The sequence below is a fragment of the Streptomyces sp. Isolate_45 genome (genome assembly GCF_024721315.2).
In the GTDB taxonomy this organism is placed as follows: domain Bacteria; phylum Actinomycetota; class Actinomycetes; order Streptomycetales; family Streptomycetaceae; genus Streptomyces.
Genome location: NZ_JANFAK020000003.1, coordinates 1 through 55,950 on the forward strand (window position 1 = coordinate 1; position 55,950 = coordinate 55,950).

At 73.1% G+C, this 55,950-nt stretch carries 54 protein-coding genes (1 of these 54 only partly in view); 21 read left to right on the forward strand and 33 right to left on the reverse strand.

All coding sequences use genetic code 11. From position 1 onward, the window contains the following. Both NOD94_RS01670 and NOD94_RS01675 read left to right on the forward strand, forming a co-directional pair. Positions 1-897 (forward strand): CoA transferase (locus NOD94_RS01670; RefSeq protein WP_281203862.1); only part of this gene is annotated, 897 nt, incomplete at its 5' end. Beyond that, a complete protein-coding gene (locus tag NOD94_RS01675; protein WP_281203863.1) occupies positions 894-2,588 on the forward strand; it encodes a class I adenylate-forming enzyme family protein in 1,695 nt (564 codons plus the stop codon). The genes NOD94_RS01670 and NOD94_RS01675, both read left to right, overlap by 4 nt. A 66-nt stretch (positions 2,589-2,654) precedes the next feature. Here NOD94_RS01675 and NOD94_RS01680 read toward each other — a convergent pair whose 3' ends face one another. From NOD94_RS01680 to NOD94_RS01690, 3 genes are read right to left on the reverse strand one after another with little or no spacing between them, the layout of a single operon-like run. Continuing rightward, a complete protein-coding gene (locus NOD94_RS01680; protein ID WP_281203864.1) occupies positions 2,655-3,455 on the reverse strand; it encodes a zinc ABC transporter substrate-binding protein in 801 nt (266 codons plus the stop codon). Next, positions 3,410-4,279, reverse strand: a complete 870-nt coding sequence (locus NOD94_RS01685) for a metal ABC transporter permease (protein ID WP_281203865.1) — start codon at positions 4,277-4,279, stop codon at positions 3,410-3,412. Before NOD94_RS01685 ends, NOD94_RS01680 begins: the two co-directional genes overlap by 46 nt. Beyond that, positions 4,276-4,911: an ABC transporter ATP-binding protein gene (locus NOD94_RS01690; RefSeq protein WP_281203866.1), complete on the reverse strand. Its 636-nt coding sequence runs from the start codon at positions 4,909-4,911 to the stop codon at positions 4,276-4,278. Before NOD94_RS01690 ends, NOD94_RS01685 begins: the two co-directional genes overlap by 4 nt. 224 nt (positions 4,912-5,135) lie before the next feature. Between NOD94_RS01690 and NOD94_RS01695 the strand changes: the two genes are divergently transcribed. Further along, entirely contained in the window at positions 5,136-5,717 is a 582-nt protein-coding gene (locus NOD94_RS01695; RefSeq protein WP_281203867.1) for a hypothetical protein, read from the forward strand. A 109-nt stretch (positions 5,718-5,826) separates the two neighbouring features. Here the strand turns inward: NOD94_RS01695 and NOD94_RS01700 are convergent, their stop codons facing one another. Further along, positions 5,827-6,360, reverse strand: coding sequence for an NUDIX domain-containing protein (locus NOD94_RS01700; RefSeq protein WP_281203868.1), 534 nt, complete (start codon positions 6,358-6,360; stop codon positions 5,827-5,829). A 185-nt stretch (positions 6,361-6,545) separates the two neighbouring features. Between NOD94_RS01700 and NOD94_RS01705 the strand changes: the two genes are divergently transcribed. Further along, positions 6,546-7,199 (forward strand): hypothetical protein, encoded by a 654-nt coding sequence (locus tag NOD94_RS01705; RefSeq protein WP_281203869.1) that lies wholly within the window; start codon positions 6,546-6,548, stop codon positions 7,197-7,199. A gap of 140 nt (positions 7,200-7,339) precedes the next feature. Here NOD94_RS01705 and NOD94_RS01710 read toward each other — a convergent pair whose 3' ends face one another. The 4 genes from NOD94_RS01710 to NOD94_RS01725 all read right to left on the reverse strand — a co-directional run bounded on the left by NOD94_RS01710 (position 7,340) and on the right by NOD94_RS01725 (position 13,229). Next, positions 7,340-8,059 (reverse strand): hypothetical protein, encoded by a 720-nt coding sequence (locus NOD94_RS01710; protein WP_281203870.1) that lies wholly within the window; start codon positions 8,057-8,059, stop codon positions 7,340-7,342. A 273-nt stretch (positions 8,060-8,332) separates the two neighbouring features. Then, on the reverse strand, positions 8,333-10,207 hold the full coding sequence (locus tag NOD94_RS01715; protein ID WP_281203871.1) for a serine/threonine protein kinase: 1,875 nt from the start codon (positions 10,205-10,207) through the stop codon (positions 8,333-8,335). Between the two features lie 95 nt (positions 10,208-10,302). Next, positions 10,303-10,722: a GNAT family N-acetyltransferase gene (locus NOD94_RS01720; protein ID WP_281203872.1), complete on the reverse strand. Its 420-nt coding sequence runs from the start codon at positions 10,720-10,722 to the stop codon at positions 10,303-10,305. Positions 10,723-10,820: 98 nt separating this feature from the next. Continuing rightward, the gene (locus tag NOD94_RS01725; RefSeq protein WP_281203873.1) at positions 10,821-13,229 is read right to left on the reverse strand and encodes an excinuclease ABC subunit UvrA; all 2,409 of its coding nucleotides are present in this window, start codon (positions 13,227-13,229) and stop codon (positions 10,821-10,823) included. 186 nt (positions 13,230-13,415) lie between these two features. Here NOD94_RS01725 and NOD94_RS01730 point away from each other — a divergent pair, with 186 nt between their 5' ends. Continuing rightward, positions 13,416-13,988 (forward strand): GNAT family N-acetyltransferase, encoded by a 573-nt coding sequence (locus NOD94_RS01730; protein ID WP_281203874.1) that lies wholly within the window; start codon positions 13,416-13,418, stop codon positions 13,986-13,988. 305 nt (positions 13,989-14,293) lie between these two features. On the opposite strand, the gene NOD94_RS01735 is transcribed toward NOD94_RS01730, so the two are convergent. The 3 genes from NOD94_RS01735 to NOD94_RS01745 form a co-directional block, all read right to left on the reverse strand. Further along, the gene (locus tag NOD94_RS01735; RefSeq protein ID WP_281203875.1) at positions 14,294-14,659 is read right to left on the reverse strand and encodes a PRC-barrel domain-containing protein; all 366 of its coding nucleotides are present in this window, start codon (positions 14,657-14,659) and stop codon (positions 14,294-14,296) included. Positions 14,660-14,846: 187 nt separating this feature from the next. Then, entirely contained in the window at positions 14,847-15,170 is a 324-nt protein-coding gene (locus NOD94_RS01740; RefSeq protein ID WP_281203876.1) for a putative quinol monooxygenase, read from the reverse strand. Next, the gene (locus NOD94_RS01745) at positions 15,167-15,853 is read right to left on the reverse strand and encodes a TetR/AcrR family transcriptional regulator (protein ID WP_281203877.1); all 687 of its coding nucleotides are present in this window, start codon (positions 15,851-15,853) and stop codon (positions 15,167-15,169) included. Before NOD94_RS01745 ends, NOD94_RS01740 begins: the two co-directional genes overlap by 4 nt. Before the next feature lie 159 nt (positions 15,854-16,012). Between NOD94_RS01745 and NOD94_RS01750 the strand changes: the two genes are divergently transcribed. From NOD94_RS01750 to NOD94_RS01760, 3 genes are all read left to right on the forward strand, one after another. Then, positions 16,013-17,044 (forward strand): medium chain dehydrogenase/reductase family protein, encoded by a 1,032-nt coding sequence (locus NOD94_RS01750; RefSeq protein WP_281203878.1) that lies wholly within the window; start codon positions 16,013-16,015, stop codon positions 17,042-17,044. A gap of 134 nt (positions 17,045-17,178) precedes the next feature. After that, the gene (locus NOD94_RS01755; protein ID WP_281203879.1) at positions 17,179-18,408 is read left to right on the forward strand and encodes a hypothetical protein; all 1,230 of its coding nucleotides are present in this window, start codon (positions 17,179-17,181) and stop codon (positions 18,406-18,408) included. Further along, complete coding sequence (locus tag NOD94_RS01760) at positions 18,398-20,224, forward strand: dynamin family protein (RefSeq protein WP_281203880.1); 1,827 nt, start codon at positions 18,398-18,400, stop codon at positions 20,222-20,224. The genes NOD94_RS01755 and NOD94_RS01760 overlap by 11 nt, the downstream gene beginning before the upstream one ends. Positions 20,225-20,291: 67 nt before the next feature. Here the strand turns inward: NOD94_RS01760 and NOD94_RS01765 are convergent, their stop codons facing one another. Then, the gene (locus tag NOD94_RS01765; protein ID WP_281203881.1) at positions 20,292-20,483 is read right to left on the reverse strand and encodes a hypothetical protein; all 192 of its coding nucleotides are present in this window, start codon (positions 20,481-20,483) and stop codon (positions 20,292-20,294) included. Between the two features lie 478 nt (positions 20,484-20,961). Between NOD94_RS01765 and NOD94_RS01770 the strand changes: the two genes are divergently transcribed. From NOD94_RS01770 to NOD94_RS01795, 6 genes are all read left to right on the forward strand, one after another. Further along, positions 20,962-21,867 (forward strand): CAP domain-containing protein, encoded by a 906-nt coding sequence (locus tag NOD94_RS01770; RefSeq protein WP_281203882.1) that lies wholly within the window; start codon positions 20,962-20,964, stop codon positions 21,865-21,867. Between the two features lie 226 nt (positions 21,868-22,093). Further along, positions 22,094-22,669, forward strand: a complete 576-nt coding sequence (locus tag NOD94_RS01775) for a hypothetical protein (protein WP_281203883.1) — start codon at positions 22,094-22,096, stop codon at positions 22,667-22,669. Positions 22,670-23,148: 479 nt separating this feature from the next. Beyond that, on the forward strand, positions 23,149-23,853 hold the full coding sequence (locus NOD94_RS01780; protein ID WP_281203884.1) for a thioredoxin family protein: 705 nt from the start codon (positions 23,149-23,151) through the stop codon (positions 23,851-23,853). Further along, entirely contained in the window at positions 23,850-24,425 is a 576-nt protein-coding gene (locus tag NOD94_RS01785) for a protein-disulfide reductase DsbD family protein (RefSeq protein WP_281203885.1), read from the forward strand. The genes NOD94_RS01780 and NOD94_RS01785 overlap by 4 nt, the downstream gene beginning before the upstream one ends. A 98-nt stretch (positions 24,426-24,523) precedes the next feature. Further along, positions 24,524-25,246 carry a response regulator transcription factor gene (locus NOD94_RS01790; protein ID WP_281203886.1) on the forward strand — a complete coding sequence of 241 codons (723 nt, stop codon included), beginning with the start codon at positions 24,524-24,526 and terminating at the stop codon, positions 25,244-25,246. After that, positions 25,243-26,628, forward strand: coding sequence for a HAMP domain-containing sensor histidine kinase (locus NOD94_RS01795; RefSeq protein ID WP_281203887.1), 1,386 nt, complete (start codon positions 25,243-25,245; stop codon positions 26,626-26,628). The genes NOD94_RS01790 and NOD94_RS01795 overlap by 4 nt, the downstream gene beginning before the upstream one ends. A 51-nt stretch (positions 26,629-26,679) precedes the next feature. On the opposite strand, the gene NOD94_RS01800 is transcribed toward NOD94_RS01795, so the two are convergent. The 4 genes from NOD94_RS01800 to NOD94_RS01815 all read right to left on the reverse strand — a co-directional run bounded on the left by NOD94_RS01800 (position 26,680) and on the right by NOD94_RS01815 (position 29,483). Further along, on the reverse strand, positions 26,680-27,111 hold the full coding sequence (locus NOD94_RS01800; RefSeq protein WP_281203888.1) for a pyridoxamine 5'-phosphate oxidase family protein: 432 nt from the start codon (positions 27,109-27,111) through the stop codon (positions 26,680-26,682). Positions 27,112-27,340: 229 nt separating this feature from the next. After that, positions 27,341-27,964, reverse strand: a complete 624-nt coding sequence (locus tag NOD94_RS01805) for a cysteine hydrolase family protein (protein WP_281203889.1) — start codon at positions 27,962-27,964, stop codon at positions 27,341-27,343. A 127-nt stretch (positions 27,965-28,091) separates the two neighbouring features. Beyond that, the gene (locus NOD94_RS01810; RefSeq protein WP_281203890.1) at positions 28,092-29,087 is read right to left on the reverse strand and encodes a helix-turn-helix domain-containing protein; all 996 of its coding nucleotides are present in this window, start codon (positions 29,085-29,087) and stop codon (positions 28,092-28,094) included. A 147-nt stretch (positions 29,088-29,234) separates the two neighbouring features. Next, the gene (locus NOD94_RS01815) at positions 29,235-29,483 is read right to left on the reverse strand and encodes a hypothetical protein (RefSeq protein ID WP_281203891.1); all 249 of its coding nucleotides are present in this window, start codon (positions 29,481-29,483) and stop codon (positions 29,235-29,237) included. Between the two features lie 322 nt (positions 29,484-29,805). Here NOD94_RS01815 and NOD94_RS01820 point away from each other — a divergent pair, with 322 nt between their 5' ends. Then, positions 29,806-30,810 (forward strand): BtrH N-terminal domain-containing protein, encoded by a 1,005-nt coding sequence (locus NOD94_RS01820; RefSeq protein WP_281203892.1) that lies wholly within the window; start codon positions 29,806-29,808, stop codon positions 30,808-30,810. A gap of 55 nt (positions 30,811-30,865) precedes the next feature. Here the strand turns inward: NOD94_RS01820 and NOD94_RS01825 are convergent, their stop codons facing one another. From NOD94_RS01825 to NOD94_RS01855, 7 genes are all read right to left on the reverse strand, one after another. Further along, positions 30,866-31,984, reverse strand: coding sequence for an LLM class flavin-dependent oxidoreductase (locus NOD94_RS01825; protein ID WP_281203893.1), 1,119 nt, complete (start codon positions 31,982-31,984; stop codon positions 30,866-30,868). A gap of 11 nt (positions 31,985-31,995) precedes the next feature. After that, complete coding sequence (locus NOD94_RS01830; protein WP_281203894.1) at positions 31,996-33,126, reverse strand: LLM class flavin-dependent oxidoreductase; 1,131 nt, start codon at positions 33,124-33,126, stop codon at positions 31,996-31,998. Continuing rightward, entirely contained in the window at positions 33,123-34,508 is a 1,386-nt protein-coding gene (locus NOD94_RS01835) for an NtaA/DmoA family FMN-dependent monooxygenase (protein ID WP_281203895.1), read from the reverse strand. The genes NOD94_RS01830 and NOD94_RS01835 overlap by 4 nt, the downstream gene beginning before the upstream one ends. 25 nt (positions 34,509-34,533) lie before the next feature. Continuing rightward, entirely contained in the window at positions 34,534-35,748 is a 1,215-nt protein-coding gene (locus NOD94_RS01840; protein WP_281203896.1) for an LLM class flavin-dependent oxidoreductase, read from the reverse strand. A gap of 194 nt (positions 35,749-35,942) precedes the next feature. Next, positions 35,943-36,941, reverse strand: a complete 999-nt coding sequence (locus NOD94_RS01845) for a transporter substrate-binding domain-containing protein (RefSeq protein ID WP_281203983.1) — start codon at positions 36,939-36,941, stop codon at positions 35,943-35,945. Between the two features lie 110 nt (positions 36,942-37,051). After that, entirely contained in the window at positions 37,052-37,843 is a 792-nt protein-coding gene (locus tag NOD94_RS01850; protein WP_281203897.1) for an amino acid ABC transporter ATP-binding protein, read from the reverse strand. Beyond that, entirely contained in the window at positions 37,840-38,793 is a 954-nt protein-coding gene (locus tag NOD94_RS01855; protein ID WP_281203984.1) for an amino acid ABC transporter permease, read from the reverse strand. Before NOD94_RS01855 ends, NOD94_RS01850 begins: the two co-directional genes overlap by 4 nt. Positions 38,794-39,108: 315 nt before the next feature. On the opposite strand from NOD94_RS01855, the gene NOD94_RS01860 reads away from it, so the two are divergent. Then, a complete protein-coding gene (locus NOD94_RS01860) occupies positions 39,109-39,258 on the forward strand; it encodes a hypothetical protein (RefSeq protein ID WP_281203898.1) in 150 nt (49 codons plus the stop codon). Positions 39,259-39,445: 187 nt separating this feature from the next. On the opposite strand, the gene thpR is transcribed toward NOD94_RS01860, so the two are convergent. Both thpR and NOD94_RS01870 read right to left on the reverse strand, forming a co-directional pair. Then, positions 39,446-40,030, reverse strand: a complete 585-nt coding sequence (gene thpR, locus NOD94_RS01865; RefSeq protein WP_281203899.1) for an RNA 2',3'-cyclic phosphodiesterase — start codon at positions 40,028-40,030, stop codon at positions 39,446-39,448. A 91-nt stretch (positions 40,031-40,121) separates the two neighbouring features. Continuing rightward, entirely contained in the window at positions 40,122-40,697 is a 576-nt protein-coding gene (locus NOD94_RS01870) for a CGNR zinc finger domain-containing protein (RefSeq protein WP_281203985.1), read from the reverse strand. A gap of 81 nt (positions 40,698-40,778) precedes the next feature. On the opposite strand from NOD94_RS01870, the gene NOD94_RS01875 reads away from it, so the two are divergent. Then, on the forward strand, positions 40,779-42,014 hold the full coding sequence (locus tag NOD94_RS01875; protein ID WP_281203900.1) for an MFS transporter: 1,236 nt from the start codon (positions 40,779-40,781) through the stop codon (positions 42,012-42,014). Here NOD94_RS01875 and NOD94_RS01880 read toward each other — a convergent pair. Next, the gene (locus NOD94_RS01880) at positions 42,001-42,393 is read right to left on the reverse strand and encodes a hypothetical protein (RefSeq protein ID WP_281203901.1); all 393 of its coding nucleotides are present in this window, start codon (positions 42,391-42,393) and stop codon (positions 42,001-42,003) included. The genes NOD94_RS01875 and NOD94_RS01880 overlap by 14 nt on opposite strands. A gap of 51 nt (positions 42,394-42,444) precedes the next feature. Next, complete coding sequence (locus NOD94_RS01885) at positions 42,445-43,365, reverse strand: DMT family transporter (RefSeq protein WP_281203902.1); 921 nt, start codon at positions 43,363-43,365, stop codon at positions 42,445-42,447. A 101-nt stretch (positions 43,366-43,466) separates the two neighbouring features. Between NOD94_RS01885 and NOD94_RS01890 the strand changes: the two genes are divergently transcribed. From NOD94_RS01890 to NOD94_RS01905, 4 genes are all read left to right on the forward strand, one after another. After that, the gene (locus NOD94_RS01890; RefSeq protein WP_281203903.1) at positions 43,467-44,354 is read left to right on the forward strand and encodes a LysR family transcriptional regulator; all 888 of its coding nucleotides are present in this window, start codon (positions 43,467-43,469) and stop codon (positions 44,352-44,354) included. Positions 44,355-44,466: 112 nt separating this feature from the next. Further along, on the forward strand, positions 44,467-45,333 hold the full coding sequence (locus NOD94_RS01895) for a DMT family transporter (protein WP_281203904.1): 867 nt from the start codon (positions 44,467-44,469) through the stop codon (positions 45,331-45,333). Between the two features lie 116 nt (positions 45,334-45,449). Then, positions 45,450-45,884, forward strand: coding sequence for a hypothetical protein (locus NOD94_RS01900; protein WP_281203905.1), 435 nt, complete (start codon positions 45,450-45,452; stop codon positions 45,882-45,884). Continuing rightward, positions 45,878-46,654 carry a DUF2071 domain-containing protein gene (locus NOD94_RS01905; protein ID WP_281203906.1) on the forward strand — a complete coding sequence of 259 codons (777 nt, stop codon included), beginning with the start codon at positions 45,878-45,880 and terminating at the stop codon, positions 46,652-46,654. The genes NOD94_RS01900 and NOD94_RS01905 overlap by 7 nt, the downstream gene beginning before the upstream one ends. A gap of 2 nt (positions 46,655-46,656) precedes the next feature. Here the strand turns inward: NOD94_RS01905 and NOD94_RS01910 are convergent, their stop codons facing one another. The 6 genes from NOD94_RS01910 to katG all read right to left on the reverse strand — a co-directional run. Further along, the gene (locus tag NOD94_RS01910) at positions 46,657-47,802 is read right to left on the reverse strand and encodes a substrate-binding domain-containing protein (protein WP_281203907.1); all 1,146 of its coding nucleotides are present in this window, start codon (positions 47,800-47,802) and stop codon (positions 46,657-46,659) included. Positions 47,803-47,842: 40 nt separating this feature from the next. Next, entirely contained in the window at positions 47,843-48,907 is a 1,065-nt protein-coding gene (locus NOD94_RS01915) for an ABC transporter permease (RefSeq protein WP_281203908.1), read from the reverse strand. Then, positions 48,904-50,454: a sugar ABC transporter ATP-binding protein gene (locus NOD94_RS01920; protein ID WP_281203909.1), complete on the reverse strand. Its 1,551-nt coding sequence runs from the start codon at positions 50,452-50,454 to the stop codon at positions 48,904-48,906. The genes NOD94_RS01915 and NOD94_RS01920 overlap by 4 nt, the downstream gene beginning before the upstream one ends. Before the next feature lie 182 nt (positions 50,455-50,636). After that, positions 50,637-53,420, reverse strand: coding sequence for a SpoIIE family protein phosphatase (locus NOD94_RS01925; RefSeq protein WP_281203910.1), 2,784 nt, complete (start codon positions 53,418-53,420; stop codon positions 50,637-50,639). A gap of 137 nt (positions 53,421-53,557) precedes the next feature. After that, positions 53,558-54,529, reverse strand: coding sequence for a cyclase family protein (locus NOD94_RS01930; protein ID WP_281203911.1), 972 nt, complete (start codon positions 54,527-54,529; stop codon positions 53,558-53,560). A 139-nt stretch (positions 54,530-54,668) separates the two neighbouring features. Next, positions 54,669-55,950 carry the 3' portion of a catalase/peroxidase HPI gene (katG, locus tag NOD94_RS01935; protein ID WP_281203912.1) on the reverse strand. 905 nt of this gene lie beyond the right edge of the window, so 1,282 of the gene's 2,187 nt are visible here — the last part of the coding sequence; the start codon falls outside the window, past its right edge; its stop codon occupies positions 54,669-54,671.

Below are 55,950 nucleotides of genomic sequence, written 5' to 3' on the forward strand. Positions count from 1 at the left end.
CTGGAAGCGGGCCGCCGCATCCAGGCGCCTCTCGCCGCCCACCTGTTGGGGCTCCTCGGCGCCGACGTCATCCGCATCGAACCGCCCGGCGGGGACCCGCTGCGCGGCATGCCGCCCACCTGTTCGGGAGTCTCCGCACGCTGGCTCGCCCTGAACCGGGGCAAGAGCGCCGTGGAGATCGACATCAAGGCCGCCGCCGGCCGCCGCCGACTGCGGGAACTGGCCTCCGGGGCCGACGTCTTCCTCCACAACTGGGCACCCGGCAGGGCCTCCGCGCTCGGCCTGGACGCCGACGACCTCGCCCCGGTCAATCCCGCGCTCGTGTTCGCCTACACCGGAGGCTGGGCAGGGCGGCTCGACGACGCCCCCATGGGCACCGACTTCATGGTCCAGGCCCGCACCGGGGTCGGCGAGGCCGTCCGCCCCGAGGACGAACCGGCGGCCCCCTCGCTGATGACCCTGCTCGACGTACTCGGCGGGCTCCTCGGCACCGAAGCCGTCCTCGCCGGCCTCCTGCTGAGGGAACGCACCGGCCACGGCGTCCGGGTGGACTCCTCCCTCCTCGGGGCCGCCGACCTCCTGACCGCCCCGGCCCTGCGGCGTGCCGCCCACGGCGGGAACGCCCGCATGCCCGCCGGATTCCGCCGCCCGCTGCGCACGGCCGACGGCTGGATCGCGCCCGCCGACGACAGCGCCGCGGCCGCGGCCCGGATCGCCGACGACCTGCGCGGCCGCTCCACGGCCGACGCCATCACCCGCCTCCACGAGGACGCACTGTCCGCGACGGCCGTCACCACCGACCTGTCCGCCCTCCACCACGACCCCCGCCTCACCGGCCCCATCGGCCGCGACACGCACGGCGCCCCCACAGTCCCCGACCCCTGGAGCTTCGCGTGACCGCCACCGGACCCGCCCTGCACGATCTGCTGCCCGCCGAACTGCGCCGCTCCTGGGTCGTCGACGGCACCTGCCCCGACCTCGACCTCTACAGCCTCTTCCGGGCCCGTCAGATCGCCGACCTGCACCACACCGCCGTCCTCGACGCCAAGGGCGCCCTCTGCTACACCGCGCTCGATCGGAAGGTGCGATGTCTCGCCGCCGGCCTGAGAGCCCTCGGCATCCGCCCCGGCGAGGTGGTCGGCGTGCAACTCCCCAACGACCGCGGCGCGGTCATCGCCGACCTGGCACTGGCCGCCCTCGGCGCGATCGCCCTGCCCTTCCCCGTGGGCCGGGGCACGCTGGAGGCCGAGTGCCTGCTGCGCCGGGCCGGGGCCGTGGCCGTCATCGCCGTGACCGACCACCGCGGCACACGGCACGCCGCCGACCTGCTCACCCTGTCGGGCGCCCTGCCGGCCCTGCGCCACGTCATCGCCGCGGGCCCCGGCACCGCGCCGGAGGGGGCGGTCCCGCTCCGGGGGCTCATGCGGTCCGACCCCGGCGGGTTCGTTCCCGCCCGGCCCGACCCCGACAGCGCCGCCCGGATCCTCGTCTCGTCCGGTTCGGAGGCCGAACCGAAGATGGTCGCCTACTCGCACAACGCCCTGGCCGGCGGCCGAGGAAACTTCCTGGCCTCCCTCATCCCGGACCGCGCCGTGCCGCCGCGATGCCTGTTCCTCGTACCGCTCGCGTCGGCGTTCGGCTCCAACGGCACCTCCGTGACCCTGGCCAGGCACGGCGGCACCCTCGTCCTGCTCGACCACTTCACCCCGGAAGCCGCGATCGAGGCGGTGCGCGCCCACGAACCGACGCACGTCCTCGGTGTCCCCACCATGGTCCGCATGATGCTCGAACGCCTCGACGCGACGGGCGGGCAACTGCCCGCGCCGACCGCCCTGGTCCTCGGCGGGGCACCCCTCGACGAGACCACGGCCGCCGCCGCCGCCAAGGCCTTCGGCTGCCCGGTCGTGAACCTCTACGGGTCGGCGGACGGGGTCAACTGCCATACGGGGCTGGCGCACACGGTGCCACCCACCGACGGCGGGGGAGTCATCGTCGGCCACCCCGACCCCCGCGTCGCCGAGATCCGCATCGCCGATCCCGACACCCACGCCCCGCTGCCCGAAGGCGAGTTGGGGGAGATCATCTCGCGCGGCCCGATGACCCCGCTGTGCTACGTCGCGGCCCCCGAACTCGACGCCCGCTACCGCACCCCCGACGGCTGGGTCCGCACCGGCGACCTCGGCTTCCTCGACCCCGAAGGGGCCCTGCACGTCGTCGGCCGGCTCAAGGACATCGTCATCCGCGGTGGCGCCAACATCAGCCCCGCCGAGGTGGAACGCGAACTCACCGCCCACCCCGACGTCAGCGACGTGGTCTGCGTCGGCGTTCCCGACCCGCTGATGGGGGAGCGGCTCGCGGCCTGCGTGGTGGCCCGCGGAGCCCGCCGTCCCACGCTCGCCTCGCTCGCCGAGCACCTGACCGCACGCGGCCTGGGACGGTCCAAGCACCCCGAGCGGCTCCTGGTCGTCGAGGCACTGCCGCTGACGGCGGCCGGCAAACCCGACCGGACCGCGCTGTGCCAACTCCTCGCCGCGCAAACAGGAATGGACGACGACAGCGACACGGTCCCGCTCGCGCACGCGGGATGACACGACGGGGCCCGGCGACCAACCGGCCGCCGGGCCCCCTCGAACTCCCGCTCTCCCGAACCGGTTTCAGGAGCCCGACATGGCCTTCTTCAACTCGGCCGCGGCGTTCCGGTACACCGGCAGGAGGTCGAGGTCCTCCCCCGGATAGTTCACGATCCTCACCTGCTTCGCTCCCGAGTCGGGAAGGACGGTGCCGGTGGACATGTGCGCGTTGTCCAGGACGAGCGCGGGCTTCTTCGCGGACAGCTCGGAGAGCTGGGCCGGGGTCACCGCCTCCGGCCCGTAGGTGCCCACCGTCGTGGCCCCCGCCAGCTTCGCCGACCAGCCGGTGAAGACCTGCGTCACGACCGAGGGGCTCCGGCCGCCGGGCCAGGCCGCCCGGACCTCCTCGTTCAACCGCGCGTACGAGGTGTCGAACCCGGACTTCCAGCGCGAGGCCGCTTCCTCCGTACCGAAGAGCCGGCTCAGCTCCGCCACCTCGGCACGCACCGCGTCCGGGTCGTTGTCGAGGTTGACCTCGACCAGCTTGGCCTTCGAACCGGCCGCCTCCTTGATCTTCGCCGCGTACGGCTCGAAGGGCGCGTACAGCACGAAGTCGGCCCGGGCCACGGCGGCGAGGTCGGAGGGCTTGGGATCGTAGTCCGGGGCGTGGTGCACGGACTGAGGCACGATCACCTTGATGTCCTCGGCGCCGGCCGCCTTGGCGAACGCGCCCTCCCACGTGGTCGTGACGACCACGACCGGCTTCCCGCCGCGGGACGGCGCGGCCTCCCCCGAGGAGGCGCCGCTCCCGCAGCCGGCGCTCAACAGGAGGGCCCCGCTCAGTGCGAGGAGGGAAGGGACTCGGGCGAGGGGGTGGGGCGCCATGAGCTGATTCTCCGTTCGGGGATGAGGTGCACGGCGAGGACGACAGCCCCCGCCGTCAGGACGAGGACCGGGCCCGGGGGCCAGTCCAGCCACAGGGCCAGGACGAACCCGGTCAGGTTCACCACGACGCCGATGCCGACCGCCCACAGGGTGATCGACTTCAGCGAGCCGCCCAGCCGCCGGGCGGCCAGGGCCGGGAGCAGCGTCAGGGCGTCGACGAGCAGGGCGCCGGTGAGTTTGATCGCCCCCGCCACGGCCACGGCCACCAGGACCAGGAGCGCCGCGGTCAGGGCCCGTACGGGGACCCCCGAGCATTCGGCGAGCTCGCGGTCGTACAGCAGCAGCCCGATCTCGCGCCGCCGCCACCAGAACAGGCCGGGCACCAGCACCGCCAGTACGCCCAGGACGACGAGGTCGGTGGGCCCCACCGACAGGATCGACCCCCACAACAGGGCGAACGCACCGGACGCGTTGACCCCCGACACCGCCAGCAGGAGCAGCGCCGCGGCGATGGCCAGGCTCATCAGCAGCCCCATGGCCCCCGACAGGCCGTCCGCCGTCCGGGCCAGCGGGGCGACCCCCGCACCGGCGAGCGCGCAGGCGGCGAGCGCGCACAGCATCGGATCCAGGCCGGTCAACAGGCCGACCGCGATGCCGAGCAGCGCCACGTGCATCATCGCGAACCGCACGGGCATGATGTCGAGGCCCACGATGACCACACCGATCACAGGCAGCCCGACCGCGGCCAGCAGCAGCGCCAGGCCCGCCCGCTGAACGGCCAGCAGCCCGAGCAGTTCACCGAGGTCGGCGCCGGCGAGGGTCACCGCACCTCCCGCAGCCGCCCCGCGGCCATCTCCAGCACCCGGTCGCACCGTCCGGCCATCTCCCGGTCGTGCGTCACCACGATCAGCGTCACGGGCAGCGACGTGAGGACGTCGGCCGCCCGGGACTGGCCGTCGAAGTCGAGGGCGGCGGTCGGCTCGTCGGCCAGGACCACCTGGGCCCCGGCGGCCACGCAGCCGATCGCCCGGGCGAGGTACATGCGCTGCAACTGGCCGCCGGAGAGGGTGTGCAGGGGCCGGGCGGTCAGCGCGCCCACCCCGAGCCGGTCGGCGGCCTCCGCCGCCTCGACCCCGGCGGCGCCGGCGGCGAGGAGCTCCGACCCGAGGAGGGGGAACCGGCCGGCCGCCGGCTTCTGCGGGATCCAGGCGCAGGCCCGCCGCCGCCAGGCCCACTCCGCCGCCGAACCGGTGCCCCGGCCGCCGACCAGGATCGAGCCCGTCACCTGCCGGTGCAGCCCGAGCACGGCCCGCAGCAGGGTGGTCTTGCCGGAACCGTTGGTCCCGGTCAGTGCCACCCGCTCGCCCGCCGCGATCTCCAGGTCCACGTCGGCGACGGCCTCGACCCGGCCGTGCCGGCAGGCCACCTCCCGCATGCGTACGTCCAACCCGCCCATCGCACGTCCCTCGATCCTCCGTAGCAGGGAGTGGGTCGGGCCGGGTGTCCGCCCTCCCACACCCCAGGAGTCGGACGCCGGGCCCGCCGGGTTCCCGCCACCGGCCCGGTGCTCGCGAACATCCGGCCGGCACCCTCCGGCCCCCGCCTCGCGTACCTCCCGCCGATACCCGCAGGCCCCGCCCCCGCGCCCGCGCCCCGGTCACAGCACTAGGCTCTGCGGATGTGACCCCCTACTCCTTGGCGTTCTACATGGACGTCGTCACCACCGGCACCGTCCTCGGGCTGCGCCCCACCGACCCTCCCGACCGGGTCACCGAGGTCCTTGGGCCGGGATTCGCCGAGAACGACCACGGCGGCGTCGGCATGTTCCGCGACTACGGCCTCGCCGAGTTCCACTGGCACCGGGACGGAGCGGACCGGCCCTGGTCCGGGCACCACTTCACCCTCCAGGTGCACCGCCTCGCCGCTCGCGACCGCACCCTCGTCAACGCCGCCATCCGCGCCCGCCACGGACGCTTCGCGCCCCGGCTGCGGTTCGCGAAGCTCCAGCGGCTGCTGGAGCGGCGCGGCGTCCCGCTGGTGGAGGTCCCGGAGAGCGCGGGGAACGCCCCGTACTACCGGACGTTCCGGCAGCCCGCCTCCCGGGTGGCCGTGTCCGTCATCGGCGCCCACGGCGAATACAACACGCCGGACGACCTGCGCGTCGGTGACGTGTACTCGATCCAGGCCCCCATGACGGACGAGGAAGCGGAATACCGCATCGCGCGCGCCGCCCGGCAGCAGGACGTCCCGCCCGTGCGGTAGGGCCTGTCGTCGAACTCCCGTCCGCCGCGAGGCCGCCCTCCGGGCGACGACGGGAGTTCGACGACAGGCCCCAGGCCCCCCAGCGCCGCCCGGCACACCCCCGCCCGGGCTACCCCCAGCCCATCTCGGAGTACGCCTCGCCGCGTCCGATCGCCTCGATCGCGGCCCGCGCGTACGGCACGATCGGCTCGGGAAGGTCGGCGGGGTGCTGCCAGGACCACTCCAGGCACTTGTCCGGCTCCCGGATCTCCGGAACGCCCGACCAGGCGTGCGCCCGGAACACCAGCTGGATGCGGGGCGGTCCACCTGCCGCACCCGGGTGCAGCAGGTGGACGGTGTGCACGAGCTCGACGTCCTCGGCCGCGATCGTCAGCCCGGCCTCCTCCTCGGCCTCCCGGATCAGGGCGCCCAGGGCGCCCTCGTCCTCGCAGTGGCCGGCCAGGAAGTGGTAGCTGCCGCCCGCGTACGCGACGTCGGGGTGGCGCAACCCGAGCAGGATCCGGCCGTCCGCGCGCCGGAGGTAGAGGTGTACGCCGACGATGTTCGGCCGGGCACCGCCGTACTCGGCCCGGCGGCCCGGGACGAAGCGGTGCGGGGGAGCCGCGGCGGCGCTCGCGCGCGCGTCGGCGGGTGGGTCGGTCATCCGGTTCTCCTCGGGGTGGGCGGCCTGACCGTGCGTTCCCGACGATGCCGTGGAGCCGGCCGCCCCGCGGGCCGTTCGCGGCGCGCGGCACCCGAAAGGGGACACCGCGGTACTCCCGGCCCTGTGGCTCCACGGGATGCGGCGGTATCCTCCTCGTCATCCCTACCCGAGACCGGAGCACCGTGATGTTGGCGCACGAGTACGGCTACCAGGTGTTGCCCGGAACGGCCTTGGAGACCCCCGGGGTCGAAGAGGTGCTGCGGCGCCGCGAACGGGGTTCCACGCGGGCGGTGTCGGCGCTCGCGGCGGAGGTCGTGCTGCTGGTCGCCGCCGTCCTGCTCGTCGGCCCGACGTCCACGGCGGCCGCGGTGATCGCCGCCGGGTTCGTCCCCGTCCTCGCGGTGACGGCCGGCCTGTGGTTCCTCTGGCGCAGGGCCCGTCGCAAGGAGCGGCTCGCCATGAGCACCTACGGCTGGCAGGTGTGGCCCTGCCGTTCGCAGGAGGTTCGCGTCGTCTCCGGCGACGGACAGCGCGCGCAGGGCCGCCGGTGGGGCACGGACGGCCGCGTCGTGCTGCTGGAACCCGACGGCCGGAGCCACTGCTCGTTCCCGCAGCCCTGGGATGGCTGGGACGGCCCGAGCGTTCCGCGGCAACAGGCCCACGACCGGATGTGGTTCGCCGGGGACCCCCGGTTCGGCGGCATGCTCGCGGCGCCCGGGGGCCTCCCGTTCCGCTACGTCGTCCGCACCACCCCGGGCAGGCGCGGCGGCTCCACCGCCGAGGACGAGGCGGCCCGCCGCAGCGGTCTCATGCCGCGGAACTGGACGCCCCGCTCCTGACACCGCAACAGGTCCCGTTGTCCTGCGTACGCGTACTCGGGACGACGGGAGCGCGGGGCTGTGACCGTCGAGCCTCGCCATCCACTACGCGAGGGTGCCCTGACCCCGCCGGAGCACGGGCCGCGCCGCCGCCCGACGGCTCAGGAGATGGCGTACCACTGACTGGCCCAGCCCGTGTTGATGGTGCTGGTGGACTGGTCGGCGAGGTTCACGGAGGCCGGCAGCGTGGTCTGCCCGGTCAGCAGGGTGCTGTAGCGCAGCTGCGGCGGCGTGAGGCCGGCGTTGACGGAGATGCCCGCCCCGGTCGCCTTCAGGGTGAGGGCGTTGGTGGCCCAGCTGCCGTTGAGCAGCAGGGCGATGAAGTAGGTGCCGGGGGCGGCGGTGAACGGCTTGGCGAGGGGCAGCGGCTTGGCGATCGCGTCCGTCATCAGCTGGGGCGAGACGTCCGCCGTCGACGCGAGCAGGGCGCCCCGGGCGTCGTACACGCCGAGGTAGCAGTTGGACAGCTGCGCGTTCGGGTCCACCCCGGCGAGGCCCAGCCAGATGTTCGACCAGGTGATCTGCTCGCGCAGGACGATCTTCACCAGGGTGACCCGGCCGCCCACACCGGCCGCCGACTGGGCCGTCACGTGCCCCGCGTCGTTGGGGTCGCCGGTCCAGGCCAGCAGGTTCTGGTCCCGGGGGAGGGGCCCGTCGAACCCGGCGGCGCCGCCGCGCGCGGGCGGCGGCACGGGCGAGGGGGCCGCGGAACTCTTCGCCGCGCCCGCTCCGTCGCCCTGCGCCGTGCAGCCGGTCAGGACGAGCAGCGCCGACAGGACGGCGGCCAGGCCGGCCGTGGCGGTGGTGGTACGGGTGCGCATGGTCCCCCCATGAGGTGCGTGTGTGTCGGGGGGACATGGTCACACGACCTCGCGAGGGCCGGGCCACCGGATCCGTGCGGTGCGCGGGCGTCGCTCCATGGGTTATCGTTGATCTTGTGCTCGCCGCCGTGAACAGCGGTTGTCGGGTCCGGCGTTGGTGGTCCAAGGAAAGACACCCCACTTCCCGTGGGGGAATGCAGGTGCAAGGCCTGCCCAGCGCTCGAACCAAGGCCCCGGCCTCCTCATGGAGGTCGGGGCCTTCGCGCGTCCGGCTCAGGCCTCCCGCGTCCACCGCTGGGAGGCCGGCCCGGAGCACGACTTCGTGACGAGACCGCTCTGCATCCCGAGGTCCAGACAGCCGCCCCCGAGCTCGCTCCGCAGAGTGCCGCCCCCGCCGGAGCGCCACAGTCGGCCGATGTCCTGCGCGCAGTCGCCCACGAAGACGGCCTGGCCGAGCCCGTTGGAGTACAGGCACCCGCCGCTCTGCTGGTTGACGAGCTTGAACGTGCCGTCCGGCCTGCCCTGGACGGTCCACCGCGCGGTCGGGTCCGAGCAACTGCCGTGGTCCGAGGACCCGAACACCTGGGTGACGCACCGACCGTTGTTGCCGTTGCGGTACTGGCCGGTCCCGGACTGCGGGGGCTTCGGGGCGGGGGGTGGTGTCGACGCACCGCCGCCGGCAGGGGGCGTACCCCCGCCGCCACCACCGCCGGCGCCGTTCGCGTTGCCTCCGCCCGCGCCACCGGTCGGGGTACCGGAGCCGCCGACGTTGCCGGGGCCGGAACCGGGGCCGGCTGCGGCGCTGCCGGGGAGGGCGACCGGGGGACCGGCCGTCCCGCCCTGCCCGTTGACCTGCCCGTCGCCCCCGGGCTGTGCCGGGGACGGCGACCGGCCGGGGGAGAGCGGGCCGGATGGGCTCGCGCTTACCGCCGCGGCCGGTGGGGGCGTCGTACCCGCCGGGGTCGTGACCGCGGGGAGCGGGGTGTTCCGGGCCTTGGCCTGCGGGGGGATGGTGTACGGCAGGAGCTGGAGGGCGAGCGTCGTACCGCCCGCGACGACCACGACGGGGACGACGGCGAGCAGGACGCGGGTGCGGCGGCGCTTCTCACGCGGCTGGGGGCGTCCGGTGAGGGCCACGGCCGCCGGGGCGGCCCCGGGGCCCTTGTCCGCTCCGGCCGGCTGCGGGTCCGGCTGCCGGCCCGTGAGCGGCAGCGTGGGCACGTCGGGCTGCTGTACCTCGGCCGCGAAGGCGGCCCGCTCGGTCAGTTGCGCGGTGATGGCGTCCGGCCACAGTGGCGGGGTGAACGGCCCCTGCCGGGAGGCGCGTTCGAGGAGTTCGGCGGCGGTGGGCCGTCCTTCGGGATCCTTGTCGAGGCAGGCCGCGACGAGCTCGGCGAGGTCCGGCTCCAGTTCCCGCAGCGGTTCCAGGTCCGGTTCCTCGTGGACGATGCGGTAGAGCACGCCGTGCCCCGACTCGTCGCCGAAGGGAGGCCGGCCCGAAGCGGCGTACGCGAGCACCGAACCCAGCGCGAACACGTCGGTCGCGCCGCTCACCCGCCGCTTGCCCGACGCCTGCTCCGGCGCCATGTAGGCGGGAGTGCCCACCACCATGCCGGTCCGGGTCAACTGGCTCTGTTCGGCGGCCCGGGCGACTCCGAAGTCGATGAGGGTGAGCCCGTCGAGGGTCAGCATGGCGTTGGACGGCTTCAGGTCCCGGTGGACCATCCCCAGCGCGTGCACGGCCTCCAGCCCCGCGGCGGCCTCGCGCAGGAGCAACCACAGCGCCCGCGCGGGCAGCGGCCCGCCGTTCAGCTCGACGGCCTCCTTGAGCGTGAGGCCGGGCACGTACGCGGTGGCGAACCACGGCGGTCGCGCGGCGCGGTCGCTCGCGAGCAACGGAGCCGTGGCCCCGGCGGGCAGTCGGGCCAGGTTGTCCAGCTCGTGTCCGAAGCGGCGCAGGAAGTCCTCGTCCTCGCCGACCACGGAGGGCAGTAACTGTTTCACGGCCACGTACCGGCCCTCGTGCACCCCGAGGTACACCCGCCCCATACCGCCCGCCCCGAGCCGGCCCGCCAGCGGTATCGGGCCGATCCGACGCGGATCCTCGGCCTCCAGCGGCTTGGCCCCGCTGCCCCTCAGCTCCAACACGTCAGCCCCATCGGATCGGATTCGGTTCGGTTTCCGAGAAAACTACCCGATGGGTTGCGGGCGGCAACGAAGGCCTCCCGTAAGGCGATTGCGCCTCAGACGGTGCGGTGCATGCCGACGGACGCGGGCGTGGTGAGGCGGAACCCGTACTGCTCGTACAGGTAGCGGGCGTCACCGTCGGCGATCAGCGAGACGTACGCGCCGACCGGGGCCCGCTGTTCCAGTTCCCGGACCAGCTCCTCCATGATCCGTTTGCCCAGGCCCCGGCCCTGGTGCTCCGGCAGGACGCACATGTCGACGATCTGGAAGAAGCAGCCCCCGTCACCGACGACCCGGCCCATCCCCACGGGTTCGTCATCGTGAAGCACGGTCACCCCGTGCCAGGTTCCGGGCAGCCCGGCACGGGCCATCTCGGGCGTCTTGGGACTCAGCCCCGATCCGGACCGCAGCCTGAGGTAGACCTCCACCGAGGGGGTTTCGGCACGCAGCGAGTAAGAGTCAGTATTACTGGTCACCCGCTACATGCTACGGACGGCGCCCGACGATCACCAAGCGCACGCGGCCGGGCGGGGGAGGGCCCGGCGGTGGGCCGGTGATCGCCGGCGGCCGACGGTCAGGCGCCCACGTAGGCCGCGAGGTGCTGGCCGGTGAGGGTGGAGCGGTCGGCGACCAGGTCGGTGGGGGTGCCCTCGAAAACGATCCGGCCGCCGTCGTGACCGGCACCCGGCCCCAGGTCGATGATCCAGTCGGCGTGCGCCATCACGGCCTGGTGGTGCTCGACGACGATGACGGACTTCCCCGACTCGACGAGCCGGTCGAGCAGTCCGAGGAGCTGCTCGACGTCGGCGAGGTGCAGGCCGGCGGTGGGCTCGTCGAGGATGTAGACGCCCCCCTTCTCCGCCATGTGGGTGGCCAGCTTGAGCCGCTGCCGCTCGCCGCCCGACAGGGTCGTCAGCGGCTGCCCGAGGCTGAGGTAGCCGAGGCCGACGTCCGCCAGCCGCTCCAGGATCTTGTGCGCGGCAGGTGTGCGCGCCTCGCCCGAGCCGAAGAACTCCTCGGCCTCCGTCACCGACATCGCGAGCACCTCGCTGATGTCGCGGCCGCCGAGGCGGTACTCCAGCACCGACGCGTCGAACCGCTTGCCCTCGCACTCCTCGCAGGTGGTCGCCACGCCGGCCATCATCGCCAGGTCGGTGAAGATGACGCCGGCCCCGTTGCAGTTCGGGCAGGCGCCCTCGGAATTCGCGCTGAACAACGCCGGCTTCACGCCGTTGACCTTCGCGAACGCCTTGCGGATCGGATCGAGCAGTCCCGTGTACGTCGCCGGATTGCTGCGCCGCGAGCCGCGGATCGCACCCTGGTCGATGGACACCACGCCCTCGCCCACGGCACCCGGATGCTTGGGCAACGAACCGTGCACGAGCGAGCTCTTGCCGGAACCGGCCACCCCGGTGACGACGACGAGCACGCCGAGCGGGATGTCCACGTCGACGTCGCGCAGGTTGTGCGTCGCCGCGCCCCGTACCTCCAGGACGCCGGTCGGCTTGCGCACGCTGTCCTTGAGGGCGGCCCGGTCGTCGAAGTGGCGACCCGTGATGGTGCCGCCGGTCCGCAATCCCTCGACGGTGCCCTCGAAGCAGACCGTGCCACCGCCCGCACCGGCGCCCGGGCCGAGGTCGACGACGTGATCGGCGATCGCGATCGTCTCCGGCTTGTGCTCGACGACCAGCACCGTGTTGCCCTTGTCGCGCAGCCGCAGCAGCAGGGCGTTCATCCGCTGGATGTCGTGGGGGTGCAGGCCCGTGGTGGGCTCGTCGAAGACGTACGTGGTGTCGGTGAGGGAGGAGCCGAGGTGGCGGATCATCTTGACGCGCTGCGCCTCGCCCCCCGACAGGGTGCCCGACGCCCGGTCGAGCGAGAGGTAGCCGAGCCCGATCTCCACGAACGAGTCGAGGGTCTGCCGGAGCGTCGTGAGCAGCGGCGCCACCGAGGGCTCGTCGAGGCCGGCGACCCAGACCGCCAGGTCGCTGATCTGCATCGCGCAGGCCTCGGCGATGTTGATCTTCTTGATCTTCGAGGACCGGGCGCCCTCGCTGAGCCGGGTGCCCCCGCACTCGGGACAGGAGGTGAAGGTGACCGCCCGGTCCACGAACGCCCGGATGTGCGGCTGCATCGCCTCCCGGTCCTTGGACAGGAACGACTTCTGGATCTTCGGGATGAGTCCCTCGTAGGTGAGGTTCACGCCCTCGACCTTCACCTTGGTCGGCTCCCGGTGGAGGAAGTCCTGCATTTCCTTCTTCGTGTACTTGCGGATCGGCTTGTCCGGGTCGAGGAAGCCCGATTCGGCGTACAGCCGGACGGTCCACCAACTGTCCGACTTCCAGCCGGGGATGGTGAACGCGCCCTCCGCGATCGACTTGGTGTCGTCGTACAGCTGGGTGAGGTCGATGTCGGACACCGCGCCCCGGCCCTCGCAGCGCGGGCACATGCCGCCGGTCCGGCTGAAGGTCTGCTTCACGGTCCTGGTACCGGCGCCGCGCTCGACCGTGACGGCACCGCTCGCGCGGACCGAGGGCACGTTGAAGGAGTACGCGTTCGGCGAGCCGATGTGGGGCCGGCCGAGCCGGCTGAAGAGGATGCGCAGCATCGCGTTCGCGTCGGTGGCGGTGCCCACGGTGGAACGCGGGTCGGCCCCCATCCGCTGCTGGTCGACGATGATCGCCGTCGTCAGGCCTTCGAGCACGTCGACCTCGGGTCGCGCCAGGGTCGGCATGAACCCCTGTACGAAGGCGCTGTACGTCTCGTTGATCAGCCGCTGGGACTCCGCGGCGATCGTGCCGAACACGAGCGAGCTCTTGCCCGAACCGGAGATGCCGGTGAACACGGTCAACCGGCGCTTCGGGAGCTCGACGCTGACGTCCTTGAGGTTGTTCACGCGCGCGCCGTGGACGCGGATCAGGTCGTGGCCGTCGGCAACGTGCGACGCGGACGCCGGGGCGTCCGACCTCTTGGCCTTGCTCATCGTGTCTCCCAGGTGGTGCGTACGGGGCCTGCGGCGCGGATCCCGTCGGCCTCGGGCGCCGCGCCGGCGTTCATCACCGTCACGTTAGCCCGGGTGCGCGGAGCGGGGCTTCTCCATTCGTGATCGGTCGCGGCCCACTTCCGACGACGCGTGACGGCGTCCCGCGGGCCGTGCGAGGGTGGGGTCATGACCATCGACGTTCGTCCGGCTTCGGTCTTCGCGGACGTCCGGACGCTGCTCGGCCCGAAGTCGGCCACCGCCAACGTGTGCTGGTGCCTGAGCTACCGGATCCCGTCCAAGCTCAACAACGAGCTGCGCGGCCCGGCGCGCGGCGACCACGTCGCCGCGCTCTGCCGTGCGCGGACCCCTCCCGGGGTGCTCGCCTACGAGGACGACGATCCGGTCGGGTGGGCCGCCGTGGCACCCCGCTCGGACACCTCCTTCGCCCGCAGCCGCAGGATTCCGCAGGTGGACGACCTGCCCGTGTGGTCCCTGTGGTGCGTCCGGGTCCGCCCGGGACATCGCGGGAAGGGGATCTCGCACGCCCTCATCGCCGGTGCCGTCGACTTCGCCCGAGCTCAGGGGGCGCCGGTGATCGAGGCCTATCCCCTCGACAACGGGGAGGCCCGGGTCGACCTGACGATGGCGTACGCCGGGATCCGGAAGAACTTCGAACGCGCGGGGTTCTCGCACGCCGCGGACACCACCTCGGTACTGGCCGGCCACCCCAGGGTGCTGATGCGCCTCGCCCTCCACTGACCGATGTGCCCGAGTTGTGCCTACCCTGGGAGTGGCGGCCGATGAGTGTGAGCGGCCTCCCGGCTGCCGGGCCCGGCCCGGGGCACACACCCCTCCCCGTTTTCTGTGTCCCGTGGGCCGGGTTTCCCGTGCGCGGCCCACGGGGGCACGGTCGACCGCGCGGAAGCGGGCACGACCGCGGGGCCCCGACTCGATGAGTCGGGGCCCCGCGCGAAAGCCTGTCGGCCGGAAGCCTGTCGGGCAGAAGCCCGTCGGCCGGAAAGCCCATATGCCGGAAAGCCCGTAGGCCGGGATGCGGGCCGGGACTACAGGGGGCGGCCGAACGGACCGCCGATGCCGTAGTAGATCCCGATCTCCTCGCGGTACTGCGGGTCCGCCAGGTGTTTGTCCCGGTGGAACTCGGGGGCGTCCTTGACCTGCGCCCGCGTCCGGTCCACGTAGATCTTCTCCTCGTCCGCGTTGATGCTGATCACCGTGCTCGCGGGGAGCAGTACTTCCTTGCCGAAGATCCAGACGCCGGTGTCGACCACCAGGTAGGCGTCCCCGGCCTCGTCGTTGTGCTTGTCGACCTTGCCGATGCTTCCGTCCGTGGCCTCGACCTTGTAGCCGGACAGATCGGCGCCCGTGAGGTGGCCCGACGTCGAACGGTAATTCCACATGTTCTCGGTCACGCGAAAACAACTCCTCCGGATTGCAGGCGCGGCCCGATTCCCACCGCGCCTATTTATCGGTGGTCCTCCGGAACGATTTCCATCCGTTCCGGTTCCTCGCTTGCCCAGGGGGTCGGGAGGTAACCCTCCTGTGCCCTCCTCCCGGGAGCGCATGCGCACGCGTTCCCGAAAGGAGGACGCGGGGAGGTCAGTCGACCTGGAGTTCGCCCATCCGGCTCCAGCCGTCGGCGCCCTCGATGGTGGTGCTGACGATGTCCGGCGTGCGGGTGACCAGCGGGCGCATGGTCTCCAGCGCTGCACGGAAGTGCTCCGACGTGACGTGGGCCTCCGCCGCGTCGTCCCGGAAGGCCTCCACCAGGACGTAGGTGTCGGGTTCCTCCAGGCTGCGGGACCACTCGAACCACAGGTTCCCGGGCTCGGCGCGGGTGGCGCGGGTGAAGTCGGAGACCAACTCGGGCCACTGGTCGACGTATGCGGGTTTGACGGAGAATTTCACCACAATGAAGATCATTTGGTCATTGTAGGCGGGGACGTGAGTGCGTCCACCTCCGCCGCGAACAGCAGGGCCGGGTCCAGCCCCATGCCGGTGAAGTGCCCCGCCAGTTCCAGGGAGAGCGCGCCGTGCAGGCGGCTCCAGAAGGCGAGGGCCGTGCGGAGGGCCTCCGGCCGGGCGTCCGGGTGGCTGTCGGCCCACTCCCGGTGGTCGGCCAGGTGCGCGTCGAGGTCGCGGGCCCCGGCGCCGGTCGCGGAATCCGCCCCGATGGCCGTGGCGCAGGCGTCCAGCAGGACGGACATCATCTCCGACGCGATCGCGGTGACGTCGTCCGGGGCGTGGTAGCCCGGGATCGGGGTTCCGTAGATGAGGAAGTAGCGATGAGGGTCCTCCAGGGCCCAGCGCCGCAGCGCCGCCGCGAGCCCGGCCAGGCGCTCCCGGCCGGTTCCGTCGTCGGTCACGGCGGCGAAGGTGTCGGCGAGGCCGCGGTACGCGTCCGTGACGAGCTCCGTGATCAGTTCGTCGCGGCCGGCGAAGTAGCGGTAGAGCGCGGGTCCGCTCATGCCCATCTGCTTGGCGATGGCGTTGAGCGACAGGGCGGAGGCGCCGGAGCCGGCGATCTGCTGCCAGGCCTTCTCCTTGACCTCGGTGCGGACCTGCCGGCGGTATCGCTCGCGCGGGGTCGTGGTGCTTCCGGTCATGGCCGTCGCCTCTCCATCCAGTCGATCGTTAGAACGTATCACCAACGGCATTGCCTATCGCGTCGGATCGGCTCGATCGCTTGACAGCGTCACCGGCGAGGTTCATTCTCGTTATAGCTTCTAACAAACACGAGAAGTCCTAACTCCCTGGAGGTCGCCATGAACACCGTCGAGCGCGTCGAGGTCCTGCTGCCGGGCAAGGTCGAGCCGGAGGGGCTGGAGCTGCACCGCGGACCCGTGCCGGAGCCCGGTGCGGGACAGCTGCTGCTCGCCATGGAGGCGACCGGCGTGTCCTTCGCCGAGCAGCAGATGCGCCGCGGCCGCTACTACGACCAGCCCGACTTCCCCTTCGTCCCCGGCTACGACCTGGTGGGCACCGTGCGGGCCGCCGGGCCGGGCGTGGCGCCGGACCTGCTCGGCAGGAGGGTGGCCGTCATGACGAAGACCGGGGGCTGGGCCAGCCACGTCGTGGTGGACGCCGCCGACGCGGTGGAGGTGCCCCCGGGTGTCACCGCGGCGGAGGCGGAGACCGCGGTCGTCAACGGCATCACGGCCTGGCAGATGCTCCACCGCAAGGCCGGGGTCCGCGCCGGGGGCACCGTCCTCGTCCACGGCGCCAACGGCGGCGTCGGGTCGATCCTGGTGCAGCTGGCACTCGCCGCGGGAATCCGGGTGATCGGCACCGCGTCCACGCGTCACCACGACGCACTGCGGGCCCTGGGCGTCGAACCCGTCGACTACCGCTCGGGCAACGTCGCCGTCCGCGTCCGCGCACTCGCTCCGGCAGGGGTGGACGCGGTCTTCGACCACGTCGGCGGCGACGGGATCGTCGACTCCTGGCGGCTCCTGGCCCCCGGCGGCACCCTCGTCTCGTACGGCAGCGCCGCCACCAGGGACGACGAGGGCTCCGGCTCCTGGCCCGTCCTGCGGCTGCTGGGTCGGGTGTGGTGGTGGAACGCGCTGCCCAACGGCCGCAGCGCCTACTTCTTCAACGTGTGGGCCGGCCGGGCCTACGCGAAGGACCGGTTCCGGACCCGTCTGCGCTCCGACCTCACCCAGGTGTTCGCCGCCCTCCAGCGCGGTGAGATCACCGCGAAGGTGGCCGCGGAGATCCCGCTCGCCCGCGCCGCCGAGGCGATGCGGCTGGCCGAATCCGGCACCGTCGCGGGCAAGGTCGTCCTCGTGCCCTGAGGTGCGCGATATCGCATCCTCAACGCCCCTTACTCCTAGGGGACTTACCGAGTTTGTGAACCCGCCGGCCGGAAAGGAACAAAACCGTACCGCCGCACACCGGCGCGTACCGAGCACTCCGTCAGGAGGAACACTTGTCCGACTCGGCCATCAGTTTGGGCGTCGGATCGGCAGCTCAGGCCGCTGCCTCGCTCATCAACACCCACCGTCAGCTGGCCGCGAGCCAGAAGGCCAGGGCCGAACAGCACGACTTCGACAGGGCCCAGGCCAGTACCCGCTTCGGCCGCGACCTCCAGTTGGAGGCGATCCGCCATCAGCGTCAGTTCGAACTGCGCCACCTCGACTCCGAACTCCGCAAGCGGGAATCGTTGGAGGCGCTCGGCCACAGGACCCTCTTCGACACCTACCCCGTGACCGAAGGCCCCGGCCACCTGCGCGACAGCCTGCGGCTGCTCGCCCCGGACCTGTCCGACCTCCCGCCCGTCCTCCTGCTCCCGCAGTTCCACGGCTCCGCCGCGGCCCACTGGTCGGGGCTGCGGACCACGCTCATCGCGTCCCTGCGCCGCGCCCTCGGCGCCGACGGCCTGGTGGAGTTCCAGGAGATCGACGGCGCCATATCCTGGCCCCACGCCGGGCTCTACTGGAACGACCTCTACGGACTGCCCGCCCTCGTCGTCCAGGTGTCCCTCTTCCGCGACACCCTGGACCTCGCCCTCGGCGGCTGCCACCTGCGCGCCGGCAGCGGCGACCCGCCCGCCGAACCGATGCGCACCGTCCACCGCCACCGCCGCGGGCCGCGGGCGCGGTGGACCGAGAAGGAGGTCGCGCGCCTCAACGCCGTCGCCCCTCCCGCCCTCGCTCTGGACGTCCCCGGTGACGAGGAGGGCCACAGTCTGCTGGAGATAGAACTGGCCGCGCGCTCCGTCACCGCGGTGGTCACCGCCGCCGTCGACGCGTACTGGCTCGCCGTGGCCGTCCGCTACCGCCAGCGCTTCGACGACGCCGTGGCCCTGCTCGGCCCCGACGCCCTCGCCGACTGGCCCGCAGACCTGGGCGTTCCCATCGCCCAAGTGGCAGACCCCGCACACCACTTGCTCACCGTCGCTCGCCGCGAGGCGGCGCGCGGCCGGACCGCCGAGGCCGGGGCCGCGTTGCAGCAGTCCCTCGCCGCCCTCACCCACCCCGACTACGCCCTCACCGGGCCGCCGTACCCGTCCGACGACGAGGTCGCCGAGCACCTGCTCGAAACGGACCCGCGGTACACCGAGGCCCTCCGGGAAACCGTCGCCGCGCTCGACGGCACCGAGGACGGCCCGTCCACGCTGGTCGCCGCGGAAGTACGGGAGGTGCTCGATGCCCGATGACACCCTCGACCTGGCGGAACTCCCGGCCGCCCTCGAAAGCCACCACGCCCTGCTGCCGGAACCCGAAGCGGCCGTGGCCGAGGCCGTCACCGCCCTGCGCAACGCGTGCGAACGCTCCCACCTGGCCGTCCTGGGACCCGAGGGGGCCGGGAAGTCCACCCTCGTCAACGCTCTGGTGGGGGCCGAGGTGGCCCCGGTGTCGGAGGGCGTGCCCGGCACCGTCGCGCCCGTGCACGTGACGTACGGGTCCGGGCCGCGCTACCGCGTCCTGCGTCGTGCCGGAGGGCAGGGCCCGGGGCGCCCGGGTATCGAGGAGGAGATTTCCGACCTGGCCGACTTCGAGCACTGGATGCTCCAGGAACACAACCCCCACAACGAATCGGAAGTACTGCGCGGCGAGATCGAACTGCCCGCTCCCCTGCTGCGCGACGGGCTGCGCCTGGTGGACATGCCCGGCATCGCGGGGGTCTCCGACCAGGTGGCGGCGCAGACCGCGAACGACCTGGACGGGCACGCGTTCAGCGTCGTCCTGGTGTCCATGGGGCGGGTCAGCCTCAAGGGGCTCGTGGACATCGTCCGCGACCTGAGCACGGGTAGCCGGCCCGCGAGGGTCGCCGCCGTCGTGTTCAACGAGTTCGACCGCCGCCCCCTCACCCCCGAACGCCTGCGGGAGCGGCTCACCATGCGACGGCGCAGCGTGACGGAACTGCTCCTGCCGCTCGATGAGGACGGCTCTCTCGGCCTCGCGCAGGCCTCCGTGCACTGCCTCTGCCTGGCCGACCCGGAGCAGATCCTCCTGGAACGCCTGCGAGCCCGGCTCCTGGAGCGGATCCGTCGTGACGTGGGGGACACCGTCGCCGTCACCGCCCAGTACGCCTTCCCCGTGCTGGACGCGGCCCTGGCCCGCCGCGAGACCCGTGTGCTCGACGTACTGGCGGGCCGCATCGGGCGTGACGAAATCCGCCGGCACCAGGACGAGGTGCTCGGGGGAGTCGACCGGGGCCGGGGCGAACAGGGCGACCGTCGCCGCGGCGAACCGGCCGAGCCCGACGCGCTGGACCGCATCGAGCTCGCCACGCGCGTGGCGGAATGGCGCAGCGTGGAGCAGGCCTTCCTGACCGAAGTCCAGCGGATCACGGTGTTCCTGGACGCGGTGAAAGCCCGGATCTTCCAGCCGAGCACGATCTCCAAATCCGTCGCCGATGGCGTCACCGTGGAGATCCAGGAAATGCTCGACACGTCGAGTCGGCGCCTTGCGGTCGCCTCGGAGCCCGGGCTGGTTCGGCTCGCCGCGGAACTGGAGGCGTACGTAGGCGAACGCGAGGCGCGCTTCGACCACCAGGTGCCCACCGGACTCCACCGCAGGGCCGGCCGCGTCGCCTCGACCACACCGTTGGAGGCAGGCAGGTACCAGTACCGGAGTGCCGGTGACGGATGGAGGCAGTTCGTGTCCCAGGACAACTCCGAGATCGTCAAGATGGCCGCCACGATCGTCTTTCCGGTCGTCCACTATGCGGCGGGCGGGCACCGGGGGCACACCCTCAACCGGATCAACTCCCTGCGCCGGAACGTCTCGTCCGCGCTCGCGGGCACCCCGCAAACCCCGGCTGAGCGCTGGGCCGACCAGCGCACGGCCTTGGTCGCGGAGGCCCGGGCCTGCGTCCTGGAGCGGATCGAGAGCCTCGGCGACATGGCGGCGGGACGGCAGGCGCCCATGACCTCCGCCCTGAGGGGACACCTCAACCGGTTGGACGGGGCCCGCAAGGACCTCGCGGACCGTGGACGGACGGTGAGGCCGAAGTCGGGCGCCCGGTGAACCTGGGGTCGGGACCGACCGGGACGCGCGCGCCGCACGCGCGTTCCGGCCGGTCCCCGCTCCCGGCCTACTCCCAGGAGCCGCCGACGCCGTACTCGGTGGTCTGCGTCTGCGTAGGGCCGTCGGTGGTCCGGGTCTCCTCGGTGTACACCTCCCCGCGTGCCGAGAAGTGGGAGTCGTCCCCCGTCGGATTGACCGGGGTGCAGGCCCCGCCGGTCGTCGGCCCGTCGTCCCAGGCGTCCGGGTAGTCCACGCTCACCTCGCCACCGTAGGAGTCCCGGACCGTGTGAGACCCCTCTCCCGTGGTTTCCTGGGTCGTGCGGCGGACTTCGAGATCGAACGATCCTCCGCTCCCCGATCCGCCTCCCTCTCCCCGCACGCCCTCGCCCGCCGGCGCCGACTCCTGGCTCATCTCTTCCGAACCCGGCACGTGTGCCCCCTTCCCAGGACGGCGGTGCCCTCGCGACCCCGCCCGGAACACCCCCTTCCCGGACGAAAGGGCCGCTACACCGACGAAGGTTGAAGGGCGGGTCGGCCCCGTTCCGTCCGTACGTCGGCCCGCCCGTCCGGTCCGGCCGGTCATGTGCGCGGTGTTTGCCCCGGGTTGTTCCTGATCCGACCCTGCGGGCTTCCTTAAGGGAACGTGAAGTACCCCTTCCTGGCGCTCCTTTCGCTGATCACCGGCCTAGTCTCGATCGCACCACCCCCCTCCCCTCTCTCTGTGAGGTGCTACAGGCATGAGTCGCAGCCGAACTCCCGCAACGCCGTCCCGGATCGACGCACGACGGAAGAAGACGGTGCGCACCCGCATCGTCCTGTCCGTCACCGCGGCGTCGGCGGCCGCGGCGGTCGCGGTCGGCGTCGCCGTGGCCGACTCCGACGGCGGCTCGCGAGCGGACCGTGCCGACGGAGCCACCGGTCGGCAGGCCGCGACGACGGCCCCCGGTGACCTCCCCGGCGGCGGGGCGTCGGCGACCCCCACGTCCACCCCGGCCTCTCCCTCCCCCTCGTTGAGCGCCGAGGCCGCCGCCGCGACGGGGTCGTTGCCCGCGGCGCCGCCCACGGCGGACGCCACCGGATCCACCGGCTCCGCCGCCCCCACGAAGCCCGCGGCGGCGGACGACGACGCCCCGGCCCAGCCGAAGGCTCCCGAGACCCGCAAGCCGACGCGTACGGCCGCCCCGACCGGTGGCGGCGGTACCTCGGGCGGTTCCGGCGGTACCTCCGGCGGCTCCGGCGGATCCGGTGGCAGCACCTCGGGCGACTCCGAGTCCGCGGTCCTCGCCCTGGTCAACAAGGAGCGGGCCACGGCCGGCTGCGGCCCGCTGACCGCGAACGCCAAGCTGAACTCCGCCGCCCGGGCGTACAGCGACACCATGGCGCGCAGCGGCGTCATGTCCCACACCGGACCCGACGGGTCCACCATGACGAGCCGAGTGGAGGCCGCCGGCTACGCCTGGTCCCGCCTGGGCGAGAACATAGCCCGCGGTCAGGCCGACGCCGACGCGGTCATGAAGGCGTGGATGAACAGCTCCGGCCACCGGGCCAACATCCTCAACTGCGCTTTCCGGGAGATCGGCATAGGCGTCCACAAGGGCGACGGCGGCCCGTGGTGGACGCAGAACTTCGGCGCACCGAGGTAGGAACCGCATCAGGAAGCGTCCCGGCGACCGTCAAGCCCCCAGGTACGGTCGCCGAGCGGCAGGCGTCCTCCGACCCGTTCGCGGGCCGGAGGACGTCTGCGTTCGTGCCCCCCCGTACGGTTCCGCCCGCCCGGCGGTCCGGGCGCGGGCGACGGAGAAGGGCGCGGCCGGCGGGGAAGGGGGGAGTCGGTGACGGGCGGCCCGGTCCGTCGGCCACTATGGGGCCGTGCCCCGAATTCCGCGCTACCTGTTCATATGGCTGTCGTGCACGGCCACCAGCGTGACCGCCGTGCTCGCCACGGTCCAGTTCGTGGTCGGCTCGACCCGGCACACGCCCCCGGTCGCCCGCTCCGCCCCCACGGTCGTCGAGTCACCGCCGGCCTGGGAAGCGGTGACGGCACCGTCGAGCGGCCCGCCGTCCCCCTCCGCTTCCGTCACACCGTCCGGGAGCGGCTCGCCCTCCGCGTCGGAACGGCCGTCGCCCTCGACGTCCCCCGCCTCCACGCCGAAGGCCCCGCCGGCCACCACCCGGGCTCCCGCGCCCAAGCCCGTCGTCGACTGCCAGGAGGGCGGGCCGGGGCTGCACACCATCCCCTCCCAGGGCGGCAAGGCCACGGTCCGCTACGGCGCCCGCGGCGTGTGCCTGATCTCGGCGGTTCCCGGCAGGGGCTTCAAGGCCACCACGTCGCAGACCTCCGACGACACCCTCACGGTCACGTTCAGCGGCGGGGACCACCGGTCGGTCATCACGGCGACCATCGAACCGGTGGCGAAGGCGAGCGTCCGCGAGACGTCGTTCTGACCCACCGCCCCACCGCCCCACCGCCCCACCGCCCCACCGGCCCACGGCCCCACCGGCCCACCGCCCCGCCCGGCTCCGCGCCGCACGGGAGCCGGCCGCCGTGCCCGATCCGCACCATCCGCCGCTCCCGTCACCTTTCACCCCTGTGGCGGCTTACGCACGCCGATCAACGGGTTCCGTCGAAGCGGAAGGTGAGCTCTTCCTTAGGGCAACCTCAAGATCGGACCGGGACGGCCCACGAGGGGGCGCCGGGCCCTAGGCTCGCGTCAGCCGAGCGGCCTCGGCATCCCGGGCGTGACGTCCCGGAGATCCGTCGGGCCGTCGGCTTCACCGAGTCGGGAGGCGTCGCCGTCCCTCCCGCCGTCCGAACCGCGCCTTGGGGTGTCTTCGCCATGAGTCCTCGCCCGCTCCGACCCGCCCGCGCCCGCCGGGACGCACAGCCGGGATCCCCCGCCCGTCCGGTGGCGCGCCTGCCACTGGTGGCCGCAGCCGTTCTCGCGGCGGGACTGACCGCCGCCTGCGGCACGTCCTCCCCGCCCGTCGGCGCCGCCGCCGCGTCCGTCGCCGGACCGTCGTCGGAGGCCTCGTCCTCCGACGCCGCGTCGGCCACCGCGTCGGCGTCGGCGTCCGCGGCCGGGCAGGCGTCCCCGAGCACGTCGCCCCCGGCCCCGCCCTCCACGTCCGCGAGCACCCCGACCGGCTCCTCGCCGACCCCGTCCAGGACCAGGACGGCAACCCCCACCCGTACTCCCTCCCAGCCGCCCCGGACATCGGCCGCGCCCGCGCCCGCCCGGATACCCGGGCCCGGCTACGACAGCTCGGTCGGGCAGGCGCAGGTCGACGCGGCGCTGCGCGCGGCCAAGGCCGACGGGAGGATGGTCCTCCTCGACTTCGGCGCCAACTGGTGCGGCAACTGCAAGGCGGCCGACAAGGTGTTCGCGCAGCCGCAGACGGCGGCCCTCCTCGGCGAGTCGTACCACCTGGTCAAGGTCGACATCGGCGGCAGCAGCTCCGCCGCCTCCGCGCTCCTGCGCAAGTACAGCCCCGGCGGCGGCAGTTACAAGATGCCCGTCCTGGTCGTCCTCTCACCGTCCGGCACGGTGCGCACCGACACGCACGCCACGGGCAATCCGTCCCTGACCGCGGAGGGGCTCAACTCCTTCCTGCGCCTGTGGGCGTCATGAGACCGCCGCGCACGAACCCGCCCCGCCGGGTGTGGCACGCCCGGCGGGCACGCCCGGCGGCGGCCCTCCTCGCCCTGACCGCGCTCACCGCCTGCGGCGGACAGCCCCCGGCGGCGGACGCCCCCGCGCCCGTGACCCGCTTCACGGAGAACGGCGTCACCGTCGCCCTCTCGGTGTCCGCCTGGCAGGCCTCGAAGGGCACCCTGACCGCCGTTTTCACCCCGGAGGACGGCTTCCACCTCTACAGCACGGAGCTGCCGGCGACCGGCATCGAGGGTGTGGGCAGGCCCACCGCGATGAACGTCACCGGCGCCCTCACGGCGGAGGGCGAACCGAAGGCCGCCTCGAAGGTGAGCGACATCAACCTGCCCGGCGTCGACGCACCCGTCCCCGTCTACCCCGACGGCCCGGTCACCGTCACCCTGCCCGTCCGCGCCGGCGCCGACGGGGACGCGACCGTCCTGTTCGGTTACGCGAGCTGCAGCACCCGGGAGGGCTGCACCATCCCGGTCACCGACCACCCCGTGCGCCTGCGCGTCACCGGCGACGGTCCGCGGCTCGCCGCACCCTGAGGCGTGCCGTGGCGGCGGTCCGGGCGCCGCCCGCCGCCCGCCGCCGCCCGCCGACGCCCTGTCCACGACCTCCGCGGCCGAGCACCTAAGGTGTCCCCATGCCCAGCGTCCTCGTCGTGGAAGACGACCCCAGCATCCGCCAGTCACTCATCGAGGTCCTGGCGGAACACGGGTATGCCGTACGGAGCGTGGGCGACGGTTTCGGCGCCCTGCGGGAGATCACCCGGATACCCGTCGACGCGGTGGTACTCGACCTCGGACTGCCCGACCTGGACGGAGGGGACGCCCTCCGCATGATCCGCGGCATCTCATCCGTCCCCGTCCTCGTGGCCACCGCCCGCGACGACGAGACGGAGATCATCAAGCTCCTCAACGCGGGCGCGGACGACTACCTGGTCAAGCCCTTCTCCGGCGGCCAGCTCATCGCCCGCCTCTCCGCCGTCCTGCGCCGCACCACTCACGTCGCGCCGGCGCATCCGACCGGCGGCCCCGGACCGGCACCGGCCGCCGAACCGCTGCGGGCGACCACCGTCGGCGAACTCAGCGTCGATCCCGCCGCCCGCACCGCGCACCTGGCCGGCCTGGAGCTCCACCTCACCCGCAGGGAGTTCGACCTCCTGGCCTTCCTCGCCCACCACACCGGTCAGGTCGTCTCCAAACGCCGGTTGCTGAGCGAGGTCTGGCGCGAGCCGTACGTGGACGACCAGACCGTCGACGTCCACCTGTCGTCCCTGCGCCGCAAGCTCGGCGAACGGGCCTCGGCCCCGCGCTACCTGCTGACCGTCCGGGGCGTCGGCATCAAACTGGTGGCCCCCCGTTGAGACGCTCACTGGCCGGGGTCGCGCTCGCCGTGACGTCCATGGTCGCCCTCTCCTTCCTGATACCGCTGGCCGCACTCGTCATGTCGCTGGTCAAGGAGCAGAGCGTCACCGCCGCCGAACAGCGCGCCGCCGCCCTCGCCCCCGTCCTGACGCTGACCACCGACCCGTCCGCCCTGCGCGAGTCCGTCGCGGGCCTCGACGCGTCGGAACACCTGGTGATCCACCTGCCGGACGCGCCGCCCCTCGGGACCTCCCAAGCCCCCGCCGAGTTGCTGCGAAGGGCCCAACAGGGACGCGAGTCCATCTCCCAGGAGATCCCCACCGGCTGGACGTCGCTGCAGCCGGTGGTGCTGCCCGGCGACCGGGTCGCCGTCATCGAGAACTTCGTCCCCGAGGCGGACCTGACCCGCGGGGTCAAGGCCTCCTGGGCCGTCATGGTCCTCCTCGCCGTCGGCCTCGTCGCCGGATCCGTCATGGTCGCCGACCGGCTCGGCGCCAAGGTCGTACGGTCCTCGCGGCGGCTCGCGCAGGCCTCGCGCGCGTTGGGGGAGGGCGACCTCGACGCCCGAGTGGACCCGATGGGCCCCCGGGAACTGCGCGAGGCCGGGGTCGCCTTCAACGCGATGGCCCACCGGATGACCGAACTGCTCGCCGTCGAACGGGAACTGGTCGCCGACCTGTCGCACCGGCTGCGGACCCCGCTGACGGCCCTGCACCTGGCCTCGGAACGCATGGCCGGTACGCCGGAGTCGGCCAGGGTCGAGGCCGCCGTCGCCGAACTGGAGACGGAACTCGAAGCCATCATCACGGCCGCCCGCACGCCGCTGGCCGTGGGCCCGATGGGCCAGGGCCTGCTCGGCACGGACAGCCACACGTCCCACGGCGACGCCCCGCGCTGCGAGGCCGCCGACGTGGTCCGGCGCCGGACGTCCTTCTGGGCGATCCTGGCCGAGCAGCAGAACCGACCCTGCGCCCTCGAACTCACCCAGGAACCCACGGCCGTCGGCCTGTCCGACGACGACCTCGCCGCCGTGGTCGACGCGCTCATCGGCAACGTCTTTCGGCACACCGCGTCCGGGACCCCGTTCGGCGTCCGCGTCGCACGGACCGCGCAGGCCGTGGAACTCGTCGTGGAGGACTCCGGGCCGGGCATCCCGGAACCGGACCGGGCACTCTCCCGCGGCGGCAGCAGCGGTTCCTCGGGGCTCGGCCTCGACATCGCCCGGCGGGCCGCGGACGTCACCGGCGGCTCCCTGCGCATCGCCCGCGGTCCGCGCGGGGGAGCGCACATCACCGTGACCTTCGCCCTCGCCCCGCCCCTCCCCTCAGAACGCGGCCCCCGCACCTCGAGGAGACGCCCGGGCTGGCTCCGCCGGCGCTGACCGTACGGGGCCCCGGCGGGCCTGCCGGCACCCCGGGGAGCAGGCCGCGGCTCAGACCTGGCCGAGGTCCGAGCTGACCCAGCGCTGCGGGCGCATGTGGACGACGATCTGCTCGCCGTGGTCCTTCCACGCGAAATCGACGTAGCCCTCGACCTTCTCCGCCGGCAGGTACCGGGCGGCGAGCTCCGTCAGCCGCTCGCGGGTCGCCGGTTCGGTCGACAGGACCGGCCCCTCCACCGCCACGTAGCGGATCGACGGCTCGACCCGGTCGACCATCAGGCTGAACCGGCCCGCGGCCGCGATCAACGCGGCCTTGCGGGAGTCCCGACCCGTCATGATCCAGATGTCGCCGCCGGGGGAGTACTGGTACCAGATCGGGACCGTCAGCGGGGCCCGGTCCCCTTCGGAACCGGCGTCCACGGCGAACGCGGCGATGTGGGCTTCGGCGAGGAACTCCTCGCGTTCGGCGGTTGAAAGCGGCACGGAACGCTCCTTCGGGAGGGAAGAAACCTGTGCCGGGGCAACCCCACCCCGCCCCCGCGCATTCCCGCGGGGCGAGCGGACCGCCCCGGGGCGGGCGGCTACCAGGATGCCGGCCGGAGGGGCCGCGGGCCCTCACCACAGCACCGCCGGCGTGCCGTTCGTCGGTTCGCCGGGCCGCCGCGGCCGCGGGGAACCGGCCCCCAGGAGAGGCGGGGCCGGTCCGTGCGGGTCAGGCGGGCAGCTCGTCCACGGTGGCGACGACCGTGCCGAACAGGTCGGTGATGCCGGTCAGCGCGGCGGCCTGGAGCGCGACCGCGGGCAGGACCGTTCCGTCGGGGGCGACGAGGGACCGCGTGGCGGTGGTCTCGGCGACGACGGTCGGCCGGTAGCCGAGGTTGAACGCGCCCTGGGCGGTGTGGTTGACGCACATGTGCGTCATGAAGCCGGCGATGACGAGGTCCCTGCCGCTGCCCGGCGCGGCGCCCAGGTCGGTGAGGGTCCGCTCCAGTTCGGTCAGGTGGAAGGCGTTGGGGAACTGCTTGACCACCACCGGCTCCCCGGTCGCCGGCGCGACCTCGTCGCTGATGGCGCCGATGTGGGCACGGATGTCGTACGGGGTGCCCTCGCCGCCGTCGTTGAGGACGTGGACGACCGGCGTACCGGCGGCGCGGGCACGCTCCAGCAGACGGCCGCCGGCCGCCAGGGCCTCCTCGACGCCTTCGAGGGCCATCACACCGGTCCGATAGGTGTTCTGGAAGTCCACCATGATCAGGACGGAATCGGAGAGCTGGGGCGGCCGGTTGTCCAGGCCGATGACGTCGCGCAGGGTGGTGGAGGGCGTGAGCGTGTTCATGGAGTGCCTTTCAGGGGTTTCGGGTTTCGGGGTTCGGGACGCGGGCATAGCGAAGCGGCGCACCCGGCCCGGGTACGGGGTGCGGGGTGGGTGGGGAGGCGTGGAACGGGGTGACCCGGCGCGCGGGTCAGGCCCCCGCCCCGGTACGGAACCGGCGGCGGTAGGCGGCCGGCGTTGTGGCGAGCTGACGTCGGAAGGCCCGGTGCAGGGTTTCCGCCGATCCGAGTCCGGCCGCGGCGGCGACGTGTTCGACCGGACCGTCGGTGGTCTCCAGCAGCCGCCGGGCCACCTCGACCCGGGCGGCCTCGACGTACGCGGCCGGACTCGCGCCGGTCTCCTGTTTGAAGACGCGGGCCAGGTGCCGCTCACTGAGGCACATGCGGGCCGCCAGCACCTCCGCGGACAGGTCCTCGTCGAGGTGGTCGGCGATCCACAGCCGTAGTTCGTCGATGTCCCGGCGGGCGGACGCGGGCCGGCTGAGCGGAACGGAGAACTGGCTCTGGCCGCCCTGCCGTTTGAGGTACATCACCAATTGCCGGGCCACCGCCAACGCCACGTCCTCGCCGAGGTCCTCGGCGACCAGCGCGAGCGAGAGGTCCAGGCAGGCGCTGATCCCGGCGCCCGTCCACAGCCGGCCGCGGTCGGTACGGACGAAGATCGGATCCGGGTCGACGGTGACCGACGGGTGGTCGGCGGCGAGTTGGGCGGCGGTCGACCAGTGCGTCGTCGCCGTCCTCCCGTCCAGCAGCCCTGCCGCCGCCAGCAGGTGCGCGCCCACGCACACCGACGCCACTCGACGCGCGTACGGGGCGGTGTCCCTCACCCAGGCCACCACATCGGGGTCGATGCGGGCCCGCGGGCCGTCGTCGGCCATGTCCACCGCGCCGGGCACCAGCAGGGTGTCGACCTGTTCGCCCACCTCGTCGAAGGCCAGGTCGGCGAGCAGCCGCACACCGGCCGACGTCCGCACCTCGCCGGCGGTGGGTCCGGCGAGCCGGACCCGATAGCCGGCGCGGCCCGCGGTCTCCCGGTTGGCCAGCGCGAAGACCTCGGCCGGGCCGGTGACGTCGAGGAGGTCGACGTCGGGGAAGACCGCGATGACGACGCGGTGGGTGAGGGGCATGGACCCATCCTCGGGGCCGCCACCGATGACCGCAATGACGGCTTCCTGTCACATCCGGACATCGGGCGGTCCTGCCGCCCGGACATCCGGAAGACAGCGGTGCGCGGCCCCTCGCGGGACCGCGCACCGTTCTTCCACGGGGTGGCGTCAGTAGTCGCCGTGACCGTGACCGTGGCCGCCGTAGCCGCCCCAGTCGTCGTCATCGTCGTCCCAGCCGCTGTTGTACCAGCCGCCGTGGTCGGAGTCTCCACCGCAGCCGCCACCGGTGAGGTAGCTGACCGAGTGCGACGGGGTCGCTGCCGAAGCCGTGCCCGCGGTGCCGATCGCGGCGCCACCAGCCATCAGGAGGCCGGCAGCGGAAATCGCGAAGAGGCGCTTCGCTCTCTGTGCATGCATGGGAATACCCTTCCTTCCACCCTCCCACCGCGTCATCGGGACAGGAACGGGTGGCCGCGGCCGCACGTGAAGACGCTGCGGCGCGGATCGTGGCGTTGCCTCCGTACGTCCGCACGTCTGCCCCAGCGACGCGTCCAATGCGACGTACCTCCCCGAGACGGGCACGCGACAGAGCCTCGGTCCCCGTCCATGGACGTGCGGGAACTCCGGCCGCTGGGGGCGTGCCCCGTGGGGGCGGCTCTCACCCCAAACACGCTAGTACCGCTCGCTCCGCTCGGCACCTCGGGGAGAACGGCCGTCCGAGCGCTACTAGGCTGACGGCATGACTGTGCTCGTGTATGAAGACTTCGGTACCGGACGCCACCGCGAGGCCTCCCTGATCCGGCACGCCCTGGGCAGCACCCACCCGGAGGAGCTGGTCGCCGGCCTGGCGGGGGGCATCGGTTTCATGTACTTCGTCTTCGAATACGCGGGCCGCACCCCCATCGCCACCATCGTGGCCCAGGCCCACCCCGAACCCTGGGTCCAGGTGGCGCTCGGCCGCCTGGGAGTTCCGTACGACGCCACGCGCGCGATGAAGCCCCGCTGGGGCCGGGTCCGCGCCGCCCTCGACGAGGGGCAGCCCGCGTTCTGCGTCGTCGACCGGTCCTCCCTGCCCTGGCACGAGGCCGACCCGGACGCCGAGATGACCGGCGCCGACCCGTACACCGTCGTCATCGCCGGATACGACGGCGACGACCTGCTGATCGAGGACGGCGCCGACACCCCGCACCGCATCGACCGCGAGGAGTTCGGGGCCGCCTGGACGGCGCACCGCAAGGGCCGGCACCAGCTCATCGTTCCGACCGGACCGCCCGAGGGGGAGCCGGACGTCGAAGGGGCCATCGCCTCCACGGTCACCCACCTCACGGGGCCGGTCCTGGGCAACCAGTTCGACGTCAACTTCGGCTTCACCGGCATGGAGAAGTTCGCCGCGCAGCTGCGCGACCGGACCACGAAGACGGGCTGGGAACGCCGCTTCGGCAGCTCCCCGGAAGCCTTCCGCGAGGGCACCGGGCGGCTGTACTCCTGCCTGGAGGAGGAGTGGACGGCACCGGGCGCAACCCGCCCGCTCTACGCCGACTTCCTCGAACTCGTCGACCGCCCCGAACCGGCGGAACTCTTCCGGCAGTCCGCCCGGCACTGGTCCGACCTGGCGGGTCTCGCCCGCGCCGCCGACCCGGACGCGGGGGCCGAGGAACGCCGGGACCTCTTCGACGCCTGCGCCGAGCACGTGGACCGCAGCCTCGAACTCGAAGGACGGGCGGTCGAAGCGCTCCGCAAGTAGCGCCCCGAGCCTCCCCTCCCCGAGCGGCCCCGCCGCCGCGGCCGACCCACCCGGGTCAGCCGCGGCGCGCCCACTCCTCGGCCAGCAGCCGGTAGGAACGGACCCGGTCCTCGTGGCCGTGCGTGATCGTGGTGATCAGCAGCTCGTCGGCCCCGGTGGCCTCCTGGAGCCGTTCCAGGCCGTCCGCGACCGTCCGGGCCGAACCCACGAACCGCGTGTCCACCCGGTCCGCGACCAGGTCCCGGTCGGCGTCCGTCCACGGCAGCCGCCGCGCCTCCTCCGGTGTCGGATAGGGGATCGCACCCTCGGCGGTACGGATGCCGCGCACCCAGGGCCCGTAGCCGGCGGCCAGCTCCCGCGCCTGCGCGTCGTCGGGGGCCACCACCACGTCGGCGGACACGGTCAGGTACGGCCGGTCCAGCTCGTCCGACGGCTTGAAGGCGGCCCGGTAGCCCTCCGCGGCCTCCAGCACCGAGGCAGGACTGACGTGGTAGTTCGCCGCGAAGCGCAGCCCGTTGCGGCCGGCGGTCTCCGCACTGACCCCACCGCTGCTGCCCAGGATCCACACCTGCACCTCGGCCCCCTCGCCCGGCACGGCGTGCGCCTCCACACCCTCCGGGGAGCGGTACTCGCCGCGTAGCAGGGCCAGTACGTCGGCCACCTGCTCGGCGTAGTCCTGCGGCCGGGCGCCCGGCAGGTTCAACAGCCGCTGCTGGAGGGCCACCCGCGGGTGCCCGAGGAGGTGCGCGAAGGAGAAGCGGGGCGGGATCAGCAGGCCGTTCGGAGCCAGCCCCTCGAAGGGCGGCGCGGCGTCCGGGGCCGGCTGCGGTGGGCGGCCGGCCGAACGGCCCAGGCCCAGGTCGAGGCGGCCCGGGTGCAGGGCGTCGATCAGGCCGAACTCCTCGACCGTGGACAGGGCGGTGCGGTGGCCCAGTTGGACGGCCCCGGAACCGATCCGGATCTTCGTGGTCGCGGAGGCGGTCAGGGCGAGCACCACGGCGGGGGAGGTCCCCGCCACACCGGGGTTGAGGTGGTGCTCGGCGAACCAGTAGCGGGCGTAGCCGAACCGTTCCGTCTGTCGGGCCAGGTCGACGCTGCGGTGCAGGGCCTCGGCGGCGGTCGAACCGGATGTGATCGGGACGAGGTCGAGGACCCCCAGGGGTATGCCGGACATGGCCGTGCTCCTTACAGATCGGGGGAGGCGGGGACAGCGGAGGCGGAGGGGACCGGGCCGGGGGAATCCGCGACGGGGAGGGCCGGAACGGGCGGGCCCGGATCGAAGTGGAACGGATCGGGGATCGAGCGGCGCAGCACCGGCGCGACCCGAGCCTGGAACAGTTCCAGGGACGCCCGGTGCTCCGCGTCGGTGAGTCCGCCGGGCTCGGCCTGCAGGTGCAGCACCGTGTGACCGAACTCCTCGTGGTAACGGTGCACCTTCTCGATCACCTGCTGCGGGCTGCCGATCAGGGCCGAACTGCGCTCGACGAAGTCGTCCAGGGTCGGGAAGACCGGCTCCGCGCCCTGCGCCCGGTGGGCCGCCAGGTACCGGGCGAACGCCGGCCGGTAGGCGGCCACCGCCCGCTGTGAGGTGGGCGCCGTGTGGAAGCCCGCCGTGCCCGCGCCCACGACCGCGTGCGCCGGATCGTGTCCGTGGTGCACCCAGCGCTCCCGGTAGTGACGGATCAACTCGGCGTACGGGCCGATCGGGTGGGTGACGTTCGCCGAGAACAGCGGGTCGCCATGGCGCGCCGCGAGGTCGACCGACTCCCGGCTCGTGGCGCTGCCGTGCCACACCCGCAGCTTCCGCTGATATGGCCGGGGCAGCACCTCGGCCCCGGTCAGCGCGGGCCGGAACCTGGGCCGCGCGGTCACCTCGTCCTCCTGCCAGATCCGCCGGAACAGTTCGTAGCCCTCGGAGTTGCGGTCCCACTGGTCCTCGGGGCTCACGTCGAACAGCTCGCGCTGCGCCGAGCCGTTCCCCTTGCCGATCATCAGCTCCAGGCGGCCGTCGCTGAGGTGGTCGAGCGTCGCGTAGTCCTCGTACGCCCGTACCGGGTCCAGCAGGCTCAGCGTCGTCACCGCCGTGTACAGCCGGATCCGGCGGGTCAGCGCGGCGATGTGCGAGAGCACCACGGGAGGGGACGAGGAGAGGAACGGCCGCTCGTGGCGCTCGCCCACCCCGAACCCGTCGAAGCCGAGTTCCTCCGCCAGCAGCGCGGCGGAGACGACCTGGCGGAACCGCTCGCGCGTCGGGGTCGGGGCTCCCGTCACCGGGTCGGGGGAGTCCGTGATCAGGGTGATGGCCAGGAACTTCACGAGGCGCCGGCCGCCCGCCCGGCCGCCTCCCGCGCGGCGGGTACGGAGATTCCCAGATGGTCGCGCAGGGTGCTGCCCTCGTACTCGGAGCGGAAGACGCCGCGCTCCTGGAGCAGCGGCACGACCGTGTCGGCGAACACGTCCAGGCCACCGGGGGTGATGTGCGGGACCAGGATGAACCCGTCGGCGGCGTCCTGCTGCACCAGGGAGTCGATCTGCCCCGCCACCGTGGCGGGGGAGCCGACGAACGTCTGACGGGCCGTGGTCGCGATCACGAGCTCGCGGATCGACAGGTTCTTCGCCTCGGCGAGCTCCCGCCACTGCCGTGCGGTGGCGAGGGGATCACGGAACTGCCGTACGCTCGCCCGCCCCAGGGCGATGGTGTTCTCCCCGGTCTCCGGGTCGACGTCGGGCAGCGGGCCGTCGGGGTCGTAGCCGGACAGGTCCCGGTTCCACACGTGCTCCAGGTACTTGATCGCCGTCTGCCCGCTGACCTGGAGTCGGCGGACCTCGTGGGCGCTCTCGTGGGCCTCGGCGTCGGTGTCGCCGAGCACGAAGGTGGCGGCGGGAAGGATCTTCAACTGATCAGCGGTGCGGCCGTACTTGGCCAGCCGTCCCTTGACGTCGGCGTAGAACTCCCGGCCCTCGTCCAGGGTCCCGTACCGGCCGAAGATCGCGTCCGCCCCGGAGGCCGCGAACTCGCGCCCCTCCTCGGAGTCACCGGCCTGGAAGACGACGGGCCGGCCCTGCGGGCTGCGCGGCACGTTGAACCGGCCCTCGATGTCGAAGTGCTGCCCCCGGTGGGCGAAGGCCCCGGCGCGGGCGTCCCGCAGGAAGGTGCCCGTCGCGGGATCCGCCGCGATCTCCGAGCCGTCCCAGGAGTCGAACAGCTCGATCGCCGTCGACAGGAACTCCCGGGCCCGCGAGTACCGTTCCTCGCGCGGCAGGAAGCCGCCGCGCCGGAAGTTCTCCCCGGTGAAGGCGTCCCAGGAGGTGACCACGTTCCACGCGGCGCGCCCCTCGGAGAGGTGGTCGAGGGAAGCGAACTGGCGGGCCACCTCGTACGGCTCGTTGAAGGTCGAGTTGATCGTCCCGGTCAGTCCGAGCCGGTCGGTGACGGCCGCGAGGGCCGCCAGCACGGTGAACGTGTCCGGGCGTCCCACTACGTCCAAGTCGTATATCTCGCCGCCCTGTTCACGCAGACGCAGTCCCTCGGCGAGGAAGAGGAAGTCGAACTTGGCGCGCTCGGCGGTGCGGGCGAAGTGGACGAACGAGTCGAAGTCGATGTGGCTGCCCGCCGCCGGGTCGCTCCAGACGGTGGTGTTGTTGACACCGGGGAAGTGGGCCGCGAGGTGGATCTGCTTGAGCGGCTTGGTGCTCATGGTTCGTCCTTCCGGATGGTTCGCGTCAGGCGGCGGGGCCGGGCGTCGCGTAGCGGTTGGCCGGGTGCCGGTCCAGGCCGAGCAGCCCGCGCAGGGTGTCCGCCCCGTACGCGGTGCGGAACAGGCCGCGCCGTTGGAGCTCGGGCACCAGCCCCCGGGTGATGGCGGGCAGGTCGTGCGCGATGACGGCCGGGTGCAGCCGGAAGCCCGACAGGCCCGCTGTCCGCCGCTCCTCCAACAGGTCGGCCAGCCCGCCGGGGCTCCCGGTGAACACCTCGGCGTGCCCCTCGTCCGGGCCGCCCGCGAGCGCGTCGAGGCGTTCCCGGCGGCCGGTCGCCGCCGGCCCGTCCTCGTCCAGGAACACGATCAGCTCACCGAACAGGTGCGGGGACCGCGCACCGAGCCCGGCCGCGTCCTGGGCCCGCCGCACCGCCTCCACGGCGGCCACGGCCTCCCCGAGGCCGCGGGCGGCCAGGTATCCGACGTCCGCGGACCGGGCCACCAGGCGGTACGCGGCCCCGACGTCGCCCGGCGCCACGACCGCGCTCACCACGGGTTGCCCCTGCGGCGGGCGCGGGGTGATCGAGGGGCCCCGGACACGGAAGTGCCGGCCCTCGAAGTCGACGTGGTGCAGCTTGGCGCGGTCCACGAACCGACCGGTGGCCACGTCACGGATCTCCGCGTCGTCCTCCCAGCTGTCCCACAGCCGCCGGACCACCTCGACGTGGTCGGCCGCCTCCTCGTACAGCTCCGCCGCGGACGGCACAGCCGCACGACGGCCGAAGTGCCGCTCCTCGTGGGGCAGTCCGGACACCTGGACGTGCACGCCCGCCCGGCCCCGGCTGACGTGGTCGAGGGTGGCGACGGCCTTGGAGATGTGGAACGGCTCGGTGTGGGTGGTGGTGACGCTCGGCACCAGGCCCAGGTGTCGGGTCAGGGGGGCGACCCGGGCCGCGATCAGCACGGCGTCGAGCCGGCCGCGGACGCGGTCCGTACGCCCGTCGGGGCCGTCGGGCGCGGACGACTGGAGGGCGAGCCCGTCCTCGAAGGTGACGAAGTCCAGCAGTCCGGCCTCGGCCTCGGCGACGATTCCGGCCCAGTGCCGGGCAGTGAAGAGGGCTTCCGGCCGGGCCCCCGGCTCGCGCCAGGCGGCAGGATGCCGGCCCGCGCCGTCGAGCGCCACGGCGAGGTGCAGGGGCCCGGAAGTGGTGGGATCGGTACGTGACGGGAATTCGGACACGTCGGCATGCGCCTTCCTGATGGGCGGGCGGGAATGGACGGAGCGGGATCGCGAATTCGGCCCGTCGGCAACTTCTCCGAAACGCTACGACCGATGGGGGGAGCATGCAATTACCGCCGTATGAAAAGAACTTGGCGGCGGTGTAACACCTCCCGAAAACTTCCTGCGCCCCGCCCGCCCAGCCCGCCCCGCGCTCAGGAGTTCGTCGTGGGCAGTCCGGGCGGGTTGACCTCCGAGGTGGGCACCGCCTCGTTCGACAGGTTCCACGTGCCGAGGAGCTGCCCGTACTGGCCGTTCTTGATCAGGTGGTTGATGGCCTCCGACACCGGACCGGCCAGCCCGCTGTCCTTCTTCGCCGTCGCGGCGATCAGCCCCTGGAGCGAGTCGCCCGCTCCGGAGAACGAACCCGCGTTGCGCGTCGGGGCGTTGGTGCCCGCAGTCTGGGTGATGTGGTACGAGATCGACGGGTTCGGCCCGAAGTTGAGGTCGATCTTCTTGCCGCTCAGCGCCAGATTGACGCTGTTGGAGTCAGGAAAGTACTTGACCGTCAGGTCCTTGCCCTCGGAGCGGAGCTTGTTCTGCCACTCCAGCAGGATCTTCTCCTGGTTGGTGCCCGAGCTGACCGCCACCGTCCTGCCCGCGAGGTTGCGGTAGTCGCCGGCGAAGTTCCAGGTGTTCTCCTTCAACGCCTCGAAGGCGAGGTTGTCCTGCCGGTAGGAGGCGAACTCGTACTTCTTCTTGCGTTCCTCGGTGACCGTGACGTTCGTGAAGGCCACGTCGACCTTGCCGCTGTCGATGCCGACGAAGAGGTTCTCCCACGTGGAGTTCTTCACCACCGGCTTCAGCCCCAGCGTCGAGGCGACGAGGCGGCCGAGATCCGGCTCCGCGCCCGTGAGGGTCTTCTGATCGGTGCCGACGTAGGCGAGCGGCGGGTAGCCGGCAGGGAGGGCCCCGACCCCGATGATCAGCTCGCCGCGTTCGCGCACGGCCTTAGGCAGCCGCGCGCGCAGTGCCTCGACGACCGGTGCGGACAGTTCGGCCGGCTGGGCCGCACCGTTGGAGACGGCGCCCACGGTGACCTTGCCCGGCGTCGCGCCGGTGGCCTCCGCGTCACCGCCGCACGCGGTGAGTCCACCGGCGAGGGCGGCGGTGACGACCGCCGTGCCGAGACCGCGGACGAGTCCGGTGCGCATGATGGAGGGGCGTCGCATGGTGATCCTTTTCGAGTGTTCGGTGAGCCGAAGGAGGGACGGACGGGACGGGAAGGGCGGTACGGGAGTGGCGGTACGGGTGGGGCAGGAACTCAGAGCACCTTGCTGAGGAACTCCCGGGTCCGCGGGTGTGCGGGACGGTCCAGGACCCGTGCGGGCGGGCCCTGTTCGACGATGCGGCCCTCGTGGAGGAAGACGACCTCGTCGGCCACCTCCCGGGCGAAGCCGATCTCGTGCGTCACGATCACGAGGGTGGTGCCACCGGTGGCCAGGTCCTTGATGACGGACAGCACCTCGCCCACCAGCTCGGGGTCGAGCGCGGAGGTGGGTTCGTCGAAGAGGATGACGCCCGGCCGCAGGGCCAGGGCCCGGGCGATGGCGACCCGCTGCTGCTGGCCGCCGGACAACTGCCGCGGGTAGGCGCCGGTCCGGTCGCCGAGGCCGACGCGCTCCAGCAACTCGCGTGCCTGGGCCCGGGCCTGGGGCCGGCGCAACCTGCCCGTCGCGACCGGCGCGGCGGCGACGTTGTCCAGCACGGTCAGGTGCGGGAAGAGGTTGAAGTTCTGGAAGACGAAACCGATCCGGCTGCGCTGGGCCAGGATCGCCCGCTTCCGCAGCTCCTTGAGCCGGTCGCCGTGCCGCTCCACCCCGATCAGCTCGCCACCGACGCTGACGTGCCCGGACTCGGGCTTCTCCAGGTGGTTCAGGACCCGCAGCAGGGTGGACTTGCCGGAACCCGAACGGCCCAGCACCACGGTGACGGTGCCCGGGGCGATGGTCAGGTCCACCCCGTCCAGGACCCGTCGGCCACCGAACGACTTGTGCACGCCGCGCACCTCGATCGCCGGGGGCCGTCCGGTGGGGGCGATGCCGGCAGTGCTCATCGGGCCGTCTCCTCGCGCAGGCGGGTCCGCAGGTCCGACAGGCCCGCGCGGGCCCGTTGGAGGGGGGTGGGCGGGACGGTGCGCAGTGCCCCGCGGGCGTAGTGCCGCTCCACGTAGAACTGCACGACGGAGACCAGGCTGGTCAGGATCACGTACCAGACCGTCGCCACGAGCAGGAGCGGCACGACGTCCCCCGGATAGGTGCTGGACAGGCTCTGCACCGTGCCGAACAGGTCGAGCAGCGACACGTAGAACACCAGCGAGGTGGCCTTGAGCAGCCCGATCAGCTGGTTGACGTACGAGGGCACGATCGAGCGGAGCGCCTGCGGGAACACGATCCGGGCGAACTGGTAGCGCCCGGGCAGGCCCAGGGCCGCCGCGGCCTCGTGCTGGCCCTGGTCGACGGAGAGCACACCGGCCCGGACGATCTCGGCCGCGTAGGCGGCCTCGCACAGGCTGAGGCCGATCACCGCGACGACGAGGTCGGTGGCGAGCCGCGACTCGTCGAAGGTGAGGAAGGCGGGCCCGAAGGGCACCCCGAGGCTCAGGGTGGGGTAGAGGGCGCTGAGGTTGTAGAGGAAGAGCAGGACGACGATCAGCGGCACGGAGCGGAACAGCCAGATGTACGTCCAACTCACGGACCGCAGCACCGGATTGTCCGAGAGCCGACCGAGGGCGAGCAGGACGCCGCCGGCCAGACCGAGTACGGCGCTGTACGCGGTCACCTGCAAGGTGATGAGCAGCCCGTCCAGGACGGCGGGGCGCAGGAACCAGTAGGCGAACCGGTCCCATTGGTAGAAGGGGTTGGCGACCAGTCCGTGCGCCGCCTGGGCGACCAGCACCAGGACGACGACGGCCGTGACCCACCGTCCCGGCCGACGGAGCGGGAGGACCCGCTCGGTCGGGCCGGGTGGCCCGGAGGGGCCGGACGGCGGCGCGGGGAGGAGCAGTGATTCGGTCAAGGACACTCCAGCAGCTTCGACGGGCGAGAAATCGAAAAGCAGCCGTCATGCCGGACGGGAGAGGCCGCTGATGTCGTTATCTGCGGCGTAAGTTAGGCGCCCCCGAGAAAGGGTGTCAATGGCTCTTGATATCGAGGCGCCGTTGAACGTGCGGCAATTTCATCCGCCGTACACATAGAGCGTGTTCGTGAAATAAAACCGCGCCCGGAGACGTGCCGCCGGCCCGTCGGGCAGTGGCCGCCGGCCGGAGCGGACGACCCGCCGGCGCGCATCAGCGGGCCCCGCGGGGGCACACGCGGGGGCATGAGGAAACGGAAGCGGATCTCGTTGGAGGAAATCGGTGCGCGGCTCGGGCCGGCGCTGCCCGCGTTCCAAGGAGCGGTGCTCGCCTCGGTCCTGCGCAACCGCAGGCCCGTCCCGAAGACCGGGCCGGCCGTACGGAGGCCGGCATGATGCCCGCCTGGGTCCACGTGGCGGTGATGGCGGCGGCCCTGCTCGTCCTGGGCTTCAACCTGTCGAAGGGCCGCCGGTAGGTTCCGGTCGTCGCCCCGCCGAACACCGCGCCGACGGGTTCCCGTCCGCCGAAGACCCTCGACCGGCGGGCCCTACGGCCCGGTCGCCGGTCCGGGCGTGGCCGCCGTCAGCTTCCGCCGCGGAAGTCCCAGGCCTCGATGTCCCGGTAGTGGATCGGTCCGGGGCCGCGGCCGATGTTGCTGCCGACCAGGTGCAGGCGTGCGGCGGGCCAGTCGCGGCCGGTGAAGTCGGCGAGGCCGGCGGCGGCCCCCACCGCGCAGGAGGGCTCGTTGCGGCGGGCGCGGGCCAGCGTCAGATGCGGGCGCAGCGGTCGGTCCTCGAAGGGGATCCCGCACTCCTTGACCACCGCCCGGACGTCGCTCGCGAGCAGGTGCAGGTTTTCGAGGTCCCCGTCGATGCCGCTCCACAGCACTCGGTCGTCGAAGTGGCCGCCGCCGCGCAGGGCCAGCCGTACGGGGGCGCGCCGCGCGGCCAGCTCCGCGAGCGGCGGGCGGAGCAGGGGGACGGTCGCGACCGGGAGCTCCCCGAGGAACGCGAGCGTGACGTGCCAGTCCTCGATGCGGTTCCAGCGCATGCGCGGGTACGCCTCGTAGGCGGGGCGCAGTTCCCGCGCGAGCTCGTCCTTCGCGTCGTCGGGCGGGGCGAGCGCGATGAATATCCGAACGGTGGCGGGCTGGGTCTGTGCGTTCACATTGCACTTCGTACCGTGCGAGGGCCCGCCGCGTCACCTTCGGCCCCGCACGGGGCGTCGTGCGCGCCGCGCGTCGGCCGCGCGCACGCGCTCATCCGGCCTCCTTGCGGGCACGGAAGGCGGCCGCCTTCGTACGGTTCTGGCAGGCGGTGGAACAGAACTGGCGGGTGCCGTTGCGGGAGGTGTCGACGTACACGCGGTCGCAGCGATCGGCCCGGCACACGCCGAGCCGGCCGGCGAGACCGCCGCCCACGGCCAGCGCGAGCGCGGTGGCGCAACTGGCGCTGCTCCCGGCCGCGAACGAGTCACCGGCGCCGTGGAAGTGCATCTGCCAGGGCTCGTCCCCGCGCCGGTCCAGCCGGGGGCGGGCTCCGGTGTCGCGCAGGAGGGCGTTCACGGCCGCGGCCGCGTCGTCCAACCTGCCGTCGTCCACGGCCCGGAAGACCTCCCGCATGCGGGTCGCCGTGTCGACGAGGTACTCCGCCTGCGCGGCGTCGATGTCGCGCGGCAGTGACGCGGCGGTGTGCGAGATCGCCGTGTCGATCGCGCCGGGAAGTTCCTCCCCGCGGGGGGCGGTGTAGGGGCGGCCGTGCGCCTCCCCGTCGGTCAACGTGTTCACGAGCGATGCGGCCTGTTCCAGCAGTACCCCTACGTGACTGTCGAACATCACTTGACCAGTCACTCCCTTCGTGGCTAGCGTAGGTGACTGACAATACTTGATTCGACAGTTACGCGAGGGGTGGCGTCCATGCCGCGGACCGTATGGCTGCTGGTGGGGGCCCGGGCGATCAACCGGCTCGGAGCCTTCTCCCTGCCCTTCCTGACCGTCCTCATCAGCACCGACTTCGGCGCGAGCGCCACGACCGCCGGCGTGCTCTCGGCCGCCTTCGGCCTCGCGACGATCCCCTCCCGGCTCGCCGGAGGCCGCCTCGCGGTCCGCCTCGGGCGTCGGCGCACCATGGTGCTCGGGCTCACCGGATGCGCCCTCGCACAGCTGGGCATCGCCGCCGCCGGCTCGCTCGCCGCGGTGGCGCTCTTCGCGGTGCTGCTGGGCCTGGCCTTCGAACTGTACGAACCGCCCAGCCAGGGGATGATCGCCGACGCGGTCGGCCCCGCCGACCGGGTGCGCGCGTACGGCCTCCTCAACACCGCGCTCGCCATCGGCGGCACGGGAGCGGGCCTGATCGCGGCGGGCCTCGGTCGGTGGGACCTGCGCTGGCTGTTCGTCGTCGACGCGCTGACCTGCCTCGTCTGCGCCCTGGTCCTCCAGCTGGTCCTCCCCGCCGACCACCTCCGGCCGAAGGCGCCGACCACCGGGCCCGCGGGCGCGGGCGGGCAGGGGGGCGCGGCGAGTCCCTGGCGGGACCGCGCGCTGTGCGCCATGTTCGGTGCCGGGACCGTCTTCGCCCTCGTCACCATGCAAATCATGATCGCGCTGCCGCTCAGTCTGGACCGTCGGGGCCTGGAACCCGCCGACGCCGGACTGCTGTTCACCACCTCGGCCGTGACCGTCGTGGCCGCGCAGCCCGCGCTGCGCCTGCGCCGCCTCGCCGAACTCCCCGATTCCGCCGCCCTGGCCCTGGGCTACGTCCTCATGGCGGCCGGACTGGCCGGGTACGCCGTCGCGCACACCCTGCCCGCGTTCACCGCGTCCACGGTGCTCTGGAGCCTGGGCGACGTGCTGCTCCTGGGCCGGGCGCTGAGCGTGGTCGCGGAACTGGCCCCGCCCGGCGCCACCGACCGCTACCTCGCCGCGTACGGCATCAGCTGGGGCATCGCCACGGTGCTGGCCCCGGTGACCTCGACCCAGGCGCTCGAACACGCCGGCGTGGCCGTGCTGTGGGCCGCCACCGCGGGCCTCTGCCTCGCCCTCGCGGCCGCCCAACTGCTCGTCGTCGACACCCTCATCGGACGAACGCGGCGGTCACGGGCGCCCGGCCCCGATCACTCCCCGGAGGCGACCGGGCAGGTCAGTCGGACGTGAACAGCTCCTGTCGTACGCCGTCCAGGACGAACCCGTTGTCGAAGCGCACGCGGACCGTGACGAGCGGGCCGCGCTCCTGATGGGCGGTCCACTCCGGCTCCAGGGCGGCGATCTGCTCCTCCAGACGCCGCTTGCTCTCCGTGGGCATGTCGCGGCCGAAGGAGTCGAGGAGGGACGTGAGGCGCTGGTACTCGCGCACGCCCTTGCTCCCGTCCCGGTCCTCGACCACGCGCTCGACGGTGCCCTCGGTGCCCGCCGCGAGCAACAAGGACCCGTGGAAGGCGCCCGGCGGCGTCGGGGAGCCGTCCGTCGGCGCGAGCGAATCGATCAGCGTCGCGTCGTCCGCCAGTCGTACCCGCCCGCCTTCTGTCAGGGTCATCGCTTCTTCATCCCTCGGATCGGTACGGGCCACCCGCCCGGGCCCCGGTTGTCAGTATCCCCGCAGGTCGGCTCCCGGTCGCGGCCGGGCCGGCGCCGCCTCCCGACGGGGCCGGGCGCGGCGGCGCGTCATGGCGACGCCCACCAGCACGACCGCCATGCCGACGACGATCCTCGGGTTCAGTTCCTCGCCCAGGACCACCGCTCCCAGGACCACGGACACCACGGGCAGCAGGTAGCCCACGGTCGCCGCGTTGGTCGCGCCCTCGTCCGCGATGATCCTGTACGTCAGGTAGAAGGTGAGACCGGTGGCGAACAGTCCCAGTACGACGACGGCGACCAGGGCCCGTGGTTCGGCCCGCACCGGCGTGAGGCCCCCGAAGGGCAGGGTCAAGGTGGTGAGCGCCGTCGCGGCGATCAGCTGGGACGCGGCCAGCGGCAGCGTGGGGATGCCGCGCCCCACCAGGTGTCGCCCCATGTGGACGAACGCGACCGCGTAGCTCGCGGCGGCCCCCACGATCGCGAGCGCGCCCCAGCCCACGAGACCGGACCGCTCCCACGGCGCGAAGATCAGCGCCGTCCCCGCGAATCCGGCCAGCAGGCCGACCACGCGCACGGCGTGCAGGGGCCGTTCGCCGCCGAGGGCCACGCCGAGCAGCAGCGACCACAGGGGAGTCGTCGCGTTCAGCACCCCGGCCGCCCCGGAGTCGATCGTCTGCTGGCCGATGCCGAACAGGACGAAGGGCAGGGCGTTGCAGAAGAACGCGGCCACCACGAGGCGGCCCCAGACGGCCGGTTCCCGGGGCAGGCGCTGCCCCCTCGCGCGGCACAGGATCCACAGCAGGCCCGCACCGAGCGCGCAGCGGATCAAGGTGACCTGGACCGGTGTGAAGGCGTCCAGGGACAGTTCGATCCACAGGAAGGTCGATCCCCACAACAGCGAGAGCACGGCCACCCGTACGGCACTGGTCATTCCTCTGTCTCCCTCCGCCGATCGTTTCTCCTCAGAACGGTGCCGCAGTCGATTCGACAGGACAAGCAAAGGATCATGCACCTACCGTTAACCTGTGCTACATGCTTGATGTGCGACGGATGCAGGTCCTCAGGGCGGTCATCACGAGTGGTTCGGTCACGGCTGCGGCCGGCCACCTCGGCTACACCCCCTCCGCGGTGAGCCAACAGGTGGCCGCTCTGGAGAAACAGGCCGGGACCGCCCTGCTGGAACGGGTCGGCCGCGGCGTGCGGCCCACGGCGGCCGGCCGGCTGCTCGCCGAACACGCGGAGATCATCGGTCAGGACATCGCGGCGGCGGAGGCCGCCCTCGCCGACCTGCGCGCGGGGCACACCGGCCGGGTGGGGGTCCGCTACTTCGCCTCCGCGGGCGCCGCGCTGGTGGCACCCGCCCTGATCGGCCTGCGCCGTGCCCATCCCCGGGTTCGGATCGACCTCAGGCTGGCCGATCCGGCCGCCCCGCTCCACGAGGTGGAGCAGGGCCGGGCGGACCTCGCGCTCGCCGTCGGGCCGGACCCCCGCCCGTACGAGGGCGTGCGCCTGGTCCACCTGCACGACGACCCGTACGACGTGATCCTCCCCGCGCACCACCCCCTCGCCGACCGGGAGGAGGTCGACCTGATCGACCTCGCCGGGGAACCGTGGGTCGGCAGCGAACCGCCCGGCCCCTGCCTGGACGCCGTGCTCACCGCGTGCTCCGCGGCCGGCTTCAGCCCCGGCTTCGCCGTCGAGAGCGAGGACTACGCCACCGCGCAGGGCTTCGTCGCCGCCGGCCTGGGCGTCGCCCTGATGCCGCGGATGGCGCTGGGGAGCGCCCATCCGGGAGTACTCGTACGCCCGGTGCGCAACCCGCGGCCCCTGCGCAGGATCCACGTGGCCGTCCGGGAGGTCTCGCTCGCCCGACCCGCCGTACGCGACCTCCTCGACGCCCTCCGCGACGCGGTGGGCTGACCCCGGACCGCCGGGTCGGGGCCATGGGTCTGGACGGGGGAACGGCCGGAGCCGGGCGGGCCCCGCGCGGTGTCGTGGCGGGGAGCCGCGCCGGGTGCGGTGAGGATCGGGCATGGGCTTCGTACTGCCGGTCCTCTTCGCGCTGTTCGCGGCGCTCAGCAACGCCCTCGCCACCGTCCTCCAGCGGCGGGCCGCGCTCACCGTGCCGCAGAGCGACGGCTTCCGGTTCGGCCTCGTCCTGGACCTGCTGAAGCGGCCGCTGTGGATCGGCGGGATCCTGGCGGTGATCGCCGCCGGTGTCGGACAGGCCGTGGCGCTCGCGACGGGCGCGCTGGCCCTCGTGCAGCCCCTGTTCGTCCTGGAACTGCCGCTCGCCCTGCTGATCGGCTCGCTGGTGGCGCGGAACCGGATGCCCGGGGTGGTGTGGCTCGCCGTCGCGGGCGTGGTGGCCGGGCTGGGGATCGTGCTGGTGGCTGCCTCGCCGGCGGGCAACCGGACGCACGTCCCGGTCGACCGCTGGCTCCTGGCCCTGGCCGCCTGCGCGGCGGCCGTGGCCGCACTGGCCGTGACCGGACTGCGCAGGCCGCCCGGCCGGATGCGGGCCGGCTGCCTCGGCGCGGCCACCGCCGTCTGCTACGCGCTCACCGCAGCCCTCATGAAGTCCTCCATGCACGTCCTCGACGAGGGCGGCCTCCGCGCCTTCCTGACCGCCTGGGAGACGTACGCCTTCGCAGCCTGCGGCGTCTGCGCCCTGCTGCTCCTCGAACACGCCATGCAGGGCGGCCCACTGGTCGCCTCGCAGCCCGCGCTGACCCTCGGCGACGCCGGCGTGAGCGTCGCCCTCGGGGTACTGCTCTACGAGGAACACCTGCGGGGCCATTGGTGGCTGCTGCCCCAGCTGCTGGGCCTCGTTCTGATCTGCGTCGGCGTGTTCGTGCTGGCCAGGGCCGGCGCGGAGGTCGAGGCGGACGGCCCCTGAGCCGCGGCCCCTGTCGCGAGGTTCCGGGAGCTGGTAGCTTGAACGTGTTCAATAATATTCCGGCGGGAAACGGCGGACGACCGCCCCGCCGGACCGGCCGAGCGAGGAACCCGCCCATGAGCACAGGCCGCTGGCTCATCGTCAGCCTGCTGCGCCACGTCCTCACCACCGTGGTGGGCTGGACGGCGGCCTCCCTCGTGCTGCCCGTCCTCGGGGACGGCCCCTTCATGCAGCAGCTGTGGGATGGGATGCGGGTGGGGCTGGTGATGGTGCCGCTGATCGCCCTCGGGACCCTCTTCGTCCTCACCCTGCTGCACGAACGGCGCCTGGAACCGCCCGACGGCGGCGCGGCGCGGATCCGCGGCGGCTGGACACTGCTCCTCCCGCTCGCCCCCCTGTTCCCGGCGGCCCTCTTGGCCCCCCTCCAGTACGCGATCCTGCTGTGCGCGCAGGCCGTCTACGTCGTGTGGGTGTTGCCCCGCGAGGACTCCCGGGCCACGGCGCGGGACGGGGTGCCCGGACTTCCCGTCGCGGACGGCGGCCCGTGCTGAGCGGGAGCGGGCCCCGCCCGCGCGAAGGCACGCCGGAGCCGGTCACCCCCGACGCCCCGGCCGCCGTACCCAGGCCCCTGTTCACCCAGCAGTGGCTCGACCTCACGTTCATCCACTGGGCCGTCGCGCCGGACGTGGTCGCCGGACTCATGCCGCGGGGCGCGGTCCCCGACACCCGGGACGGGCTCACCTACGTCGGGCTCGTCGCCTTCCGCATGCACAGGGTGGGGCTGCTGGGACTGCCCGGGGTGCCGTACCTCGGGTCCTTCCCCGAGACCAACGTTCGGCTGTACTCCCGCGACGCGCAGGGGCGGCGCGGCGTCGTGTTCCGCTCCATGGACGCGTCCCGGCTGATCCCCGTCGTGGCGGGGCGGTTGGGGTTCCGGCTGCCCTACCTGTGGTCGCGGATGGCCCTTCGGGCCGAGGGCGACACCGTCCATTACACGAGCTCCCGGCGCCTGCCCGGCCCGCGCGGGGCGTCCAGCCGGATCACCGTGCGCACCGGTGCCCGCATCGAGGAACCCACCGAACTGGAACACTTCCTCACCGCCCGGTGGGGCATGCACAACGCGTTCCCGGGCGGCGCCGGATACCTGTCCAACGAGCATCCCCGCTGGCCCCTGTACCGCGCCGAGCTGATCACCTGCGAGGAGAACCTCGTCGCCGCGGCCGGCATCCCGACTCCCGAGGGCGCCCCGGTCAGCGTGCTCTACTCACCCGGCGTCCCGGTCCGCCTCGGCCGACCCTCCCGCACGCCCGCCGGGACCTGACCTCACCTCCCCCAGATCTTCCGGTACGCCTCGCGGTAGCCCGGCGGATCCCAGGACGTGGCACCGCGACTGTTGGCGGCCGTGGAGATGTGGACGGGGGCGACGTAACCGCTGGGGGGCCGACCTGCGAAGGCCCGGTTGAACTCGTCGACGATCTGCCAGCCCTGCTGGGACAACGGCTCGGGCACGGTGGCGGCCTGGAACTGCTCGCTGTCGATCCGCTGGAACGCCGACGGGTCGCCGTCCCCCGCGCCGATGTTGAACGGCGGCCCGGACCCCGGCTTGCCGGCGGCGCGGAAGGCCGGGGCCGCGTCGTCGAAGTAGAGGTCGTTGATCGCGACGGAGTGGGTCCACCGGTCCCCGAAGCGCGACAGGAGGGAGGACACCTCCTGCGGCGTGCGGGTACTCGCGTCGGGGATCGGAATGTTCTCGTACGACAGGACCTCCACACCGGCGCAGGTGGCGAGCTCCTTCTGGATCAGCTCCGACTTGTTCCTGGCGAACGGGATGGAGTCGTCGGTGAAGAGGACGACCCCGGCGTTCCCCCGCGCCCCGGCGATGACCCAGTCCGCGCTGATCCTCGCGACGTCCTCCACCTTCGTGGTGACGTTCGTCAGCAGACCGGCCTCCTCGCTCGGCCCGGGCGTGCCCACGGCGTGCCAGCCCACGAGCGGGATGCCCGCCGCCCGGGCCCGCGCCACCTGCTGGGAGGTCAGCTCGGGGTCGAAGCCGCCGATGACGATGCCCGACGGTTTGAGGGTGACGGCCTGGCTGAGCGCCGCCTGGATGCCCGCCGGCGTGCCCTCCCCGTCGATCACCCGGACCTTCCAGCCAATGGTCCGCGCGGCGTCCTGGAGCCCCTTCGCGACGCCCGCGACGCCGGGGTTGGTCATGGTCTGCGCGACGTAGACGAGGGTCTTGCCCGCAACCGCGGCGGGCCCACTGGTGGGGCCGTTCCAGGAGGCGTCGCCGTTCTCGGCCTGCCGAACGGCGGCCTGCGCCCGCGCGAGGCTCGCGGGACAGCCGTCCTGCGGTGAGGCGGTGCCGGTGCCGGCCCGCGGGCCGCCGCCCCCGCAGCCGGCCACGAGGGCGACGGCCGCCGTCAGCAGGGCTGCGGTCCTGGCGCTGGACTTGCGGTTCGGGTGCACGGAGCTCCTGACGAGGGTGTGCGTTCGAAGGGACAGGGGATCAGGGCCGGCGGCCGTCGGCGGACGACGCGAAGTCCGGCTCGGCGGGCGGGCGGCCGGGCACCGGGGCACGGGGACGCAGGCGCCGGCGGGCGGACCAGCCGGCGAGGCCGACGGCGATGAGCAGGGTGGCCCCGTTGAACAACGGAGTGGCCCAGAACTGGGCGCCGAGCTGGCCGATGCCGGCGAGACCGATGGCGAGGACCGCGACGGCGACGACGGTGCCGAGGGCGTTGGCCCGCCCGGGCCTGATCGTGGTGGATCCGAGCAGGGCGCCGACGAACGCGGGCAGCAGGTAGTCCAGCCCGACACTGGGGTTGCCGGTCTGCTGCTGCGCCGCCAGCAGGACGCCGGCGAAGCCGACGACCAGACCCGACCCGGCGAACGCGTAGACGCAGTAGCGGTGCGTCGGGATGCCGATGATGTCCGCGGCACGCGGGTTGGACCCGATGACGTACAGGTACCGGCCGGCCGGCAGCCGGTCCAACACCACCCAGAGGGCGGCCGCGACGGCCAGCACGTAAAAGGCGGGCAACGGCAGTCCGAGGAACCGGGAGTCGTAGAGGCCCGTGAAGGCGGCGGGCAGCCCGCCGGGGCCGGGGACGATCCGCGCCCCGTCCGTGATCCAGCCGGTGACCGCGTACATCATGCTGCCGGTGCCCAGGGTCGCGATGAAGGAGTCGATCCGCCCGAACTCGACGATGACACCGTTGAGGGCACCGACCACCCCGCCCCCGCACACCACCGCCAGGCAGGCGAGGGGCCAGGGCCAGCCCTCGGTGACGACGAGGTCCATCACCATGACGTGGGCCAGCCCGAGGCCGTAGCCGATGGACAGGTCGAACTTGCCCGTCGCGATGGGGATGGTGGCGCCGAGGGCCAGGACGGCGGGGATCGCCTGGTTGGACAGGATCGAGGAGATGTTGTCCCGGGTGGGGAAGGTGCCCGGCAGGGTGACGGAGAAGACCACGAAGAGCACGACGGCCAGGCCCAGGAGGCCGTAGCTGCCGATGAAGTGCCCGCGCAGCCGCGCCGGCAGGGCTCGGGGAGGGAGGAAGGGGGTCATCGGGTCGTCGCAGCTCCGGTGATGGGGGGCATGGAGGAGGCGGTCCGGGTGAGTTCGGCGACGGTGAGGGCCGCACCCGTCAACTCGGCCGCCACGCTCCCGCGGACGAACACCAGGGCGCGGTGGCACACGCCCGCCACCTCCTCGAAGTCGGTGGAGATGAGCAGGACCGCCAGACCGTCGGCCAGCGCGTCGTCGAGGAGCCGGTACAGCGTGGACTTGGCGCCCACGTCCACGCCGGCCGTCGGCTCCTCCAGGACGAGCAGGCGCAGGTCGCCCCGGAGCCGGCGGCCGACCATGACCTTCTGCTGGTTGCCGCCGGACAGGGTGGCGATCGGCACCTCGCTGTCGCGGGGTCGTACCGAGAACCGGTCGATGAGGGCGGTGGCCTCGGCGCGCTCGCGCCGCGGGCCCAGCCACCGCAACGCCCGCACGCCCGCGGACCGGGGGTTGGCGAGGAAGTTCTCCCGGACGGTCAGTTCGGCGGCGCAGCCCTCCTCCTGACGGTTGCCCGTCACGAAGCCGACGCCGCAGTCGAGCGCGGCGGACACCGTGGACGGCCGATACGGCTTCCCGTCGAGCAGGGCCCGCCCGCCGAGGACCGGCCGTACGCCGGCCAGGGCGCGGCCCAGGTCCGTGTGGCCGGCTCCGGTCAGGCCCACCATGCCGAGGATCTCACCGGCCCGCAGGTCCAGGTCGATGTCCTTGGCGTACTCGGTCGTCAGGCCGTCGAGGCGCAGGAGGGGCGGCCCGGCGGCCGGTTCGGTCGCGGGCCGGTGCGGGGCGGACGCGTGGCCCACGATGGCGTGCACCAACCGGGCGGGGCTGTGCCCGGCCAGGGGGCCCCGGTCGACGAGGAGCCCGTCCCGCAGGACGGCGAAGGTGTCAGCGACCTCGTACACCTCGTCGAGCCGGTGGCTGACGTAGAGGATGCCGTGGCCCCGGTCGCGCAGGGCGTGCAGGACGTCGAACAGCCGGGCGCAGTCCGCGGCGGGGAGGGTGGCGGTCGGCTCGTCGAGGACCAGGAGCTCGGCACGCGAGGCCAGGGCGCGGGCGATGGCGACCAGCGAGCGTTCGGCGGGGGCGAGGTCGGCGATCCGGGCGTCGGCGTCCAGGTGCCCGGCGACGGTGCGCAGCGCCTCCGCGCAGCGCTCGCGCGCGCGTCGCCACGAGATCAATCCGTACCGGCGCGGATAGCCGGTGCCCAGGGCGATGTTCTCCGCCACCGTCATCCAGTCGACGAGCCCGAGGTCCTGGTGGATGAAGGACATGTTCCGGGTCGCGGCGTGCGAGCCGAGGGGGTGGCCGGCCACCGTCACCTCGCCCTCGTCGGCATGGTGGACCCCCGCGAGCACCTTGATCAGGGTGGACTTCCCCGCGCCGTTGGGCCCCAGCAGGGCGAGGGCGCTGCCCCGGTGGACGTCGAGGTCGACCGATTCCAGCGCGCGGGTGCCGCCGAACCGCTTGCCGAGGCCGCGCACACGCACGAGGGGCTGCCCGCCGGAGCGGGTATGCGGCCCCGTCGAGGTGTCGGGAGCGTCATGCACAGACTTCTCCGGGGGTCGGCCTCCGAGTTCTTCCCGACTGCATGCGGGATTCTACGGGGATCATCCGCAGCATTCGCGGCATAACGCCCCGTTCCGCTACCTCAATGGGCGAACCGGGGGCGGGCGCCCCGACCGCGGTCCGGGACCGTGCATACCGCGCCGGGGGCGCGCCGGGCACCCGGTCACGCCGCGTCCAGCGTGCACTCCGCCCAGATGACCTTGCCCCCGGTGGTGTAGCGGGTGCCCCAGGCCTGGGCGAGTTGGGCGACGAGGAACAGGCCGCGGCCACCCTCGTCGGTGGTGGCGGCGTGACGCATCCGGGGGGCGGTGCTGCTGGCGTCGTGGACCTCGCAGATCAGCGTCCGGTCGCGGATCAGACGGACCCGGATGGGTGCGGTGCCGTAGCGGACCGCGTTCGTGACGAGCTCGCTGAGCAGCAGCTCCGTGGCGAACGCGCACTCGTCCACGCCCCACTCGCTCATCCGGGCCACTGCGTCGGCCCGGACGCGGGAGACGAGCGCCGGATCGGCGGACAGGTCCCAGGTGGCGATCCGGTCGGCGGGCAGGGCGTTGGTGCGGGCGACGAGCAGGGCGATGTCGTCCTCGGGGTGCTCGGGCGCCACGGCGTCGAGGACGGCCTGGCAGGTGTCCTCGGGGCTGCGGTCCGGGTGGGCGAGCACGCGCCGGAGTTCGTCCAGGGCCGCGTCGATGTCGCGGTGCCGGTCCTCGATCAGACCGTCGGTGTACAGGACCAGCTGGCTGTGCTCGGGGAGGTGGATCTCGACGGATTCGAACGGCAGGCCGCCGAGGCCGAGCGGGGGACCGGCCGGCAGGTCGACCAGCGTCACGGTGCCGTCGGGGCCGACCAGCGCGGGCGGCGGATGTCCGGCGCGGGCCATCGTGCACAACTGCGAGGTCGGATCGTAGATCGCGTACAGGAAGGTGGCGCCGACGATGTTGGTGCTGCCGGGATCGTGATGGTCACCGCCCTCCTCGCGGTCCAGGCGGACCATGAGGTTGTCCAGGTGGGTGAGCAGCTCGTCGGGAGCGAGTTCCAGTTCGGCGAAGTTGCGCGCGGCGGTGCGCAGCCTGCCCATGGTCGCGGCGGCGTGCAGTCCGTGGCCGACGACGTCGCCGACGAGGAGCGCCACGCGGGTGCCGGAGAGCGGGATGACGTCGAACCAGTCGCCGCCCACCCCGGACTCCGCGGGCAGGTAGCGGTGGGCGACCTCGACGGCGTTCTGCTCCGGGAGGCCGCGGGGGAGCAGGCTGTGCTGCAGGGACAGGGCCAGGGTGTGCTCGCGGGTGTAGCGGCGGGCGTTGTCGATGCAGAGGGCGGCCCGGGCCGCGAGCTCCTGTGCCAAGGAGCGGTCGTCGTCCCCGAAGGGGGCCGGGTCCCGCGAACGGTAGAACGCGGCGATGCCGAGGAGGACGCCGCGGGCCAGCAACGGCACGGTGATGAGGGAGTGGATGTTGCGGGCCAGGAGCCGATCGGCGTGCTCGGGATCCTGGGCGATCCACCCGAACGCGGCCCTCAGATCGGGTTCCAGCACCGGCTGGCCGGTCGCCAGGGACCGCATGTGCGGGGTGGTGGCGCGAAGGACGACCTGCGTGCCCACCGGGTAGAAGGGGCAGTCCTCGTGGATGCCGTGGACCACCGTGCGGTGCATCTCGGTGGTCGGTCGGGGGGACTCCTCGCCGCGCAGGACCGCCTCGGGCAGGTCGATGGTCACGAAGTCGGCCAGGCGCGGCACCGCCGTCTCGGCGAGTTCCCACGCGGTGCGGGTGACGTCCAGGGTGGTGCCGATGCGGTTGCTGGCCTCGGCCAGCAGTTCCAGGCGCCGGCGCGCCGCGACGGCGTACTTGCCCACCTCCGGCTCGCCCACCAGGACGAGCCCCCGGACCCGGCCGTTGGCGGGGTCGCCGCTGCGCGGGGTGACGGGCGCGTCCGTCCTGCCGGGTGTGGTGCCCGTGGCGGTGTCCGCGCCCGACCCGGCCGGACTCCGGGGGAAGGCGCCGGCCGTCGGGGCGGTGGGGGCCGGGGCGTGCCGGTCCGTGTCCTCGGGGAGGAGCGCTTCGACGACCAGTCCCTCGACGCCGGACGAGCTCGTCACCGGCCGGCTCACGAGCGTGACCGTCCGGCCGCGGGACAGGGCCACGTCGGAGGCGGCCAGCCGGGCCGAGGACATCAGCTCGGTGGCCTTCTCCTTCAGGATCAGCTGGTCGGCCTGGTCCAGGTCGCTCTGGAGCAGGTCGTCCATGGTGACCGGGTGCCCGTCCAGGGCGCCGACACCGGTCCGCACGTGGTCGCCGGCGTCGAGGTAGGCCCGCAGGAGGCCGCGCTCCCGGGCCGAGCTCTGCTCCATCAGGCGCCGCTCGACGGCCTCGGCCGCCCTGCGGACCAGCGGGACCAGTGCCGGATCGGCGTCGGTGTACGGGTAGCCGAGGCACAGGACGCCCTCGATGCGCCCGCTGAGCCGGTCGCGTACGGGGATCGCGGTGCATGCCGCGGATTGGGACCGCTCGGCGAAGTGCTCGGCGCCGTAGACCTGGACGAGCCTGCGCTCCGCGAGCGTGAGGCCGATGCCGTTGGTGCCCGCCACCCGCTCGGCGAACACGAAACCGGGCAGGACCTGGATCGGTGCGAGGTGCCGGAGCATGGCCGTGTCCCCGAAACGACGTTCCAGCACCGTGCCGTGCGCGTCGGCGAGGCAGATGTTCACCCGGCTCCCCGTGAAGATCGACTCCAGTCGGTCGAGCACCGGTCCGGCCGCGCGCACGAGGGGCCCCTCCAGGTCGAAGTCCTCGGTGAAGGGCAGCTCGGACTGGTCCGGAGACAGCCCCAGCAGTCGGCATCGTTGCCACGAGCTGAGGATCGGACTGCGCACGCTCTCCCCGACCGCCTCGCCGCGGAGGAACTGGTCACGGGAGTGCACGGGGCCGATGCGGTCCTCGACGACCCCCATTTGCACCACTCCCCTCACCGGAGCCCGCTCGTTCACCCGATTTGAGTATATTCCTCACGATGTGGGCGGGGAGGGGTGGTGTCGGCGGTGTCCTGGGGGCCGGCGGTGGTCGTCGGTACGGGCCGCCGGGCCGGGTGTCAGAGGACGGCGACCGGATTGACCGGTGAACCGGTCCCGCCGGGTACGTTCAGCGGCGCCACGACCAGCATGAACGCGTGACGGCCCGCTCCGGCGCACGCCGTGGCCAGGGCTTCGAGGTCCAGGTTGTCCAGCAGGGGCACGCCCATCGCCGTGATGGCGAGCGTGTGGACGGGGGAGTGCAGGCCCTCGACCGGCGACGGCCGTACGTCGTTGTCCCCGTCCGAGCCGATCAGCGCGACGCCCCGCTCGGCCAGCAACGGCACGGCGTCCACGTGCCAGCCGGCGCTCGCCGCACCCGTGTCCCAGGGGCCGGTGTCCCGGCGGCGGCGGAACCGTCCGGTGCGCAGCAGTACGGCGTCGCCCTCCCCGACGGCGACGTCCAGTGCCTCCTCGGCGGCGAGCACGTCCCGCCGGCGCACCGCGCGCCCCGGCTCCAGCCAGTCGGCGCCGAGCACGGCGGGCAGGTCGAGCAGCACGCCCCGCGCGACCAGCGGTCCGAGCGCCGCCACGGATCCGAAGCGGGCACCGCCGGCCCCGATGGCCTGCCGCGCCACCCGGCCGTCGTACAACTGCCCGCGATAGGCGATGTGTGACAGCGCGTCGAGGTGACTCACCGCCTTGGCGTGGTAATCGGCGCCCAGGAAGTCCTTGTAGGCCGCGGGTTCCGGCTCCTCCACGTCGCCGAGGTCGGACATGTAGTGCAGCGCGGGCTTCGCGTTGTCCGGCCCGGCCAGGGTGTCCCAGGCGCGCCCCAACGGCACCACCGTCCCGGTCCGGACCAGGGCCGCCGCCCTCCCCACGTGGGCCGCCGTCACCCGGTTCCAGGCGCCCCGGTCGGCAGCCGCCCAGCGGCCCCACGTACGGACCGAGTCGAACAGGGCGTCGAACTCCCCGCGGGAGACGGTGGTGGTCCCGCCGCCCGTACCGGATGGCGGCGGTACGGGGTAACCGCCGGGGTCGCTGTTCATCGGGGCTCGGTGCTCCAGGGCTCGTACGGACGGGGCCGGCCGCCGCGGCGGCGCGGGCCGGGGCCCACCGCGAACCGTGCGGTCCGGGGAGGTGCCCCGGCCGGCCGGGGAAGCGGCCGGCCGGGACACCCGGCGGGGCTCAGGCCAGGTCGAACCGGTCGAGGGTCATCACCTTGTCCCACGCGGCCACGAAGTCGCGTACGAACGTCTCCCGCGCGTCCTCGCACGCGTAGACCTCCGCGAGGGCCCGCAGCTGGGAGTGCGAACCGAAGACGAGGTCGACGGCGGTCGCGGTCCACTTGACCTCGCCCGTCGTGTGGTCCCGGCCCTCGAACACGTTCTCCGCCGACTCCGACGCCTTCCACTCCGTGCCCATGTCGAGCAGGTTCACGAAGAAGTCGTTGGTCAACGCCCCGGGCCGGTCCGTCAGCACACCGTGCGCGGCTCCCTTGAAGCCGGTGTTCAGCGCCCGCATGCCGCCGATCAGCACCGTCATCTCGGGCGCCGTGAGGGTCAGCATGTTGGCCCGGTCCAGCAGGAGGGTCTCCGGGGACAGTTTCTCCCCCTGCGGGAGGTGGTTGCGGAACCCGTCCGCACGGGGTTCGAGCACGGCGAACGACTCCACGTCGGTCTGCTCCTGCGAGGCGTCCGTGCGCCCGGGCGCGAACGGGACCGTCACGGTGTGCCCTGCGTTCTTCGCGGCCTGTTCGACGGCCGCGCAGCCGCCCAGGACGATCAGGTCGGCGAGCGAAACCTTCCTTCCGCCGGCCGAGCCGTTGAAGTCCTGCTGGATCCCTTCGAGGGTCCGCACGGTCTCGGTCACCTCGGGCAGGGCGTTCAGTTCCCAGTCGCGTTGCGGCGCGAGTCGGATCCGGGCCCCGTTCGCACCGCCGCGCTTGTCGGTGCCGCGGAAGCTCGCCGCCGACGCCCAAGCCGTGGTGACCAGTTGGGGCAGGGACAGCCCCGATTCGAGGATCCGGCCCTTCAGGGCGGCGACGTCCGCGTCCCCGATCGGCTCGTGGTCGGCCGCGGGTACGGGGTCCTGCCACAGCTGCGGTTCGGGGATCCACGGGCCGAGGTAGCGCGAGATCGGTCCCATGTCGCGGTGCAGCAGCTTGTACCAGGCCTTCGCGAAGGCCACCGCCAGCTTGTCCGGGTTCTCGTGGAAGCTCTTCGCGATCGGCGCGTAGACGGGATCGACCTTCAGCGCCAGGTCCGTCGTCAGCATCATCGGGGCGTGCCTCTTCGACGGATCGTGCGCGTCGGGCACGGTGTCCCGGGCGGCAGGATCCTTCGGGGTCCACTGCTGCGCGCCGGCGGGGCTCCTCGTCAGCTCCCAGTCGTAGCGGAACAGGTTGTCCAGGTAACCGTTGTCCCACTTCGTCGGCTCGGAGGTCCAGGCGCCCTCCAGCCCGCTGGTG

Excerpts from the sequence above, each read along its gene's own strand:
- NOD94_RS01880 (WP_281203901.1), bottom strand. The coding sequence starts at position 42,393 with ATGACCCTGACAGAAGGCGGGCGGGTACGACTGGCGGACGACGCGACG.
- NOD94_RS01870 (WP_281203985.1), bottom strand. The coding sequence starts at position 40,697 with ATGTTCGACAGTCACGTAGGGGTACTGCTGGAACAGGCCGCATCGCTC.
- NOD94_RS01725 (WP_281203873.1), bottom strand. The coding sequence starts at position 13,229 with ATGAGCAAGGCCAAGAGGTCGGACGCCCCGGCGTCCGCGTCGCACGTT.
- NOD94_RS01760 (WP_281203880.1), top strand. The coding sequence starts at position 18,398 with ATGCCCGATGACACCCTCGACCTGGCGGAACTCCCGGCCGCCCTCGAA.
- NOD94_RS01810 (WP_281203890.1), bottom strand. The coding sequence starts at position 29,087 with ATGCCCCTCACCCACCGCGTCGTCATCGCGGTCTTCCCCGACGTCGAC.
- NOD94_RS01690 (WP_281203866.1), bottom strand. The coding sequence starts at position 4,911 with ATGGGCGGGTTGGACGTACGCATGCGGGAGGTGGCCTGCCGGCACGGC.
- NOD94_RS01875 (WP_281203900.1), top strand. The coding sequence starts at position 40,779 with ATGCCGCGGACCGTATGGCTGCTGGTGGGGGCCCGGGCGATCAACCGG.
- NOD94_RS01820 (WP_281203892.1), top strand. The coding sequence starts at position 29,806 with ATGACTGTGCTCGTGTATGAAGACTTCGGTACCGGACGCCACCGCGAG.
- NOD94_RS01710 (WP_281203870.1), bottom strand. The coding sequence starts at position 8,059 with ATGCGCACCCGTACCACCACCGCCACGGCCGGCCTGGCCGCCGTCCTG.
- NOD94_RS01825 (WP_281203893.1), bottom strand. The coding sequence starts at position 31,984 with ATGTCCGGCATACCCCTGGGGGTCCTCGACCTCGTCCCGATCACATCC.
- NOD94_RS01705 (WP_281203869.1), top strand. The coding sequence starts at position 6,546 with ATGTTGGCGCACGAGTACGGCTACCAGGTGTTGCCCGGAACGGCCTTG.
- NOD94_RS01860 (WP_281203898.1), top strand. The coding sequence starts at position 39,109 with ATGAGGAAACGGAAGCGGATCTCGTTGGAGGAAATCGGTGCGCGGCTC.
- NOD94_RS01845 (WP_281203983.1), bottom strand. The coding sequence starts at position 36,941 with ATGCGCACCGGACTCGTCCGCGGTCTCGGCACGGCGGTCGTCACCGCC.
- NOD94_RS01815 (WP_281203891.1), bottom strand. The coding sequence starts at position 29,483 with ATGCATGCACAGAGAGCGAAGCGCCTCTTCGCGATTTCCGCTGCCGGC.
- NOD94_RS01740 (WP_281203876.1), bottom strand. The coding sequence starts at position 15,170 with ATGATCTTCATTGTGGTGAAATTCTCCGTCAAACCCGCATACGTCGAC.
- NOD94_RS01835 (WP_281203895.1), bottom strand. The coding sequence starts at position 34,508 with ATGAGCACCAAGCCGCTCAAGCAGATCCACCTCGCGGCCCACTTCCCC.
- NOD94_RS01885 (WP_281203902.1), bottom strand. The coding sequence starts at position 43,365 with ATGACCAGTGCCGTACGGGTGGCCGTGCTCTCGCTGTTGTGGGGATCG.
- NOD94_RS01745 (WP_281203877.1), bottom strand. The coding sequence starts at position 15,853 with ATGACCGGAAGCACCACGACCCCGCGCGAGCGATACCGCCGGCAGGTC.
- NOD94_RS01730 (WP_281203874.1), top strand. The coding sequence starts at position 13,416 with ATGACCATCGACGTTCGTCCGGCTTCGGTCTTCGCGGACGTCCGGACG.
- NOD94_RS01805 (WP_281203889.1), bottom strand. The coding sequence starts at position 27,964 with ATGAACACGCTCACGCCCTCCACCACCCTGCGCGACGTCATCGGCCTG.
- NOD94_RS01895 (WP_281203904.1), top strand. The coding sequence starts at position 44,467 with ATGGGCTTCGTACTGCCGGTCCTCTTCGCGCTGTTCGCGGCGCTCAGC.
- NOD94_RS01925 (WP_281203910.1), bottom strand. The coding sequence starts at position 53,420 with ATGGGGGTCGTCGAGGACCGCATCGGCCCCGTGCACTCCCGTGACCAG.
- NOD94_RS01900 (WP_281203905.1), top strand. The coding sequence starts at position 45,450 with ATGAGCACAGGCCGCTGGCTCATCGTCAGCCTGCTGCGCCACGTCCTC.
- NOD94_RS01750 (WP_281203878.1), top strand. The coding sequence starts at position 16,013 with ATGAACACCGTCGAGCGCGTCGAGGTCCTGCTGCCGGGCAAGGTCGAG.
- NOD94_RS01930 (WP_281203911.1), bottom strand. The coding sequence starts at position 54,529 with ATGAACAGCGACCCCGGCGGTTACCCCGTACCGCCGCCATCCGGTACG.
- NOD94_RS01850 (WP_281203897.1), bottom strand. The coding sequence starts at position 37,843 with ATGAGCACTGCCGGCATCGCCCCCACCGGACGGCCCCCGGCGATCGAG.
- NOD94_RS01790 (WP_281203886.1), top strand. The coding sequence starts at position 24,524 with ATGCCCAGCGTCCTCGTCGTGGAAGACGACCCCAGCATCCGCCAGTCA.
- NOD94_RS01680 (WP_281203864.1), bottom strand. The coding sequence starts at position 3,455 with ATGGCGCCCCACCCCCTCGCCCGAGTCCCTTCCCTCCTCGCACTGAGC.
- NOD94_RS01785 (WP_281203885.1), top strand. The coding sequence starts at position 23,850 with ATGAGACCGCCGCGCACGAACCCGCCCCGCCGGGTGTGGCACGCCCGG.
- NOD94_RS01770 (WP_281203882.1), top strand. The coding sequence starts at position 20,962 with ATGAGTCGCAGCCGAACTCCCGCAACGCCGTCCCGGATCGACGCACGA.
- NOD94_RS01890 (WP_281203903.1), top strand. The coding sequence starts at position 43,467 with ATGCTTGATGTGCGACGGATGCAGGTCCTCAGGGCGGTCATCACGAGT.
- NOD94_RS01700 (WP_281203868.1), bottom strand. The coding sequence starts at position 6,360 with ATGACCGACCCACCCGCCGACGCGCGCGCGAGCGCCGCCGCGGCTCCC.
- NOD94_RS01915 (WP_281203908.1), bottom strand. The coding sequence starts at position 48,907 with ATGACCCCCTTCCTCCCTCCCCGAGCCCTGCCGGCGCGGCTGCGCGGG.